A 57,671-nucleotide genomic window follows, 5' to 3' on the forward strand; every position below is an offset into this window, starting at 1 on the left:
AAAGAACACTGGCAGCTTTGGAGGCCGACAAACTTGCTTACCCCAAAATCTATGAAGCCAAAAAAGCAAAAGTGAATGAACTACTGACCAAACAAAAACCCGAATGGCTGCAAAAGCCGGCAGTAGTCGATAACAACAATTGGCTGAAAGATGCCAACACCAGGTTGGAGGCTTTGGGGAAATTTTACGAAGCAGAAGGAGAAAAAACATCGGCGCTGTATGTTTTAAACCCGGCCTATTTTACGGCCAATAACGGTCAGCCCGCAAAACCGCTGTTGACAGAAGTACAGTTCCGTTACGAGATCGGCAAGGATAGAGGACACTCAACAAGGCTCTTTACCAACTGGGAACAGCATTTTGATATGGATGCATTGCGGAAAATGATACAGTAATTATCCAAAATCATCTTTTTTAATGATATCGTTGATTAAGCCGGGCACTTAGTTTTACGGTACCCATTAAACTTCTTATTACAAAAAAACCTCAGCGGGTAAATCAGCAAAACATCCTGATTTGGGAAATTGATGCGATGCCTTCAACCCAATCAGTCAATTCCTCGATTATGAAAAAACAGCTTTTATTCCCCTTTTTTATTGTAATGACACTGGGGTTTATTGGTAGTTGCCACCCGGCTGCCGCCCAAACGCTTGTAGCCAGTTATCCGCTCAATGGCAATGCCAACGATGTAAGTGGTAATGGACTGAACGGCGTTATCAATGGCACGCTTACACCTGTTGCCGACAGGTATGGCATTGCCAACAGTGCCATGAGCTTTCCGGGGAACGGTTATATCAGCATTGCTGACAACGCTTTGCTTCGGCCGGGTAGCATCTCTATTTCCTGTTGGGCAAAAGTTGGAGCGACCAATCTTTTAAATTCTTTTGTCGATAAGGCCATTGGTAGCTGCATCAATGACTCCTGGCAATTTGGAACAATTAATAATAATTTCAATGGTTATGTTTCCAACTCCTTTTCCTGTGGCGACTTTGTCTTTCTTTCGACACCTCAGAATTTTGATGACTGGAAATTTATTGTTTATACAATAGACGCTGTGAACCACAGTATGTCGCTTTATGCAGATGGCTTGCAGGTCGCTACGGGCAGCTATGCAGGTCCGATACAATATGACAATACGCCTGTTTTAATAGGTGCAGCTTATGAAAATGGCAACATCGCCTTTCTGCTCTCCGGCGGAAGTCTTGATGAGGTAAAAATTTATGACGGAGTATTGTCGCCGGCGCAGATAGCCACCCAATACTTTAACGAAGTAGCCACCAATAAGCCTGGTAGCGGCAATGCCATTACCGTCGATGGTGTGGACGATTATGTGCAACTGCCTCCGGTACTAAATGGCGCTACGCAATTTAGCATCGACTTCTGGATCAAAACAACAGAGAACAGAATCAGCAGCACCTACTGGCAAAAACCAACCATACTGGGCAATGCGAACAGCGCCACTTCGGATGGCGATTTTGGAATTACGACCAACGGTGGCATGATCGGTGTATGGCATGGCCTCTGCTGTGGCGACCTGGAACTGCAAACAACGAAAGTAATCAATGACAATACCTGGCATCATGTGGCGGTAGTAAACGATGGCAATAATCTTGTCCTGTATGTAGATGGCATCCAGCAGCCGGGAACTATACCTACCAATGGCGGGGCCATACAAAACGGCGACCGGCCCTGGCGGCTGGGGATGAACAACTCCTGTTGCTCAGGTGGCTCACCGCACCAGGGCACTTTGGATGAAATCCGTTTTTGGAATGCAGCACTCACCCAAAGCCAGATCCGCGACAGGATGTGCAAAAAAATCACCAACACAGATATACTTTTCAATGATTTGTCAGCTTACTACAACTTTGATGAAACGTTGGGCACCTCCGTTTTTGACAAAAGTGGCAATTCACAATATGGTGTACTCATCAACGGCTCATCGAGGATAACAAGCGGTGCTCCTGTTGGCAATGCGTCGGAACACGATTATGTAAATGCGGTGAAAACGGCAACCATTGCTCATGCCAACGGTGAAAGTTTTACGGTAACTTCTTCAGCAGGCAATCCGGATGGAATACAAGTATACAGGGTAGATGAACAGCCGAATACCCTAAATGGTGTCGGTAGCATTGGTACAATAAATAAATACTTCGGTGTCTTCCAGGCAGGCGGCACCTCGCCGCAATACACGGCCGTATACAACTACACCGGCAACACCGATGTAAATGTGGGTAATGAAAATGCACTGGCGCTATTTAAACGGAACGACAACTCGGTCACTACCTGGACAGATGGTGGCGCTGCTTTGGATATGACCGGTAATACTCTAACGCTTACCGGGCAAAGTACCGAATATATACTAGGGCGTACAACAGGTACACTGCCGCTTCGCCTGCTCTCCTTCTCTGCCGTCAAGCAAAACGAAAAAGTGTTGCTGCAATGGCAAACAGCCGATGAAATAAATACATCGCATTTTGAAACAGAGCACAGCAATGATGGTGTTATTTTCAGAAAAATCGGTATCGTCCATGCTGCTGATAACAGCGGCACGCATTATTACAGCTTTACCGACCATGCACCTGCGCAAGGTGTTAACTATTACCGCCTGAAACAAGTAGACAAAGATGCGCGGTATACTTACAGTCCTATTGCGACAGTCGCATTTGAAAAAGAAGTGGCGGTGTTAACCGTTTTTCCCAACCCGGCAGGTAATACCATCACCATAAAGTACACGGGTAACCAGCAAAAAATACAGCTTACCGTGTTCGATCTTGCCGGCAGGCAGGTAATGTCTAAAGAACTGAAAGATCAAAGCATCTGGCAGGCCGATGTATCGGGTCTTGCTAAAGGAACTTATACTATACAGGTTAATGATGGGGTGAAGGAATGGTTTGGGAGGTTTATGAAGTTGTGAGTGGGTTGATAGAAGCACAAGACATTAACAAAGCCCTTCAACACTGTTGAAGGGCTTTGTATTGGGAACCGGCTCAATAGGAATCACGCATCCGGCAATGACCTTTTGAACAAAACAACTTCGGACGTTTCAACAAAGCCACCAGCGTCGCGGCTGTCTATTTTTGTTTCAACAAATAAAAATAAACAGCAATGACACAGAACAATTATCAGGGAGCCTTACAACAATCAACCGGCTCCGGCTTTAATGCAAAATCAACCACCAGCGATGTAATCAAAGGCGTCGATCTTACAGGTAAGATCGCCATTGTAACCGGTGGCAATACGGGTATAGGCCTGGAAACAACGAGAACACTGGCAGCAGCAGGCGCAACAGTAATAGTACCTGCAAGGGATATTGAAAAGGCCCGGAAAAACCTGGAGAACATCAACAATGTAGAAATCATGTCAATGGACCTGCTCGATCCGGCATCCATTGATGCATTTGCCAACAGTTTTATGGCGTCCGGCCGGCCGCTGCATTTGCTCATCAATAATGCAGGTATCATGTGGGTACCCCTTCGCCGCGACCAGCGTGGTATCGAATCACAACTGGCGACCAACTACCTGGCACAATTTCAACTTACGGCCAGATTATGGCCTGCCCTTAAAAAAGCGGGTGGCGCCAGGGTTATCAATGTGTCTTCGCAGGGACATCAATTTTCGCCTTTTAATTTCGAAGACCCCAATTTTCTGCACCGTGCATACGAAACATTGGCAGCTTACGGCCAGTCAAAAACAGCGGTTAATCTTTTTTCAATGGAACTTGACAACCGTGCACGCGACTACAACGTAAGAGTTTATGCCGTACATCCCGGCTCTATCGGCGGAACGGAGCTCGGCAGAGAAGCACCATTAGAGCTGTTTCAGCAAATGGGGTTCGTGGACGCGGACGGCAATATGCTGCCGGAAGTAGCCGCAGCGCTTAAAACAATTCCGCAAGGTGCTGCCACAACAGTCTGGTGCGCTACCTCTCCTTTGTTAAATACTATTGGTGGTGTATACTGTGAGGATGCGGACATCGCCTCGCCAAATACAAATGTGTCCGAAGGAAAAGGCGTAAATCCGTATTCGCTGGATGAAGCCAGTGCAAAACAACTGTGGACGCTTAGCGAAGAAATGACGGGAACAACATTCACCCTGTAATACTCCATAACCAATAAAATAAATAACCATGCAAACGCTCAAAAATAAAATTGCCGTAATAACCGGCGGCAACAGCGGTATCGGCTATGCTGCAGCGAAAAGGCTCAAAGCTCACGGGGCAAATGTCATTATCACGGGAAGGAGAAAAGAGGCCGTCGAAGCAGCCGTGGCTGAACTCGAGGTAACCGGCTTCGTAGCGGACCAAAGTAACTTAGCCGACATCGACAAACTTGTGCAGCAGGTTGCACAACAATTCGGTAAGGTCGATATCCTGTTAGTCAATGCCGGCATTACCCGGTTTTCAACAATAGAAAAAACAGCAGAAAGTGTATTTGATGAAATAATGAATGTCAACTTCAAGGGGGCTTATTTTACCCTGAGCCGGTTTATTCCGCTACTTGGTGAAGGTGCTTCCGTGATCATGCTATCTTCCACATCGGCAACCATCTCTCCGCAAAGCGCTTCTGTATATGCAGCCAGCAAATCAGCCATCAATGCGACTGTAAAAATCGCCGCACTGGAGCTGGCATCCAGGAAAATACGTGTGAACGCGGTTAGCCCCGGCCCCGTTGCTACGGAAATCATGCATAAAATCGGCCTGGATGAGCACTTGGAAAACCAGTTAATACAAAGTATTCCTGCCGGAAGAATGGGCAAAGCAGACGAAGTGGCCGGTATGATTCATTATCTCGCAAGTGAGGAGGCATCTTTCGTAACAGGTGCTAACTTCCTGGTAGACGGCGGGCAATCGATATAACTATACCGGTGACCCGAATGTAAATGCGGGTAATGAAAATACACTTGCTTTATATACACGAAACGACAACCCGGTCACCGCCTGGATAGATGGCTAGGCATCTTTAGCTATCAGCGCTAACAACCCTTACCGGGCAAGGCACCGAATACCACTTCATCTGTTTTGTTTTTCTTCCTTTAGCAAAATGAAAATGCGCTGCTGCCAGGGCAAACAGCGGATGAAATCAACACATCGCACTTTGAAATAGAGCACAGCATCGATGGTGTTTTTTTTTAGAAAAATCGGACTCATCCATGCGGCTGACAACAGCGGTACGCACTATTACAACTTTACCGACAATGCACCTGCGCAAGGCATAACCATTATCGCCTGAAACAGGTGGACAGCGATGCACGGTGCACTTACAGTCCCATCGCTAAAATCGTAATTGAAAAAAGAAGCAGCAGTATTAACCGTTTTATCCCAATCCGTCAGGTAACACCATCACCATAAAACATACCGGTAAACAGCAAAAAATAAAACTTGTCCTGTTTGATCTTGCGGGCAGGCAGGTGATGGCCAAAGAACTGAAAGATCAAAGCATCTGGCAGGCAAATGTGTCGGGATTAGCAACAGGGACGTATACGATACGGGTTAATGATGGGGCGAAGGAATGGTTTGGGAGGTTTGTGAAGTTGTGAGTAGGTGTCCATTACCAATAACAAAGCCCTTCAACGGAAGTTGGAGGGCTTTGTTATTGGCACCTATTCGAGCTACTATATATGCTTTTGAATTGTTAACTTCAACCCTCTTAAATGACCTTTCACAAACGAACAATTCAAATAACTATGATCATGAATTTTAGAGGATCATTTTGCGATCCATTTAAACGGGACACAATAGAACTTCGAGATATACAAAAGGATAAAATCATTGAACAATTTGAAAATATCCCCTGGACCGATTTATTGGGGAAAATGGAATTGGCCAAAGAAAGTGAAATTTTTTATTCCCCATCCCTTGAAATAGAGAACAAAGACAACAAACATGGACTTTCAATTTCAGCAGTTGGCCACCCAAACAAATATGAATTCTACATTTTCTACAAGCGACCCAAAAAAATAAAAACATTTTTCGGTCTAAAGGAAAAAATTAATGAAAACTATACGTCGGACAAAACCGGACAGACTAAACAAGATGTAATTGACTGTTTAGATGCTTTACTACGTAATGACACGGAATATTTGGCCAACAAAATTGGACAATAAATATACGTAAACACGGCGTGTACCACTAGCGTTTACAAATCCAGGGTTTAGTTCGATCAAGCGAAATGCTATCATGGCGAAAAAAGCAATCCTCACCCTTAGAGTAGATAAATGGCTGGGACAATACCTTCTCAACTATAATATTACTTTTCATACTGCAAGACAATCAATTGACTTCAAAATTTCAAAAAAATGATAAGGCAAATCCAGATAGTTGTTATTGCGATAATTTTCATTCTTACATCTTGCGCAACTTCAATGACTCCTATGCAGGTAAATAATACGTTGCCAACATTGACAAAGTCAAAATATATTTCACAAGCACAAGCAGACGAGGGTGTGAAAAACGGCAATTGCAAATATTTAACAAAAAATAGAACCTATACTGCTCCGATGGGATTATCGACAAAAGAAGATTTAAGATATGGAGCAAAAGGAATTGATGAATGGGTCAAACTCGATGGAGGTAATGCCTATATATTAAAAAACTACAAGTGGGTTACAGTTGACCAGTATGGCAGCACTCAGCTCACAATTGACTTTGATACATTATTATGTGAGTGATTTCAAATTAAAAAACAACAACTATGACATTAAATTATTAGGTATTATTCAATTGAGATCAAGTGTAGACAATATCGAATAACCTTTCCCATACTTGACAATCGTATCCGATAGCAACACTAGTGGCGCTTTACGCACTACCGATACATATTTCGCTCGTAACTGTAAATCCTCTTTTGGTCCATTAGCAACCTGGAATTTATAAAAGTCCTAAGTAATAATGATATGAATTTTTCTAAAATACTGTCAGTTCTAATTATTGGTTTCAGCCTGATTTCTTGTCTGGAAAAAAAAGAAAAGAAAAGCGAACCGAATGTCACCAGAGTTATTGACGTAGAAAATACCCAAAAAGAAATACCTGTTTGGAGCAACACAATTCCAGATTTTGAACTTGTAAAAGGAACAGAATCCTACAACGATGGGATGGTAAAAAATGTTTCAAAACCGACAATTACCGTTTATTCACCCAAAGGGAAAAATACGGGTGTTGCAATTATAGTTTATCCAGGTGGTGGCTATAACAAACTTGCTATTAATCTCGAAGGTTCTGAAATCTGTAAGTGGTTAGCTTCTATTGGTGTTACCGGAATACTTTTGAAATATAGAGTTCCTGCATCCGGACCGCATGCGGACGACAGTTGTAAGTGCGAAAAAGACCCGATAAAACCGTTAGCCTTACAAGATGCGCAAAGAAGTTTAGGACTTATTCGGGCCAGAGCAAAAGAATGGAATATTGATCCAAATAAAATCGGCGTCATGGGATTTTCTGCAGGCGGGCACTTAGTAGCTGATTTGAGTACAAACTATCGGAAAAGAGTTTATGAATTAACGGATGATTTTGACAAAGTGACTTGTAAACCAAATTTCGGAATTGTTTTTTATCCCGGGCATATGACCTTTCACACTACGAAACCCTATGAACTAAACCCAACAATTCCTGTAGATAAAGAAACGCCGCCCACATTCATTTTACAAGCTGGAAACGACAATATTGATAATATTAAAAACTCTCTTGTTTATTATATAGCACTGCAAAAAGCAGGCGTTCATGCAGAATACCATGTGTATGCTGAGGGAGGTCATGCTTTCGGATTAAATGAATCTGCACAAAAAATTCCAAACTGGGAAAAATTACCAATTGCAGATTGGGAGGCTTTAGTTGAAAGGTGGCTAAGAACGATAAAAATGACTTCTGATGAGTAAGAATGTGGAAGGTAAGAGTTGATCTGACAACTGGGAGTAAATTTAAGTAACCACATTTATCCAATAACTCTATCCAATGGCGGCAAGGAGCCGCTTTAGAAATCAGCCGTCGTAAAGCCATTCCTAAAAATCTTGTCACTCCTGAAATTGAGGAAGCTATTGTTAAGATGGCTTTCGGGTTCCCGGCTTATGGGCGTCCCGGGCTTGTAGTGAACTGCGTAAGAACGGTATCGACCAAAACATGCAGTCTTTCGCGTAGGCTGAAATGCTGGTTGGGTTATACAGGTTGAATCTCTTTCGCTATGTGAATTGCAACTTCAGTAAGCAACATCTCCCCTGCTATCAAATAACACGCAAACCTCGCCGGGGGGGATTTTTCCCCTTTTTATACCACGCCAGATGACAGTATATATAAATGGCCGAACATTGGTTTGGTTATATGAAACGACACTTGATCGTAATCATGAAACCTGTGAAAATAGTTTCGAAAAAAGCGAGCTATTTGAATAAAATAAAACTTTTATTACTTTCATCGTTAACAAACCTTATCTGAATATGACATCTTCCACCAACATCTGCAAATATTTCGTACAGCGGCAATTCCATAATCCTGAGAATCATTCCTACTCTCCGGTCTGAGAACAAGCTTTTGCAAAGACCATCGCCTTATAGACTATTTCTGAAGAGTATGATTGAACATGTGAGTACCAATGGTTGGTATACGCCGTTATGGTAGTTGGAGAGTAACAGATAAAGGTTTTAAACGGGTTTTACTGGGTTATTTCTTAATGTTCTACTCTCAGATATATAAATGTGCTTAAATAAAACACAGTTATAATTATTTGCATTGCGTGCATCTAAAATTGCCGTAATGTTTGACGAACCCTTCGATTCAAAAACATGACAATATAGAAAATGAAAATAAATTCATTCAAAGCAGGAAAAGTTCATGGATACTTGAACTATGACATTGATTTCTTTCCAGATCTTACTTTCTTAATTGGGATTAATGGCTCTGGAAAAACTAGTGCCCTTAAATTGATATTAGGCTTAATTTCTCCTTCATATCATTACCTGAATCAAATTGATTATACTTTTGCAGAGCTAATTTGTTCCAGTAAAGACAATGAAAAAGACATTGTAATTAGAGCGGAACAAAGCATCGATCAAGACGTATTTACTTTGCGTTTAAAATCGCATGCTGGTGATTTCGAACCGGTAGTGTTTCCAAGATTTGTTAGACCAGAAGATGAAAACTATGATATTGAAGAGATTTCCTTGCGAGAGCAGTCTCTTAAAGAACTGTTTGATTTAAGTGAGTTAACAAAAATAATTAGAGAGATCGCAACGCCAAAATTTCTAGGCCTAGATAGAAAAATCTACGAAGGGAAAGCTATTGACAGGCGATTTAAACATAGAAGAATGTATGGTTATCCTAAGAAAAGAAAGTATTACGAAGGGTCGCCTGGGGCGTCTGCTATTGATAGCAGTTTAGAAGATGTCCAGTTTCTCATTTTCGAATACTTCAGAATTATAGCTTATCAACAACCTAAAATAAGTGAGGAGTTTAAAAGAAAAATCTTCCAACTTTCTTTCAACTTTATTGATGATTACAATTTAGAACAAATTCCTGAAACCGATAGTGTGATAGCAGATAAAAAAGAGAAGGTTTTAAAGGCCATTAAAAATCTAGATATAGCATACCTCGACTACAATGTTAATAGTTTCTTTCAACAGATGCAAAGAATTGTTGAGCAAAACAATGAGTATAAAGAAAAAAATGAAACGACTAAAGGTATTTCAGATGATCAATTTAAGGTGTTACGGAAATGGTTTAACAATAGCTCCCAATTAAGAAGAATTGATGAAATAATAAACTTTAGTCAAACTTATCAAGAAAAAATTGCAGAGTTACGAGCTCCAATTAAACGACTTGAAAACATAACTTCAAACTTTTTAAAAGAGGGAAAAAAACAAATTCAAATTGCTGAAGATGGTGAGATTAAAGTAAAACTAAGTAATGGAAAACTTGCTAGCGTGTTTGAACTTTCTTCCGGAGAAAAACAAATAATCATAATGATCGCACATTTGATATTTGAGGAGGACCAAAAACCATCCGGAGTATTTATCATTGATGAACCTGAACTTTCGTTACATATTGCTTGGCAAGAAATTTTTGTAAACTCTATAACTGAAGCCAGCCCCAAAACACAGTTTATTTTGGCGACTCATTCTCCCTCCATTATTTCAAAAGTCAAGAGAGAACAATATTGTCAAGATCTCAATAAACTCAATTATTAAACCACTATGATAGAACTAAGTGAAGAAGCCAAAAGATTAACATCAACCTTTCTCGCTTACCGAAATGACATTGACATTTTTACAGAAGACGAGGAAAAGGATAAAGAATTTTATAAAGTCTTATTTAAACGATTAGTCAAAAACGATATCATTATAAACGACATAACCCCTTTAGGAAATAAAGATGCTGTTTTAAGGAGATGCCATAATGAGCCCGAAAATGGAAGAAAAAAAATTTTTATTGTAGACGGAGACGTTTCGATAATTCATGGAAATGGCATCCCGGTTATGAAAAACTTATTTGTTTTAAATGCTTATTGCATTGAGAATTTCTTATTTGATAGAGATACAATGATTCATTTCATTTATCTAAACTGCGCGACAAAACCCAGAGAAGTAATAGAAAAAGAAGTTGATTTTGAAAACTGGCTTGAACAGTATTCAGAGTTCTTTATAGAGCTTTTTATTCATTTTTCGTTAGCAGATTACTTCGGGAAATATTACACACTGTACAATGCCAATAAATACCATATAGCAACAAAAGAAACATTTACTTTCTGTCCAGATTTGGTATCGCAGGATATTGAGAGTATTAAGTCTTCAATTTTGGAAACGACAAGTGAATCCGATTATCTGACAAAGTATACTGAACTTAAACAGAAATGGGCTACAAGCCTAAACAGTTTATTTACCATTGTATCTGGAAAAGACTATTTAATCCCTATTCTTCTGATTAAAACACAGTGCTTTAAAAAATCTAACGCTCTGCCCTCTTTGGAAGAATTAAAATTAAGTCTCATCCAGTTTAGCAATTTAGATAGATTGCAAGAACTCAAAAGTAGAATTGAGGCTTTGTAAATTCGTTTATTAGCATGTAATATTGATATTATCAATAACGGAGTCGGCATCGATAGCGCTCAACATTTATACGCCTTCTGCACTTCGGTGACCTTTTTCCAAAAAACCGAATCTTTCAAAACTGGAAAATCGGATAACTATTCATAACTACTTCCCCGCAACAAACCCAAAAAACAAAAAAGCCCTCCAACAATGTTGAAGGGCTCTCTCAAGTCGGGAAGACATCCCGACACTTCGGGATCGAACCTGCGACCCCCTGGGTCCCCGTCTCGGCGAGGCTACTTCCCGGTAAACTTCTTTTAACAGTTTTAGGCAACATCTCCCCAAAAAACCAAAAAAGCCCTCCAACAATGTTGAAGGGCTTTCCTAAGTCGGGAAGACAGGATTCGAACCTGCGACCCCCTGGTCCCAAACCAGGTGCGCTACCGGCCTGCGCTACTTCCCGATTGCCTATGCAAGGCTAAAACAAAATTACCAAATCAGCAAAAGGTAATTAAGAGCGGTGAGGGCGGGATTCGAACCCGCGGTACAGTTTAACCCGTACGGCAGTTTAGCAAACTACTGATTTCAGCCACTCATCCACCTCACCGGTTCTTCCCTCTTTCGAAGGGGTGGCAAAAATAAAGATTACCATTTACATAACCCAAAAAAAGAAGTCCCAAATGTCAAAAAACTACTGGTTTTCAGACATCCGGGACTTCCCTGCCGGCTTACCATGCATTTACATGGCCGCCAACTGTACTTTCTGCTGCAGTTCGAGCACGTTCTCGCGAAACACCGCATCCGTATCCATCAGGTCCTTCACCGTCTGGCAGGAATGGATCACCGTCGTGTGGTCCCGGCCCCCAAAGTGCTCACCAATCGTCTTCAGTGAGTTCTTGGTAAAGGCCTTCGCCAGGTACATCGTGATCTGCCGGGCTTGCACGATCTCGCGCTTACGCGTTTTCTGCAACAGCTTGTCGTAAGCCACATCAAAGTAATCACATACCATCTTCTGGATGGTATCGATCGTGATTTCTTTACTGGTTGATTTGATAAAATTTCGTAACACTTTCTTCGCTAGATCTAAATCAATTTCCCTTCTGTTTAGCGAAGATTGTGCCAACAGTGATATCAGCGCGCCTTCTAATTCGCGCACGTTGCTATTAATATTATATGCAATGTATTTGACTACCTCTTTCGGCATGTCCAGCCCATCCCCCTTCATTTTCCGCTCCAGGATCTCGATCCGCGTGTCATAGTCCGGAATCTGCAGGTCGGCACTCAGCCCCCAGCGGAACCGGCTCAGCAGTCTTTCCTGCACACCTTCCATGTCTTTCGGCGGTTTGTCCGATGTCAGGATCAGTTGCTTGCCCGATTGATGCAAGTGGTTGAAGATCGCAAAGAACGCATCCTGCGATTTTTCCGCCTTGCTGAAGAATTGCACATCATCAATGATCAGTACATCGATCAGTTGATAGAAGTGAATGAAGTCATTGATCGCATTGTTGCGGCTGTGGTCCATGAACTGGTTGATGAATTTCTCCGAGCTCACATACAGTACCACCTTGTTCGCATTGCTTTTCTTTACTTCATTACCGATGGCCTGCGCCAGGTGCGTTTTACCCAAACCAACACCACCATATATTACAAGCGGGTTGAAAGAGTTGGCTCCCGGTTTCTCCGCAACAGTTTTACCTGCCCTGCGCGCCACACGGTTGCAATCACCTTCAATGAATGTCTCAAATGTATAGATAGGGTTGAGCTGCGGGTCTATCTGCATTTTTTTCAGACCCGGAATAACAAAAGGATTCTTAACAGGATTATTGATGACCAGGGGAAAATCCATTTCGTTATTGGAATAGGTTTTGTAACCATGCCCGGTCACATCCATCGTCAAAGGCTTGTTGGAACTGTTACCACTATCAACCATGATGCGGTATTCCAGCCGGGCATCTTTTCCTAACTCACGCTTCAGCGTCTTCGCTAATAAATTTACGTAATGCTCTTCAAGATACTCAAAAAAGAATTGACTGGGAACCTGGATCACCAATACATTGTTCTTAACTGAGATTGCTTTGATCGGCTCGAACCAGGTTTTGTAATGCTGCCATTCAACAATATCCTTTATGATCTTCAAACAATTCGCCCAGATTTTTTCAGCATTTTTCTCCATCTGTTGATAGGCAGTTTATTCGAATGACGTAAGTAATGTTAATGAAAAGTCCAGAAAAGCTTGTTCACACAATGTCAATAAAAAAATTTGGACAGGGAGGCGAATATCCAACTTGTTTGGATAAAAAAAAATTTATTCTAGTTGTTTTTTTTTGCTTTCAGATAAGACACGTATTTGACAAGTTTTTCGGTCAAAAATTTGGAAATCTCGAAAACAAATTTATTTATCAACAGGTGTTTTTACTACCCGCAACAACACGCATTTTACCTCCCGTTTCGCCTGTATCCCGCTACACTCGCGGCTATGCTCTTTCCCGCTCCGGTAAACCGCCCGTTCTTATTATACACTTGGATTAACCAATAATCATTACTTTTGTTCATAACCAAAAATCTAAGACTGATTATGAGAAAAGCTTCTGCCATTCTGGTAGCATTCCTCCTTAGCTGCTCTGCTTTATTTGCACAATACGAAAAAGGTAAACCCGCTGTCGGTGTTAAAACCGGTCTTAACGTAAGCACCTTCCGCACTCCTTTATCTTATTCCGACTTCAACCCTTCATGGGATAAAGCCGGTTTCGTTGCCGGTGCATTCGTGGAGCTTCCGCTGAACAAACGTTTTTCTATCCAACCCGAGTTCCTCTACTCTGCGATGGGTTCAAACGTTGAAAACGACAAGGGAGATACACGCTACCGCTTCAATTATTTTTCCATGCCCCTCCTGGTTAAATTCAAATTCTGCAAAGCATGGAGAGTACTCGCCGGCGTTCAGGGTGATGTACTTTTCCGCGGACGCGAACGCATGGATTATGTCAACGAAACCGTTACCGTTACCGATCGTACCCGCGACTTCGACTTTGGTTATACCGGTGGTATCGAAGGTTTCATCAGCCCGCGCTTCTCCGTTATCGCCCGTTATATCCACGGCATACAGGATGTTAGCCCTACTTCCAATGTAAATACCGCCATGAACCAGGCTGTACAGGCAACCGTTAATTTCTACCTGTGCAAACCCGGCGCTAAGAAAGCGAAAAAATAAGTTTATTCCCTACGGGAAAAATCCCCTCTGCCGGCTAGCAGCGGGGATTTTTTATGCGCATACCTTTAATTACTTTTGCAGCATCCGGGATAAAAACCCGGCAATTATGCAGAAAGATATTTCCCTGAAACTTCGCCCGGCCGAAGCTGCCAGCGATGCCACTATCACTTCCATGATCGCCGCCGCCGAAGGCGTCAGCAGTAAAGCCATCAACGGCTTTCTCATCCGCAAACATTCACTCGACGCACGCAGCCGCCAGCCATGGATCAACCTAACCGTTACCGCTTTTATCAACGAACCCGCACAACCACGCGAACAACCGCAGTTTCCTTTTAAAGATGTACGCAAGGCCAATAAACAGGTGATTATCGTGGGCGCAGGTCCTGCCGGTCTTTTTGCCGCACTCCGTTTATTGGAGTTGGGCATACGGCCCGTCATTCTCGAACGCGGTAAAGATGTGCGCGCCCGCCGCCGCGACCTGGCCGCTTTGAATAAAGAAGGCATCGTTAATCCCGAAAGCAATTATTGCTTTGGTGAAGGCGGCGCCGGCACCTACAGCGACGGCAAGTTGTATACCCGCAGCGGCAAACGCGGCGATATACAACGCATTCTTCAACTCTTCGTGCAGTTCGGCGCAGAGGAAAAAATACTTTACCAGGCACATCCCCATATCGGCACCAACAAATTGCCGCATATCATCACCGATATGCGCAAACAGATCCTCGAGTGCGGCGGCGAATTTTTGTTTGAGCAAAAAGTAACCGACTTCATCCGGGATAAAGGTGAATTAAAAGGCGTTGTCACCGCCTCCGGCGACCGCTTCAACGGAGAGGCCGTGATTCTGGCAACCGGCCACTCGGCCCGCGATATTTTTATTTTATTACAGGAAAAAGGATTGGAGATACAGGCCAAACCTTTTGCATTGGGCGTACGCGTAGAACACCCGCAGTCGCTCATCGATCAGGCACTTTATCATTGCGCCCTCCGCGATCCTTTGTTGCCACCGGCCGCTTACAGCCTGGTGCAACAGGTAGAGGATAAAGGCGTGTTTTCTTTTTGTATGTGTCCCGGTGGCATCATCGCTCCTGCCGCTACGAGCCCGGGTGAACTGGTAGTAAACGGATGGTCGCCTTCCAAACGAAATAATCCCTATGCCAACAGCGGCATCGTAGTGCAAACAGAAATTGCCGAAGCCTTACAATGGCTGAAGAAGCAGGGCCTGCCGCATAAGGCAGAAGATCCCCTCCTGCTCATGCGTTTTCAACAGGAGATAGAAAAACGCGCTTTCCAGGCAGGCGGTGGTTTGTTTAAATCCCCGGCACAACGCATGACCGATTTTACCCGTAATAAAATATCGGAGACTTTACCGGATTGCTCTTATTTACCCGGACTCACATCAGCGCCATTGAATACCGTGCTGCCTCCTTTTATCCATCGGAGACTACAACAGGCGTTTGTGGCCTTCGGCCAAAAGATGAAAGGTTATTTTTCGGAAGAAGCGGTAGTGGTGGCCACGGAATCACGCACGTCCTCACCGGTGCGTATTCCGCGCGATGCAGATACTTTACAGCACCCCCAGTTGCCCGGTCTTTATCCCTGCGCCGAAGGGGCAGGTTACGCCGGAGGTATTGTCAGCGCAGCCATGGATGGCGAGCGCGTAGCCATACAAGCCGCCATACGCTGCGGCGTAGGGGTTTAATCACCCGTTTGGGGCTTCGCTGATATCAGCCAGCCTTTTTCGCGCAGTTTATCTTTGCGGTAAGCTTTTACTTCTTTTTTCCGTATGCTTTTTGCCACCGGTTTGGTATTGATATCGCTTAAATCGGGACGTCCGGCATCTACCCAGGCCGTATACCAGAAGTCGGCAACATATTGGGCTGATAGTAGCAACTGCTCATTGATGGAAGTTCCCAGTGCTTTTGAATAGGCTTTGGCAAATTCTGCCGTGTAGAAACGGCGGTTCTTTCCCCAACGCACCTGCCAGCGGTATTTTGTAGAATCGGTAAACCCGGCAGATACTTCTTTTTCTTTCGCCAGCATCTCGGGCAACAATGAATGCGTATGCCGTACGATATCCCATGCTGCCTGCGCAGGATCTTTGAGATAGGTTGCTTTGTGTTTACTTTTCAGCCGATAGTGTGCCAGTTCGATCTCCGGTACGGTTGTTTCCCACAGGTCATGTATACCACGCTGGTTGGTCTGTTGGCCGTCATAATACAGAGATGTGTGCAAGGGCACATGCGCATCACCGATATAGTGACCTAAGTCCGCCGCATAAAACAGGATGCTGTCGCGGTTCTTGTTGCGGAAGGCTTCTGTAAGTCTTTGCTGGATAACCACGATCTGGTAAGGCAGGTGTCCGTATTTGATGAGCGTATCGGGCGCATATACTTTTATGGCATCTGCCCAGCGAATGGGCATTTTCCAGGCGGCGGAGTCGCCATAGTATTCCAGGTCGATAAAATGTTTGGTGGCTTCGGTGCTGTCGCTGCTGCGGCGCTGATCCGGACGTGGCGCGTTGTACACCAGTTCGTCTTTATAACTGTAAAAGAATGATTGCAGGGACGATGGCAACTGGTAGATGGCCAGTTGATTGACAGTACGGTGTACCAGGTATCCCCAGCTTCCAAGCATGACAAGGGTCAGCAATCCAAGAGCAAGCAACGTAACACGGCGCATATGGTTCAATTTGAGGCAAAGTTAGAGAGAAGCAATGTGGAAATGTGTCAGATACGCCGCCCGGTAAACCGGCCGGCGTATCTGGAGATGTGAAAATTAAATACAGCGACTTAAACATTTTCACATGGCCCCTGCGAAGCAGGGCACATTTACACATTTACGTATTCAATTGTGCCTTTCATCCTTTTCTCCCCTTCCGTTAACCGCAGGTGACTATATTTGTTATCTAAAATTACCTGCAGGTATGGCACTACTTCAACTCAACAATCTCCAGAAAAATTTTGCCACCCAGCGAGCGGTCAACGATATCAGCCTTACCATCGAGCAAGGTCAGATATTCGGTTTGCTGGGTCCCAATGGTGCGGGCAAAACCACGCTTATCCGCATGATTACCGGCATCTTCTACCCTGATCAGGGGGAGATCATTTTCGACGGACGTCCCTTCGATCCTATCAACGATGTGGCTTATATCGGATATATGCCCGAAGAACGCGGACTTTATAAGAAAATGAAGATCGGTGAACAAACCCTTTATCTGGCACAACTCAAAGGCCTCGGCAAAGCCGAAGCCACCCGCAAGATCAAAGAATGGTTTGTACGCTTCAACATGGAAAGCTGGTGGAACAAGAAAGTAGAAGACCTCTCAAAAGGTATGTCGCAGAAGCTGCAATTTGTGACCACCGTACTGCACGAACCCAAACTCATCATTCTCGATGAACCCTTCAGTGGTCTCGATCCCGTGAACGCCGATCTGATCAAGGAAGAAATCCATAACCTGGCCCGCAAAGGCGCTACCGTTATTTTCAGTACACACCGGATGGAACAGGTAGAAGAAATTTGCGACCACATTGCGCTGGTAAACAAAGGCGAGAAAATACTCGACGGTACCGTACAACAGGTAAAACAGGATTTTAAAGAAAATCTTTTCCGCGTTGCCTTTAATGGCCCCGTATTGCCGGAGCATTTGGCTATTCATCTTTTCGAAGTAAAAGAAAAGCGTGACAACAGCCTGATACTGCAGCGCAACGAAGGATTCAGCAACAATGATATCCTGCAATATTTCATCAACAAAGGATTGGGCATTGAATCATTCAACGAAATCCTTCCTTCGCTGCATGAAATATTTATCCGGTTGGTGCAAGACACGCCAACTGCCCGCCAATTCGAAAAGACAAACTAATCATCCACCGCGTTGTGCGGCTACACACTAAACTAACACGGCAATGAAAAAGATTAAACTCATCATACAAAGGGAATTTCTTACGCGGGTGCGCAAGAGAACCTTCATCATCAGCACACTGCTGTTTCCCCTGCTCTACCTGGCACTGATCTTCGGCACCAGTTATATCGGCGCCAAAAGCAAGGCCAACCTGAAAATAGCCGTACTCGACTCCTCGGGCTTATTTGACCGCGGACGTATCGAGCGGGCAAATGCAACGGATGCCTCCAGCCAACTGGTATTGGTAAAAGACAATGCCGACAGCCTGCAGAAAAACTTTAAGGCCATGGGTTACGATGGTTATATCATCGTGCCCGCCAACACCAGTGTGGAAACGATCCCGCATGAGTTGGTAATGAATACCAACCGTACCATCGGTTCCGCGTCGGAAGTGCAATCCAAGCTCAATACCATCTGGGACGAGCTCAAATATGAAAAACTCGGTATCGACGACGAGAAACAAAAAACACTCAGCGCAAGCCGCATACAGGTAAAACCTGAGAACGTGAACGACCGCAAATCGGATTCCCGGGTGGCCAGCACCATGGGTGTCGTGTCGGGTTTCCTGATCTACTTCATCCTGCTGGTATATGGTTCGCAGGTAATGATGGGGGTAATGGAAGAAAAAACCAACCGCATTGCGGAAGTGATGGTATCCTCCGTAAAACCTTTCCAACTGATGCTGGGCAAGATCATCGGCATCGGACTGGTGGCTCTGACTCAATTTTTATTATGGATCGCGTTCATCTTTATCATTTATAATGTGACCAAAGCGTCAGGCGCGGGCAGCTCGATGGTCAGTGGTATGGTGGGTAATGTGCAGAGCGTATTCCTGAGCGTAAATCTGCCGGTGGTACTGGGCTGTTTTGGCTTCTATTTCCTCGGCGGTTTCTTCTTCTACTCATCCCTGTATGCCGCTATCGGCAGCGCGGTGAATGAAGACATGCGCGAGGCGCAATCACTCAGCTTCCCTGTAACGCTGCTGATCATTTTCTCTATCTCCCTCATGACGATTGCCACCAGCGATCCTACCGGACCCGTGGCCGTATGGGGCAGCATCATACCGCTTACTTCTCCCATCGTAATGATGGCGCGTATTCCGTTTGGCATACCCGGAACCGTACAGGTGTGGGAACTGATCCTTTCGATGGGATTATTAATCGCTGGTTTCATCTTCACCACCTGGTTTGCCGGCAAGATCTACCGCACCGGCATCCTGATGTATGGCAAGAAACCAACCTGGAAGGAAATGTTTAAGTGGGCAATGAGGAAGTGAGGATCCGCCTGCGGCGGAATTTGAAAATTTGAAAATGTAAATACAAGCTCAACCCAAAGTGTTGAAAAGCCGTGGCTCCTGAAAGCAGCCGCGGCTTTTTTGCGTCTTTGCTCCATTGACGATTCACTATTGACCATTCACTATTGACCATTCACTATTGACTATTGACCATTGACCATTGACCATTCACGATTCACGTTTTGTTAAAATTTATGTTAACAGCCCAAAAGCTGTAACAAATTACGAATTCAATCGTATATATTTACGAAACATTTCGTTTAACAGCCAAAAAACACAAATAGCATGAAACCAATGCCAATCCGCAAACGCCCCCTGCTCCTCACTTTGTGCGCAGCCACCTTCCTGACAGCCCTCGTTTCCTGGGACTTTCAATCAGGCGCCAGGAACACCGCCCCACAAGCAGACACCACCCCCAAAAGCCGCAGCGAAGTCACCAATATTGATGATGCCATTGCCGCTCTTGATGAAGCTGAAGTAAAGGTCAATTTCGATGAAATCCGCACTACCGTGGAAGATGCGCTCAAACACGTGAAAAGCAAAGAATTCCAGGCCGAGATCGAAAAAGCAATGGCAGAAGCCAAAAAAGCTTTGCAGGAAGTAGACTGGCAAAAAATCCAGACCGAAGTACAGGCTGCCATGAAAAGCGTAGACATGGAAAAGATTAAAGCCGACATCGAAAAAGTGAACGAAAAAGAAATGAAGAAGGTAGCCGAAGAAATGAAAAAAGTGCAGGAAGAATTGAAGAAAGTGCAACCCGAAGTAGACAAGGCCATGGCCACCGCCAAAAAAGAACTCGAGAAGGCCAAGGTGGAAATCGAAGCAGCGCGCGTGAAAGTGAAAGATTACAAAGTAGTGGTTGACGGTTTGCACGAAGCCGGCCTGATCGACAAAAACAAAGATTATAAAATAGAAGCCAAAAACGGTGAGCTGTTCATCAACGGAACAAAAGCCGATAGCAAAGTGGCTGATAAATACCGCTCGATCCTCAACAAGTACAAAAGCTTCCGCGTGAGCAAGAGCGAGGGTTCATTCACCATTAACGAATGATTATTGGCAGTAAGCCAAAACCAACCATTTCATTTGCGTTTAGTTTATACCACAACAAAGCCCGGCTATTCATGGCCGGGCTTCTCATTTATTTTTTTAAGGGGAAAATATCAGCGCAGTTTATCGAGACTTTTCACCAGGCGTTGATCATTCCTGATACCGCGGATCGCCATGATAAATCCGACCGCCGTACCGAAAGTGAACAAACACCACAATGCCATACTCCCGGAGTTAAATGCCTGTACGTATTTGAAGTACACGGCAATCAATCCAAGGCTCAGCAACAAACCAACTATTGCCAGTTTCAGTTGCAGCGAACGGTTCTTGTATTGAAAGATAGTGATCAGCGATAGTACGATGGTAGCCGCAGCAAGAATCAGGAGAAAGAAGTTATCGCCGCTGTCAAGTGAAGCAGCCTCGATCATTTTCGCATCATTAAGTCTCGTACCCTCATAGAAAGGAAACTTAAAAGTCAATGCAGCGAAAGCGGCAGAAAGGATCAACCAAAGTGTTTGCTGGCGTTGTATCATAAAGTTCGTTTTGTTGTAAAACTAAAGAAAATCGTGAATCGTCAATCGTGAATAAACAGGCTGTATCACTTAATACTTACTACTTATTACTTAAAACTTATAACGGCTGTTTCATCCCAACTCCGGGTACAACGGAAACTGCTGCATAAAATTCTTCACTTCATCCTTCACCGCCGCAATTACTTTCTCATCATCTGCATTGGTCAGTACATTATCGATCAGGTCAACAATATTCGCCACATCGGCCTCTTTCAGTCCGCGGGTGGTAACAGCCGGTACGCCTACACGGATACCTGAGGTGACGAACGGTGATTTATCATCGAAAGGAACGGCATTTTTGTTCAGGGTGATATGTGCTTTGTCGAGTGTTTCCTGTGCTTTTTTGCCGGTCAGGTTTTTATTGCGCAGATCGATCAGCATCAGGTGGTTGTCGGTGCCTTCACTGATGAGGTTGTAACCTTTGCTCACAAATGCTTTGGCCATGGCCTGCGCATTGGCGATCACCTGTTTGCCATATACGGCAAACTCATCGCTGAGTATTTCGCCGAAAGCAACGGCTTTGGCGGCAATAACGTGCTCCAGCGGACCGCCCTGCGTTCCCGGAAACACAGCCAGATCGAGCAGTTGGCTCATGGTACGCGTATTGCCTTTCGGGTCTTTGATGCCCCAGGGGTTTTCAAAGTCGTGACGCAGCATGATCACACCGCCGCGGGGACCGCGGAGGGTTTTGTGCGTAGTGGACGTTACGATATGGCAATGATCAAACGGATCGTTCAGCAGCCCTTTGGCGATCAGTCCCGCAGGGTGCGCAATGTCAGCCAGTACGATGGCTCCGATCTTGTCTGCCACCTCGCGAATGCGTTTATAATCCCAGTCGCGGCTGTAAGCGGACGCACCGCAGATAATCATGCGGGGTTTTTCTTTCAGCGCTACGGCTTCCAGTTGTTCGTAATCGACCAGGCCGGTTTCTTTTTTTACTCCGTAAAAATGTGCTTCGTAGGTTTTACCGCTGAAGTTGGCCGGACTGCCGTGTGTAAGGTGTCCGCCCATGCTGAGGTCGAGACCCAAGACTTTATCACCGGGGCGCATCACTGCCAGGAACACCGCGCCGTTGGCTTGTGCGCCGCTGTGTGGCTGCACGTTGGCCCAGCTCAGGTTGAAAATCTGCTTCAAACGGTCGATAGCCAGTGTTTCAATCTCATCCACTACCTCGCAACCGCCATAATAACGCTTGCCGGGGTAGCCTTCCGCATATTTGTTGGTAGGTACGGAGCCCATTGCCTGCATTACCTGCAGGGAGGTAAAATTCTCTGAAGCGATCAGTTCAATACCATTGCGCTGGCGCTGCAGTTCTTTCTGGATGAGGTCGAAGACCAGGGTATCTTTTTGCATGGCGCAAAGGTAGTCGTCAAATGTGAAAATGTATCCCGCTTTTAGCGGGAATGTGAAAATGTGCAAATGAAGCCGGCAATAGGTGAATAAGTGAATAGGTGAATGGTCAATAGTGAATGGGGAATCGTGAATGGACACCTATCCAGGCATATTACTTAAACTTACTACTTATCACTTACAACCGGCTGTTTCATTTGCACATTTACACATTTACACACTTTCACATTATAGTTTTTTATGTCAAAAACACACTTTCAAATTTTTCCTTACTTTCACAGGCTGTTTTTAGCAAAACAACGTTAGGTTAATGAAGGCAATCATTCCCGTAGCAGGGGCCGGCACCAAACTGCGTCCGCACAGTTACACCCAGCCCAAAGCACTTATCCCTCTGGCCGGTAAAACCGTTCTGAGCATCATTATTGAACAACTTCGCGAAGCTGGCATACAGGAGTTTATTTTCATCGTGGGTTATCTCGGTGATAAAATATTCGACTATGTGCAGGCCAAACATCCCGATATTCAAGCCCATTACGTTCATCAGCCCGACCGCCAGGGTGTAGGCCACGCCATCCGCCTGGCCCGCAACCTCGTCAACGGCGATGAAATTTTTGTGGTACTCGGCGATACCATCTGCGAATACGATGTACAGGCCGTGGTCAACCATCCACATTCCATGATCGGCGTACGCAAAGTAGACGACCCGCGCGATTTCGGCGTAGCCGAGATCAACGACGACGGAGCCATCGAGCACGTGGTGGAGAAACCACATATTCCGAAGTCCAACATGGCCATGGTCGGTATCTACAAGATCCGCGAAAGCACACAGATGTTTGAATGCATCGAAAACAACATCCTCCAGGGGTTACGCAGCCACGGCGAGTTCAGTCTTACCGACGCGCTCGACTGCATGATCCGCACAGGTGTGCGTTTTGATTCCTTCAAAGTAGACAGTTGGTTCGATTGCGGACGTAAAGAAACCATGCTCGAATCCAATGCCATCCTGCTGAAGAAATTCAACGCAGACCAACACGAATACCAGTTTGAGAACACGGTAATCATCAAACCCGTCAGTATCGGAGAAGGATGTGCCATCCGCAATTCGATTATCGGTCCCAATGTGACCATCGGAGAAAATACGAAGCTGGATTATTCCATTGTCAAAAACTCAATCGTCGGTTCTTATTCCAATCTGTATGATATTGTACTGGAAGAATCCATCATCGGCAGCGATACAGCGCTGCGCGGAGAATCCAGAACCCTGAATATCGGCGACAATACCAGCATCGACCTGGGCTGATAAATTCTTGTACATGGCTTTTGAAAATCGCATTACCCGGCTTTTCGGCATTCGTTATCCCCTTGTACAGGCAGGTATGATCTGGGCAAGCGGCTGGCGGCTGGCCAGAGCAGTGAGTAATGCAGGCGGTCTCGGCCTGCTCGGTGCCGGCTCCATGTACCCCGATGTTTTACGCGAACATATCCGCCGTTGCAAAGAAGCCACCTCCCATCCTTTCGGTGTCAATGTGCCCCTGCTCTATCCCAATATTGAGGAGCACATGCAGATCATCCGCGAGGAAAAAGTCCCCATCGTTTTTACCTCTGCCGGCAATCCCAGGACATGGACTTCCATTCTCAAAGAAGAAGGCATTACCGTAGTGCATGTGGTCAGCAGCAGCAAGTTTGCCCGCAAAGCCGAAGAGGCGGGTTGCGACGCCGTGGTGGCCGAAGGTTTTGAAGCCGGCGGGCACAACGGACGCGAAGAGACCACGACCCTGGTCCTGATCCCCGCCGTTGCGGCTGCTGTGAATATACCCGTCATTGCTGCAGGAGGTATCGCCACAGGCCGTCAGGCCTTTGCCGCCATGGTACTCGGGGCAGAGGGCGCCCAGCTCGGCACACGCTTCGTAGCCAGCGAGGAAGCGTCCTCCCACCTGCATTTTAAAGAAGCCGTACTGAAAGCTACGGAAGGCGATACACAGCTCTCCCTGAAACAGTTAACACCGGTTCGCCTGCTGAAGAACCGCTTTTTCCAGGATGTGCAGGCCGCCGAGCTCCGCGGCGCCCCGCCGGAAGAATTAATAAAACTGCTGGGACGCGCCCGTGCCAAAAAAGGCATGTTTGAGGGCGATATGGACGAGGGCGAACTCGAGATCGGACAGGTGGCTGCACTCGTCAGAAATATTCTCCCTGCCGGTCAAATCGTGGAAGAGGTCTGGAAAGAGTGGGAAGCCGCTTTGGAAAATCCACTGAAAATGCTTTAATTTTATACTAACCGATTTCTCCCAAAACCGAATAAACTTATTTTATGAAAGCAAAGCTGCTTTTACTCGTGCCTGCAGTGATCGCTGTGCAGGCAGCCAATGCGGGTAATATCGACCCGAAAGAGCCTTGTGAAAAATCCGGCACCTGCAATCTTAAAAAGAAAAATGACGTCAACGGTAAAGTGACGCAGTCCGATAGCAAACGGCCATTGAAAAATGTGAGCGTTACCGCTTACCCCGTCGACCGCAAGGAAGCCACCGTTATTCAAACCAACGATAACGGCCACTATGTATTCGACGAACTCAAACCAGGCGTTTACAAATTTGTTTTTGAAAAATCAGGCTATAAAAAAATCGTCCGCGATAAAATAACCATCCGTACAGATGAAGGCTTTCAGCTTGACATCGAAATGACAGAACAAAAGGTGATCGAAGTAGCACCTTCTCCGCTGCATTTTTCCGACTTCTGACGATTGACAACTTATAAATAGGAAAAGGTGGTATCAACATAACTGACGCCACCTTTTTTATTATATCCAGACAAACTTAGCTGATCCGGTCAACTTAATACGCCGGGTCTATGAAATCATACCCCTTGTCTATCAACAACTGCAAGTAACTCTCAAAATCAACTGCTATCACCTTAAAACTGTCCGGGTCGTGTAGGAAACGGACCACCTGTCCTGACCGTCCTTCTTTTGTCGGGTTGAAATCAATATAGAGAGAAGATGTACCGCCATTGTTCATGCAATCCGCGAAGCAAAGCCATTTGTTCATGTTTACATCAGGATCAATTCCCTTGCCTAAAAGTCCCGGTTCTTTATCCAGATAATCTTCATAACGAGTACGGATGCTTTCCCTATATTTATCCGCTTCTATAATTTGTTCTACTGATTTTAGATAATATGGATATTCGGTCACATCTGACCCTAATATTAAAACAGCAATCTCTTTGTCTTCATAAGCTTGCCAATACGTACCATTGATCTGTCCTAGTAATTGTAACAAAGCAGCAGGGCATTCGGGGAATTGCTCTTTCAGTTTGGCAAGTTGACATTCCGTAGCACCTTTCGCACTAGCCAGGTCAGTTTTGTCTTCCTCAGATAGATGTTCATATAGTCCTTTGAGATACTTATCTACAATTGTGTCCATAGTAACAATGCACTTTTACATTCATTTCATTATAAAAACTTCCCGGTATGACTGGCCTTCACTTTGCGGATGCCTTCGGGTTTACCGGCATACACCAGTTCACCACCGCCATCACCCGCTTCAGGTCCCAATTCTATCAGCCAGTCTGCACAACGGATCACATCGGTATTGTGCTCGATCACCAGGATGGAATGCCCCTGCTCGATCAATGCCTGGAAAGAAGCCAGCAGCTTGCGTATATCATGAAAATGCAAACCGGTTGTCGGTTCGTCGAAGATGAACAGGATCTTGTTGCCTGCCCGTCCTTTGCCAAGGAAGGATGCCAGCTTCACCCGCTGCGCTTCACCGCCTGACAAAGTATCGGATGATTGGCCGAGTTTGATATAACCCAATCCCACATCACTCAAAGGTTGGATCGCCCTTGCAATCGCGGCAGACTCTTTATCCAGGTTAAAAAAATCAATTGCTTCGTCCACACTCATCTGCAACACATCATAGATATTCTTTTCGCGGAAACTGACTTCCAGCACTTCTTCCTTGAATCTTTTGCCGCCGCAGGACTCACATACCAGGTGCACGTCTGCAAGGAATTGCATCTCTACCACCTGTTCGCCTTCACCCTTGCAGGTATCGCAACGGCCTCCATCTACGTTGAAGGAGAAATGTTTTGGCTGAAAGCCACGCATCTTGCTCAAAGGCTGGCGGGCAAACAGATCGCGGATCTCATCGTAGGCTTTGATATAGGTAACCGGGTTACTGCGGGAAGATTTTCCGATCGGATTCTGGTCCACCATCTCCACCTGCTGAATGCTGTCGATATCGCCGGTCACTGCTTTATGAAAACCAACTTTATCGCCGGTAAACTCACCTTTGATCTTCTGCAAAGCGGGATAAAGAATTTGTTTGACCAGGGTCGTTTTACCACTTCCGCTCACTCCACTCACCACGCAAAGCACATTAAGCGGAAACTCCACGTCGATGTCTCTTAAATTATGTTGACGGGCACCTTCCACTTTGATCGAGCGTGTCCACTTGCGCGGACTGGCAGGTGGTTCGATCTTCAGTTTGCCGCTGAGGTATTGCCCGGTCAGGCTTTTGGGATTTTTGATCAATGTATCGTAATCGCCTTCGGCCACTACCTCGCCACCGAGATGTGAAGCCAGCGGTCCCATGTCGATGATATGATCGGCTTCGCGCATCATCATTTCATCGTGCTCCACCACTACAACCGTATTGTTGAGATCGCGTAATTCTTTCAATACACGGATCAGGTTGGCTGTATCGCGTGAATGCAGACCGATTGACGGCTCATCCAAAATGTATAAGGAATTGGTGAGGTTGTTACCAAGACTGCGCGTCAGTTGTATACGCTGGCTTTCACCACCGGAAAGCGTGTTGGCCAGGCGGCCGAGCGTAAGATAGCCTAACCCTACATCCAGCAGCGTGTTAAGCCGGTGATTGATCTCAAGCAGGATGCGCTTCGCTATCTGTTGCTGGTGTTCGCTCAACGTTGGTTCCAGTTCTTTGAACCATGTCTGCAGATCGCGTGCAGGCATTTCGGTCAACTCACCGATATGCTTGTCATTTATTTTTACATACAAGGCTTCCTTGCGCAAACGGTAACCGTGACAATCAGGACAGATCGTACGCCCACGATAACGGCTCAGTAAAACGCGGTATTGAACCTTGTAAAGATTCTGTTCAACTTCTTTGAAAAAATCGTTGATGCCGTTCACATACTGATTGCCTTCATACAACGCTTTTAACTGCGCGGCAGTAAGGTCGGCTATCGGTTTGTGAATGGGAAAATCAAACTTTTTGGCACCGCGGATAAACTGTTCTTTCCACAAACCCAGTTTCTCCCCTTTCCAGGGAGCCACGGCACCTTCGTAAACGCTGAGGCGCTTATCGGGGATCACCAATTCCATATCGATACCCAGCACCTGGCTGAAACCTTCGCAGGTAGGGCAGGCACCGAATGGATTATTATAAGAAAAAAGATTGGGTTGCGGTTCCTCAAACTGCAAGCCGTCCAACTCGAACCGGTTGTTGAAATGCAGCAATTTCACCGAAGCCTTAGGTGCAGATGTCTGCACTTCGAGATACATATCGCCTTCGCCTTCATAAAAAGCGGTGCCTGCCGAGTCGGCGATGCGATGCAGGTCATCTTCATCGAACTCGCGGACTACGATACGGTCTACCAGCAGGTAAACTATTTTCTTTCCGCTCTCAGGGATGCGCGTCTTCAATTCTTTGTCGGGCATTTCCATCAACTCTTCAATGCGGAATACCTGCGCTTCTTCTTTTCCCTGTGCGGGGATATACATGCGTGAAAAACCTTTTTGTGCAAGGATGTTCAGCTCTTCGCGTGTGCTGCGGTTGCGGTGCTGGCGAAAGGCAACGAGTATGAAAATGCGGTCGCCTTCTTTTCCTTTACGAATAGCCTCTACAACATCGGTCACATCGTCCTTCTTTACTTCGCGGCCGGATACGGGAGAATAAGTAATACCGACACGTGCGTACAGCAAACGCAGGTAGTCTTGTATCTCGGTCATACTGCCGACGGTACTGCGCGGCGTGCGGTTGATTACTTTCTGTTCGATAGCGATCGCGGGGCACAGGCCTTTGATGTAGTCCATATCCGGTTTATTCATCCGGTTGAGGAACTGACGGGCATAGGCACTGAGGCTTTCCGCATAGCGGCGCTGCCCTTCGGCATACAGGGTGTCGATGGTCAGGGAAGATTTCCCGGAACCGGATACGCCTGTCACCACCACCAGTTTGTTTCGTGGAATTTCCACTGAAACGTCTTTGAGGTTGTGTACGCGGGCACCTTTGATGAAGATATTATCTGCAGAATTTACGGTACGTGACGTACCGGGTTTTTTCTCTTTTATTCGCTTTTCCATTCGTAGTGACGGCAAAGTTAGCACCTGGCGGCGGTAAATAGCGGAGGGTTTGTGCGCAATTCTGAAATTGTTAAAAATCGTTATATATCAAGGAAAAGCCGGATGTTTTGCATTAAAACCGGCAAATGTCCTTTCTTCCTTAACAAGCTCCGGTCATCGAAATCCTCCCAGCATTAACAATAATTTTACAACAATTAAGGGACGATCGGTTGGTGGCTATTTGGCAGTATCACAAAAAGGATTATTTTTAGTGTCCAATGTCCTTAAAAAGTAAAAAAATCAAATTGTGAAAAACCACAAAACAACCCGCCTATTGCAATAAACTTCTACACGTTTTTTTAACCGATTTTTTACAGACCAATATCCATTTTTCCGTGCATACTTGTGCCCGGTCGACAACCTAAACCTGTAGGAGTTTATATGAAAGCTTTTAGCAAGAAAACAGACAACGAGCTGATTCACCTTTTTACCGAAGGTCATCTCGAAGCCCTGGAGGCCTTGATTGTCCGTCATAAGGACAAGCTCTACACCTCTATCCTGTTCCTGGTTAAAGACAAGTATCTTGCCGAAGATATCTTCCAGGACGTTTTTATCCGCATTATTGATACAATGCGTAGCGGCCGCTATACGGAAGAAGGAAAATTCCTTCCCTGGGCCATGCGTATTGCGCACAATTTATGTGTGGATCATTTCCGCAAGGTAAAACGTACGCCTACCATCCGTACCGGTGATGACAAAGACATCTTTGAAGTGTTGCACTTCACGGATGACACGGCTGAAACCGCTATGGTAAAACGTCAGAGCTACGATCGTGTGCGGAATATGCTGGATCATCTTCCCGAAGACCAGCGCGAAGTGATCATTCTCCGTCATTATGCAGACATGAGTTTTAAAGAAATTGCCGCAGCCACCAACTGCAGCATCAACACAGCGCTTGGACGTATGCGCTACGGACTCATAAATTTGCGCAAAATGATGGTACAAAAACAGATCGCTTTATAAGCTTTTCCCTATATTTGCACACACGAACGATCATTAGTTTTTGTTTTATAAAAGCTTGTCATCCTGTATCTCCCGCTGGAGAGAAGAAATTCGATATCGAGCAGTTTATCGGTTTGCTTGCCGTGCCGGCAGGCTGGTATTAGGATGACACCAAATTGAACCGGGCCTTTAGGGGCCCGGTTTTTTATGCGCCTCAGGGCGTATAAAAAACCGAATGTGCCCAACTGCGTTGGGGCCATGTGTAAATGTGGAAATGAAATTTTGATCAGTTGCCGTGAACGCTAACGCTTACTGCCCCTGGCATTCATTTACACATTTTCACATCTGCCGCTTTCGCGGCGGCACATTTCCACATTTTTTTCCCGCCGGGCATAAAAAAAGCGCAGCCGAAGCCGCGCTTTTTTTATGCAGTTCACGCTCTTAAAGCGCTACTGTAAAATTCACTTTCTTGGGAGGAAGACATTTTTTATCATCACAGGTCTGGAACTCCACAACGCCCGCCAGGCTGGTCTTCACATTAGATTTTAATTTAACCACCTGCACAAAATCCACCGTATTGGAATATTGATTGGCAGAGGCACCAAGCTGTTTGTCATGAAATTTTTCCATTTTCCCTTTTTCTTTCACTTTTCCATCCAGCGTCAGCAAAGGATTGGCGGTAAAGGCGAAACTCGTCGGCTGGGCAATGGCATCGTCCGGCTGCGTCTGCGAGTAGAGGTGCCATCCCGTTTGCATTTTAGCAGTGAGGTGCACTTCGTATGTTTTGTCGCCGATCTTTTTGGCGGAGAATGTCCAGCTTACAGGATTGAGCTGCGCCTGGGCAGTGATACCCGCTGCCAACAGCATCAATACAAAGTATATTTTTTTCATACCTATTTTGTTAGACTGCAAATTTAAACCGTTTGCGCGGTGTGTTGACCGTTGCGTTAGCTAAAAATTGACTAAAATCAGACGCAGTAGTTACCCCACCAGTTGCTTCGCCATCAGCAGCGACTCGATGATCGCGCGGCCGTCCGTATTCCCCAGCAGGGATGAGCAGGCCCGCTCAGGGTGAGGCATCATACCAAATACGTTACGCGCCTCGTTGGAGATTCCGGCTATATTGCGCGCCGCCCCGTTGGGGTTGGCAGCCGCAGTGATCTGGCCGGCATCGTCGCAGTAACGGAAGATCACCTGGTCATTGGCTTCCAGTTGGTTCAGGGTTTGTTCGTCTGCATGAAAACGGCCTTCCCCGTGTGCGATGGGAATTTTATAAGCGATCGGGCCATTGGCATCTTCGGACGGCAACAGGTCGCGTACAAAACCGTCGGGACGCAGGTACACGTTGCGGCAGATGAATTGCTGGTTGTTGTTGCGCAGCAGCGCACCTGGCAGCAGGTGCGATTCGCAGAGGATCTGGAAACCATTGCACACGCCGAGCACTTTACCACCGGCGTTGGCAAAATCGATCACACTCTGCATCATCGGGCTGAAACGCGCAATGGCACCGCAGCGGAGGTAATCACCATAAGAAAATCCGCCGGGCAATACGATACAGTCCTCTGTTGTGAAGGCACTGAGGTCGCGGTCTTTGTGCCAGAGCATCGTTACTTCCTGTCCGAGATCGTTTGCCAATGCATCCTGCATATCCCGGTCACAGTTTGAACCCGGAAATACAACTACGCCAAATTTCATACTTGATTGATTGAAGGTTGAGGTGGGCAAAGATAGGTCAATTTTCAGGGGCCTCCTGCGATTTTTCCCACAATTAACGGCTGCTTATATCCATCCCGGTCCCGCGTATTGATAGCAGAGTATAAACGCAACGGACAACCAGAATACAATCACCGGCAACGCTTTCCATTTTGCATAGAAATAGGCGAAGCCATGAAAGGCGGCCATCGGCATCAGCGCCATGATCCAGTTTTCCAGCGTATTACTTGTATTCACAAAAGGAATGAGCATGCCTACCAGCAGATACAGCAACAAGAGGCTCCAGGCTTTGCGCACATGAATCAGCATTCTCCGCAGGTGTTCCTGTATATAATAACCTCCGGCCATAAACGGCACCATTACCAGGAATATGCTTCCCGCCAGCCAGGCCGATTGCTTCAGCGACGGCAGGGCCACCGATATATGCGGACATAAAGTATTCCAGTCCCAGCGGTCATTAAGGAAGATGTATACGGCATAGAAATAAAACGGGGTGGTGATACCCAGCAGGCAGAGCAACCATTCGTCTATGCGGAAAGGCCGCAGGATGGCCAGCGCCAGCAATATCCATAATCCGAATACCAGCGAGGGCACAAAAAGAAACGAAGCAATGCCCAATGCCAGCCCTATATTAAATATCGTTCCCCGCGCCTGCGGACGGTTATACGTATTGAATAAGGCCGTCAGCACATACAACAATACACTGTTCACCAGCAAAGGCGCCGAAAAGTAATTCCATTCCGGCAACAGGGAGGTGAGCACCATGTACGAAAGCCCCGGCAGGTAATTGGGCCGCGCCATCATCCGGTGATTATTCACAAACCTTGTAAGCGTTACGGCTTGTACAAACAGCAGGGCAAAGGCCAGCAGGGGAAATAGTGCGCCGAATGAGGCGGACGCCGGCTGCAGGATTTCCAGTAAACGGTGGTACAGCACGCCATCTCCTTCGCGCAGCAAAGGCGGATGGGGATTGAAAAATGCAGGCAACTTGATCAGGATCCCTACTATAAGCAGGGACATCAGATTGGCAGGAGTTTTCTGTTTGAACAGACCGATCACGGAAAGTGTATTGCTTTACCGGCATACAACCGGTGCCGCCAAATTACAACCTGGCCTAGTTAAAATCAATTTTTGCAAAAGAAATATAATTCCGGTACTGGCAGGGCACGATCATCTGGCGGGCACTGACCTGTTTGGCGTACTTGGGCATGAAGTCGTGGCCGCGGTCCAGGTTCTTGAGTGTAGGACTCTTTTTAATCTCCCCGTCGGGCGACACGGCAAAGTCGTTCAGTATCTGCCGGCGCGATTCGATCACGTTGAACAGGAAATGCAACTGACCACCGGTCACGAACAGTTGGTAAGACAACAGGTCATCAGACTGGTCATCGTATTGTTCTTTGGCGATCACGTTGTTCCATTCAGGCGCACCTGTGCTGTCGAAAGAGAACACCACGATATTGTCGGCCTGGTAACGTACGCTTCCACGGTCATTCCAGCGGTTACCCCAATAGTTGTTGTAATAAGGAGAGTAGTAATAATAGTCGTACGGACGCATATAGGGCGAACCGAAATAATTCCAACGGTTCCAGGCGTTGCCGCGCGAGGTGGTGTAATAGGATTCTGCGCCGATGATAAATCCTCCATCGCGGCGGGTAATGATGTTGCGGATAAAATAATCGTTGAACGCTGCTTTGGTGCTGGCATTGCCACGCGCTTCCTTGCGCAGTTCATCTGAAAACTCGAGCATTCGCTCTATTACCACACGGTCATTTACTTTATCCCAGATATAGAAATAAAACCCGTCGATGTTGCCGCGGCGTTGTTTGTTATAAAAGGAGGTAAGAAAATATCGCTTGTTGAAATTATCAGGTTTGATCTTGATTTCGTCGAGGTACATTTTCTCCGTAGTCAGCGGGTGTACATGGAAGGAATCCTCCATGGCTTTTTTAATTACGAATGCGGCATTGCCGATATTCTCGCTGTTTACCCGGTCGAAGCGCGTAAAGATCAGGTCGCCGTCGTTGTCGAGGTTGAACTCACCGAGGTAATCGTCTTTGTCTTCCATCGGAAGAGTGAGCCGGCTTTCCTTGATAAGATCGAGGCGGTCGCTGAGCAGGCGGCTGCTGATCTGGTACATTCTTTTATTCTTGCTGTTGATCTTGAAGACAATGATCTTGCTTTTGTCTTCGCTGGCCAGTACGGTATATATTTTATTATTGGCCGTGTAACCGATACGGGTGGTATCGAGCAACATCACTTCGCCTACCTTTTTACCCTCGCCGTTGACGCGGGCAGCTTCGCAATAAACGATACCCTTGCGCTGGTACTGATAAATGAGATAACAAAACTCCGGATAGGAGAAGATATCCATATTGATCAAACGTTCGTTATCGGGAATAAAATCAAGGTTCTGTTTGCCGATTTCGACCATATCATTATCCAGTACGGATATCCAATTGTTGGAACGTACATTTTTATAGATAAGAAAGTTGTTGCCGATCTTGCCGGCTATTTCAAAATTCATCCGGCGGGTATCATCGCGGGAAGGTTCGGAATAAACGATACGTTGGGAAAAGGCAAGCATTCCGGACAATAGGAAAACAAGAAGCAAAAGACCTTTGCTGTTCATCATAATGATCTGATTTTTCGCTTATTAAAAATACAAAGTTGCTGCCCAATCGGGCTAACTTTTTTTGAGATGCAGCAGGTCGGGGGATTACATTCCGATAAACGGTGTATGGCTGCGGAAAGTTGCAGGTGATATGTTAGCAAAAGCGTAAAAATTTTAATGGCTAAAGGCCCGCCATTGGTTTTTTTGCCTATACCTTTGTTCCTGCCCCGGATTTTTTGAAAAACGCATGGCATACAAATAATAGCACGTGAAAATACCGACTAATAGGGTCACCGCCGCGGGACTCGTGATTGCACTGGGAATTATCTTCGGCGATATTGGTACATCTCCCCTGTATGTATTCAACGCCATTATCGGCGGACGGGAAGTTTCTGAAACACTTATCATCGGTACACTCTCCTGTATTATCTGGACACTTACCCTTCAGACCACGATCAAATACGTGATCCTGATCCTCCGGGCCGACAACAGAGGGGAAGGCGGCACATTTGCCCTGTATGCCCTGGTAAGGCGACGGCGAAAGTGGCTGGTGATACCCGCCATGATCGGCGGAGCTGCCCTGCTCGCCGACGGCATCATCACCCCGCCCATGACCGTTACCTCCGCGATAGAAGGTTTGGAAGAACTCCCCGCCCTCCGCGGACTGACCACCGATACCGTCGTAATGATTGTACTGATCATTCTCACCCTCTTCTTTTTCCTCCAGCAATTCGGTACGGCTTCCATCGGCAAGATCTTCGGGCCAATCATGTTTATCTGGTTCACCATGCTGGCCGTGTTCGGTCTGATCCACGTTTTCGACGACCTGTCTATTTTCAAAGCACTAAGTCCTTATTACGCCATAGAATTCCTGCGTACCTATCCTTCCGGTTTCTGGTTGCTGGGTGCGGTGTTTCTATGTACCACGGGCGCCGAAGCACTTTATAGCGACCTTGGACACTGCGGACGCGACAATATCCGCTACTCCTGGATTTATGTAAAAGCCTGTCTGCTGCTCAACTATTTCGGACAAGGTGCTTACCTGCTGGCACATCATTCCGGCCTCACCATCACCGAAACCGTAAAAAAAGAACAGGGCATCAATGCTTTTTACGACCTGATGCCGCAATGGTTCATCATTCCCGGTGTGGCCATTGCCACCACCGCTGCCATCATCGCCAGCCAGGCCATGGTATCCGGCGCCTTCACACTCATCAGTGAAGCCATGCGCCTCAACCTCTGGCCCAAGATGAAGATTCGCTATCCTTCCGAAGAAAAAGGACAGCTCTTCATTCCCGGCATCAACCTGCTGATGTTCCTGGGTTGCGTGGGTGTGGTCCTCTATTTCCAGAAATCTTCCAACATGGAAGCGGCCTACGGTCTGGCAATCGTGGTGACCATGATCACTACTACTATTCTTTTTGCCAACTACCTCGTATTGCATCGGGTCAAATCTTTCTGGATCTGGATATTCCTGGTGGGTTACTTCGTGGTGGAAACCGGTTACCTGGTGGCCCTGATGGATAAATTCGTTCACGGTGGTTACGTAACCCTGCTGGTCGGCGGCATCATGTTCCTGGTAATGTATGTGTGGTTCCGCGCACGTAAGATCAAAAACCGCTACGTGGAATTTGTACGGCTGGAACATTACATTCCCAAACTACAGGAGCTGAGCAATGACCGTTCAGTAGCCAAATACGCTACCCACCTGGTATACCTCACCAGCGCCAACAACCCGAAAGAGATCGAGCACAAAATCATTTACTCTATTCTGAACAAAAAGCCGAAACGCGCAGATATTTATTGGTTTGTACACGTTGATACGATGGACGACCCTTATACCTGCGAATACAAAGTAGAACATATCATCCCCAACGATATCATTCGCATCGACTTCCGGCTTGGTTTCCGTATGGAGCCGCGCATCAACCTGATGTTCCGCAAAGTGGTGGAAGACCTGGTGGCCAACAAGGAAGTAAATATTATCAGCCGCTATGAAAGTCTTGCCAGCAGCAACATGGTGGGCGACTTCCAATTTATGGTAATGGAAAAATACCTGAGCCAGGATAATGAACTGCCGTTTATCGAACGTGTGATCATGAAATTCCACTTCTGGCTGAAAGAACACAGCCTCAGCGAAGAAAGAGGTTTCGGTCTCGACGTGGCCAACGTAACGGTGGAGAAATTCCCGCTCATTGTTGCGCCCGTTACCAACCTGCGCCTGAAGCGGATCGAAGAAGAGTAATTTTGCGCAGCCGGTGCCGAAGCTTATCTTCAATCCACCAACTGCCAAACTTGCCCCCTGTAATCTGGTATATCATCGGCGGTATTGCCGTCCTGTCTGTTGCAGCTTATTTCCTGCAGGAACGTTTTATATTCAAACCCGAACGGCTGCAGCAGGATTTCCGTTTCGTGTATGATATTCCTTTCCGCGAATATTTTTTTGATGTGGAACCCGGTGTGCGCATAAACGGTCTTCACTTTTTCCGCGAAGCGCCGCATGGTCTTATTCTTTATTTCCATGGCAACACCCGCAGTATAAAAGGCTGGGCCAAATATGCGCGTGATTTTTACCGGTACAATTATGATGTGGTGCTGGTGGACTATCGCGGATTCGGAAAAAGCACCGGCAAGCGTAGTGAAAAAGATATGCTCAGCGACATGCAGTTCGTTTATGATTCATTGAAAAAACAATATCCCGAAGACCACATGATCATGTACGGCCGCAGCATCGGCAGCGGTTTTGCCACCAAACTCGCCAGTGATAACAAACCGCGTTACCTGATCCTCGACGCACCTTATTACAGTTTCCGCAAAGTAGTGGAACGGTTTCTTCCGATGCTGCCGTTGCGCTGGGTATTGCGGTATCATCTGCGCACCGATCTGTGGATACGTAAAGTGCGTTGCCATACCTATATCCTGCACGGTACGCGTGACTGGCTGATACCACTACGGCACAGTGAAAACCTGCAAAAGCTGAACCCTGCCGGCATCACGCTTATCCGTATAGAAGGAGGAGGACATAACAACCTGCCGAAATTTGACAGCTATCACAATTTCATCCGCGACATTTTAAAATATGTTTGAAGCGAAATTGTCAACACCATGTTAATTGCCAACGCCGGTTGTTACCTTCGCGGCCTTGATTCGTCCTACTAATAAAACCGCCCATGATACCAAAACTTTACACATTTTTATTACTCGTACTTTTCAGCCTTGCGGCCTGCCAGTCGGCAGAGAAACTTTATTCCCGCGGCCAATACGATCAGGCAGTAGAAGCTGCCTCCAAAAAACTTTCCAAGAAACCCAATGACGCCAAGTTGCGTGAGCTGGTACAGAATGCCTACCGCTATGCCGTGGAAGATCACGAAGGCCGTGTGCGCCAGTTGACCGGCAGTACCTCAACCCTTCGCTGGGAGCAGATCTACGGCGAATACCAGGACTTGCAGAAACTATACAATGCCATCCGCCGTAATCCGGCCATTTTTGAACTGGTACAACCAACGGATTATTCCTCTTATATCACTACATACAAAGAGCAGGCAAGCAATGCCCGTGAAGACCGTGGCGATCAGTTGATGGGGCAACAAACGAAGAAGTCTGCACGCGATGCCTATTATGAATTCCAGCAGGCACTGGCCCTGAAACCCGGCGACCTCACCTTGCGTCAGAAAATGGACGAAGCCCTTGCCATGGCCATGACCAATGTGGTGGTGAATCCGGTAAGCCGTTCCGGTTATGCATACGGTACGCCGGCCTTCGGTTTCCAGAATTTCGAATACGATATTCAGCGTTACCTTAACAGTAACAACCGCGGCAACTTTGTTGACTTTTATACGTACACCGATGCACGCGCCCGCAACGTACGTCCCGATCTTTCAGTGGAATTGTGGTCGGGCACTCCGGACATCGGACGCTACCGCGATCAGCGCAGCACCCGCGAAGTAAGCAAACAGATCGTATCCAAAGAGATCGTGCACAAACCCGACTCGATAACCAAAGAATACATTACGGTGAAAGCCCGCATTACGGTTACAACGCGTACACTCCGCGCCGATGGCCTGTTACAGGCAGTGGTAAGAGATATCGATAACCGTACGTTATGGAGTGATACGTATCGCGGTGAATACAATTGGATCGTGCGTTTTGCAAGTTTCACCGGTGATGAGCGGGCATTAAGCGATGAAGACAGAAAGCTCGTTGCCCAACGCGAAGAATGGCCTCCCGCCAACAGCGCCATCGCCAATATTATTACGAATGAGATTTTGAGTAAAGCACAGTGTGGGATAAGTGATTATTTTCATCGGATTTTCTGACGTCAATCGTGAATCGTCAATCGTCAATCGTGAATGGAACAGCCGGAACTAACACTCCGGCTGTTTTTATTTTCATGAATGCTTAAGAATCTACTATCCTAGAGCATTATTCACGATTCACGATTGACGATTGACGATTCACGATTCACTCCCTCACTTCAACAAGCTCCTTACCTCCGTACGAAACTTCTCAAACTCCGCCAGATTATTATGCCCTCCGTCTTCGATCGTGATCAGGCGGGCTTTGGGCGATAATGCCGCCAAACGGCGGGCCTGGCTATACGGGATCACATCATCATCGGTGCCATGAAAGATTGTCACCGGCGGGATCATCTTCGCCATGTATTTATTATTGGGAAACTCATACTTGCTCAGCCAACTGGCAGGATAAATTTTGGTATAATAATTCATCAGGCTGTACATGCTGTAGTAAGGCGTCTCCAATACCAGTTGCTGACAACTGTGACGTGAAGCGAGATAGGTGGCAAGCCCGGAGCCCATCGAACGGCCATACAGAATAATTTTTTCGGGAGGGAAACGCAATCGCGCCATATCGTAGAGTACTTCGGCATCTTCCAGCATGGCCTCTTCTGAACGTTTGCCGGTTGTTTTACCAAAACCCGGATAATCCATCATCCATATCTCATAGTTGTTTTGGGTAAACAATGACGCAACAGGTGCATAGCGGTTGATGTTGGTCATATTTCCATGAAAATATAATACCACGCCTTTGCGCACCGAATCGGGCACCGTGAATTGCACGATGCTCAGATTCTTTTTGTCCGTTACCGGCACGTCCAGTTGCCTGAACGGCTGATCAAATTTATAAGTATACCCTTCTTCGAGCGGTTCGGGATGAAACAACAGTTTGTCTTGCAGAAAATAAAGCGCTACCCCTACAACCACATAGATAGCGATCAGTAATTTAACCCAGAACAAAATTCGTTTACGTGAAAACATGGCCGAAATTAGGAAGAAAAAAGCAGTTCATTTAGTCGACTACCGGAACAACATTGACGGTCTTGTTGTTGCGGATCTTTTCGGGGATCGTCAGCAGTATCTCCTGCTTCAAGGCATCGATGAGTTTTTTCTTGACAAAATTGCGGTGTACGGTAAGGCTTACTTCGCGCATGGGCGCGGGTTTGCGGAATGGCCGCAGCAATTGTGTCTGCCGCGCAGGCATATCGAGTGTGGCCAGTTCGGGTATGATGGTGATGCCGTCGTTCACTTCCACCATACGGCGGAGGGTTTCAATACTGCCCGCTTCATAATCAAAGCGGCTGGTTTCGCGGCTGATCTTTTTCAATTCGCAAAGGTTAACGATCTGCGAACGGAAACAATGTCCTTCTTCGAGCAACCATAATTTATCAGGATCGATGTCCTGTGGCAGCACGTATGTTTTTTCATACACGGCATTCTTCCGCGACACATAAGCCATCAGTTCTTCATAAAACAAAACGAACTCCTGCAAACCTGTTTCCTGTAATGGAGTTACCAATATACCGGCATCGATCTTGCCTTCGCGCAGCCGCTGCACGATCAGTTCGGTCATCATCTCATGCACCACCAGCCGGACCGAAGGATATTTTTTGGTAAAGGACTGTACGAACAGCGGCAGCAGGTAAGGTGCCAGTGTGGGAATAATACCAATGCGCAGCTCCCCCATCAGTATCCCTTTTTTATGTTGTACCGTTTCGAGCAGGCGGGTGCGTTCGGTCAGGATCTTACGTGCCTGCTCGATGATTTCTATACCGGCTTCGGTGGGTACCACTGGTTGCTTGCTGCGGTCAAATATTTTGAGGTCGAGTTCTTCTTCCAGCTTTTGTATCTGCATGCTTAAGGTAGGCTGGGTTACATAGCAGTTTTCGGCTGCGGTGGCGAAGTGCCGCCAGTTGTCAACGGCTACCACATATTCAAGTTGCGTGAAGGTCATTGCAATAGATTATTTCTATTAAAAACGCAAAATTAATCAATTTCAGCGATCTCCGGGAACGTTCCCATAACACTGATAATGACCTCAACAAGGGCCGCTCCTGTTTTTATAAATTGATTTGAAACAATGACAGCAGAAGAAACTATGGGAAAAATAGAAAAAGTTGTAATTTAGACGCAGGTTTAATGGTTAATGGTTGCCGTCCTGCTTTTTTAAGCGGGATGGCTTTTTTTTGGCAGAAGGTGTAAGATTTAAGGCATAAGGTTCCCGCTGTTGATTCGTTACTCACCATTCACCATTCACCAATCACTATTCACTATTCACTATTGACCATTCACCATTGCCTCACTCCTCCAGCATCACTTTCGACTTTGTCACCTTCAACTTATACCCCACGCCGACCTTCAACGCATAATTGCGCTCGGTATGGCTTACCGGAAAATCATAACACACCGGGTAATCGTATTCTTTTACAATATTGTCGATGATCGTATAAACATCTGCTCCAAACGGACGCTCGGTATCTTTCATGTCACTGAACCCGCCAATGATCAGTCCCGCCAGGTTCTTGAGTTTGCCGGCGCGTTTCAACTGGTACATCATGCGGTCTATATTGTATAAATATTCGCCGATGTCTTCGATGAAGAGGATACGGCCGCGCGTTTTTAATTCGGAGTCGGTGCCTATGCCGTGTGCCAGCAACGCGAGGTTGCCGCCTACCAGTTCCGCCACGGCTTCACCGGGGCGATTCAGTTCATGCGCTTCGGCATGGTAGCGCGCCCATTTCCCTTCCAGCGCCTGGCGCAACGATTGCACGTAACGGTTGACATAGCCCGCCTCGTTGAAGGCGCCCGCCATCGGTGCATGTAAGGAAGAAATGTAATAGTTGCTGTAAAGATGTGTATGCAATAAGGTGATATCGCTGTAACCAACGATCCACTTGGGTTGCTTGCGGAATTTCTTAAAGTTCAGTTGATCGACCAGGTGTGTCATACCATAACCACCGCGTCCGCAGAGGATCGCCTTTACTTCCGGATCGTCCATCATTTCCTGCAGATCGGCCAGCCGCTCTTCCGCTGTGCCGGAAAAATAAGTTTCCGATGCACCGCCTAGGGTTTTACCAATCCGCACACGATAACCCCACTCCTCTTCCAGCACACGGATGCATTCAGCCGCTTTCTCTTTCGCCATATATCCCGCAGGACAAACTATACCGATCAGGTCGCCGGGCTGCAGGTAAGGAGGAGTCGTTATCATCTTATTTCAGTTAAGGAGCAAAGCCCGTCTTTTACTTCGAGGCGGTGACGGACACCACATTTTAATGCAAAATTATTCTTTTGATGCCCTACGGGAAAATCAAAGCAGACCGGGAATTTATATTTCGCTGTTTTCTCGAGTACGATTTGCTGAATCGTTCTTCCGAATTCCTCTTCCGGGTCAGAGGGAGGCTTAATACGGAACCCACCCACTACCAGGCCCTTCAGTTTCGCCAGCTTCCCGCTTCGGTCGAGGTTCCAGAACATCCGGTCGATGCTGTACAGGTATTCGCCTACATCTTCCACGAACAATATTTTTCCTTCGGTATGAATATCGGATGCCGATCCGGTAAGCGTTTCGAGCGTACGCAGGTTACCGCCGACCAATATTCCTTCTGCCACACCGGATTTATTGCCTTCCGCTGCCGCAAATTCATATTTCATTTGTTCCCCTTCTATCGCTTTTTTCAGGGAAAGAATGGTATCGACCTGTATTTGTTCCGCCTTGCTCCAATCTTCCGGAAATCCACTGCACATTTTGGAATGAATGGATGCCACATCGATCACACGGTTCAAGTGTGAATGAAATACCGTGATATCGCTGAAGCCGATGATCCATTTGGGGTGCTTGCGGAACGCTTTCCAGTCGAGCCGGTCGATGATGCGTACGGCTCCATATCCACCCCGGGCGCAAAGAATGGCTTTGACGGATGGATCGTCCAGCATCCGCTGAAAGTCGGCCAGCCGCTCTTCGTCAGTGCCGCCGAAGGAATAGTCCCGCCGGCCGATCGTATCACCGACACGCGTTTCATATCCCCATTCTTTCAGTCCTGCCAGGGCCGATTGAATGTCTTCTACCTTGAGATAACCCGCAGGTGAGGTAATGCCGATCAGGTCTCCCTTCTTCAAATACGGTGGAATGCGGACAGGTTTGTGATTGTCGCCTGTGTTGAAAGCCTTACCAGTAGCGGGAAATCCTGTTGCAGCCGCAAGAACAGCCGCTGATTGTAAAAAATTTTTCCGGTTCATTTTTATCAAACTGATCACCCGGAAGGTAAGCCGATTTCAGGAAAAAAGGGCTGTTATTCCCTTGCCCGTCAACCTTCTGGAAGAATATGTGCGCTTTGAGTTATTTTTGCCACGCCGAAAAGGCTCAATTTGCTATGAACGATTTTAAACGATACCTGGTAACAAGCGCTCTCCCTTATGCGAACGGATTGAAACACATCGGTCACCTGGCCGGCGCTTATATCCCGGCCGATATATATGTGAGATACCTGCGCGCGCAAAAAAGAGATGTGGTGTTTGTCTGCGGGAGCGATGAACACGGTACGGCTATTCCCATTCAGGCCACCAAAGAACACACCACTCCCCGTGCCATCATCGATAAGTACCACGAAGCGATGAAGCAGGATTTTGCCGACCTCAATATCTCATTTGATATTTATCACCGCACCAGCGATCCGCTGCACCATGAAACCGCGCAGGAATTTTTCACTTATCTCCACGAACGCAATGAACTGGAGACAAAAGAAACCGAGCAGTTTTATGACGAAGCCACCAAAACATTCCTGGCCGACCGTTATATCAAAGGCACCTGCCCCAATTGCGGCAGCGACCGGGCCTTCGGCGATCAGTGCGAAAACTGTGGCCGTTCACTCAGTCCCGATGAACTCATCAATCCCGTAAGCACACTCAGCGGCCAGCCGCCGGTTAAACGCAAGACCACACACTGGTACCTGCCACTCGACCGTCATGAAGAATTTTTACGTCAATGGATCCTCGAACAACACAAAGACGACTGGCGCCCCACAGTGGTGGGCCAGTGTAAAAGCTGGATCGAAGGCGGACTGCAGCCACGCGCCGTGACGCGCGACCTCGACTGGGGCATCAAAGTTCCCCTGAAAGATGCCGAAGGCAAAGTGCTGTACGTTTGGTTCGATGCGCCGATCGGTTATATCAGCGCCACCAGGCAATGGGCCATGGACAACAAGCGCGACTGGAAACCTTATTGGTATGAAAAAGATACCAAGCTGGTGCATTTCATCGGTAAAGACAATATCGTGTTCCATTGCATCATCTTCCCGGTGATGCTGAAACTGCACGGAAATATTCTGCCGGAAAACGTACCGGCCAACGAATTCCTGAATCTCGAAGGCGACAAGATGAGCACCAGCCGCAACTGGAAACTCGAAATGCGCGACTATATCAATGATTTTGTAAAACAGGAAAACGGCGGCGGGCAATGCGTGGACATGCTCCGTTATTACCTCACGCAGATAGCCCCCGAAACAAAGGACAGTGAATTCACCTGGAAAGGTTTCCAGGACGCCGTAAACAGCGAGCTCGTGTCCATCTTCGGCAATTTTGTCAACCGCACATTCGTGCTCATGCACAAGCTCTGCGGTGGCAAAGTACCTCCCTTTCACAACGACATCATCGACGATACCGACAAACAACTGATCACGGATATTGCGAGTGCAAAAGAAAAAATCGAATCGCTGATCGAGCAATACAAATTCCGTGAAGCACTGTACGAAGTGATCGACCTTTCGCGCAAAGGCAATCAGTACATGCAGAAAAAAGAACCGTGGATATTGGCGAAAAAACTGGCAGAAAATCCTGCCGTTCAGCAACAGATCGACAACAGCCTGCACCTCTGCCTGCAACTGACGGCCAACCTTGCCATTTTCATTCACCCATTCCTGCCTTCAACGGCACACACCATGCTGCACATGATGAAGGTGGTGGAGAAAATGCTGGATTGGGATAATGCAGGAAAAATGAAACTGCTGAGCGTCGGTTATTCACTGCGCGAACCGCGTTTGCTGTTCCGCAAAATTGAAGACACAGAAATAGCAGCCCAGGTAGAAAAATTAAAAGCAGGCCTTGTGAAAGCAACGACAGAAAACACCCCCACTGAAGCAACAGATAACGCACCCGCACCTGTAAAAGAAACCATCCAGTTTGATGATTTTGCGAAGATCGATCTGCGTGTGGCCACCATTACTGCGGCGGGCAAAGTGCCGAAAGCCGATAAACTGCTGCAACTGGAAGTGGATCTTGGTTTTGAAAAAAGAACCATCGTTTCCGGCATCGCGCTGCATTTTGCACCGGAAGACATCATTGGTCAGCAGGTAGTGATCGTAGCCAATCTTGCGCCCCGCAAAATGCGCGGCATCGAAAGCAATGGCATGATCCTGATGGCGGAAGACAAGGATGGCAAACTGCGCTTTGTAAGCCCGGCAGAAGCGGTGGCGAGCGGCTCGGGAGTTAGCTGATGCGTGAATCGTCAATCGTCAATAGTGAATGGTGAATAAACATCCCGCAGTTGCGGGAATGTTCCTGTATACACCGCAACTGTTCGGAGAATTTTACACCCTGTCAATCTGGCATCACGCCGCCGTTGGTCTCCAGACCAACGGACCTGCTCATTCCTGAATCATGTACGAAGTTGACCTTAACCTGGCAAAAAAACCTGACGCTTGCTTGTTGACCAACAAGGGCGCTAACTGGGAGACCAACAAGGGCGCTAACTGGGAGACCAACAAGGGCGCTAACCGGGAGACCAACAAGGGCGCTAACCGGGAGACCAACAAGGGCACTAACTGGGAGACCAACAAGGGCGCTAACTTATACCTCGCGCCGCCATTGCGTTTAAAAATGAAAAGCGACTCTTGCCCATAAACGTTCCGAACAGTTGTGGTGAGTACACCAACCATGAAAAAGACTTATAACTTACTACTTAAAACTTACAACCGCTGTTTCACCTCTTCGTTGCACATCTTTCATCCCGATTAATCGCGATCAAACTCCCTCATTATCAGTATTTTTCGGTAACTTCCAGCTAAATTCTCCGCACCTTGAACGCGAAAGCCCGAAGCAGGAAAATATTGAAAGTCTTGGCCTGGATCATCGGCACGCTGGTGGCCCTGGCCGTAAGCTTTCATTTCTGGTTCGTCAACCACGCGGAAGAAATTATTGAAAACCTCGTAAGCTCCCAATCCAACGGCAAACTCCACCTCAAAGTCAGGAAATTCAAGTTTAATTGGTTCAGCAAAAAGATGGAACTGGAAAATGCTGTTTTCTATTCCACCGATACAGCCACTTCGTCCGCCGCTTACCAATTTGATGTGGAAAGATTACAAGTCGAAGTAAAAGCTGTATTTCCAATCTTGTTTGAGAAAAAGATTCTCATCGATTCTTTACGATTAGTCAACCCGCATGTGACAGTCACCAAACTCCGCAACGTTCAGCGTGATACCACTTCCGGCAACGACATTTCCATTCCCAAAGAAATGGGACGCGTTTATAATTCCATCCAGGATGCGCTGAGTGTGCTGAAAGTAAAACGTTTCCAGATCGAGAATGGCAGGTTCTCACTTTACAACCGTATGCGGCCGGAGCAGCAACCGGTAGAGATCAGCAAGATTTTTTTCAACCTCGATAACCTGCAGGTAGCAGATACCAACACCACCAACGCAGCGCAAAAAATTTTCTTCAGCGACAATATCTCTTTGTCCACGCACAACCAGGACATAGCGTTACCCGACGGCATCCACCGGCTGGCTTTTAAAAACTTCCGGATAAATGTGCTGCGCAAACTCGTGGAGCTCGACAGTTGTACCGTCTCCGCCTCGCGGCAGGACAGCAGCGGCAATTCATTCCGCGTCTTTTTCGAAAAACTTAAACTCACCAATATCGATTTTGATACGTTGTATCATAGCGAAGTGATCAAAGCCGATTCGGTGTATTGCTTCCGCCCGCGCTTCCGGCTGGATGTGCAATTGCCCGACCGTAAAAAAGGCGGCACCACCAAACCTCCCCCATCGTTAAACGAGATCGTACAACAACTGACCGGCGACATGCAACTGGCCTTTGTAATAGTGGAAGACGGTTCCTTCGACATCAATACCATGCGTGCGGGCAGGCCAAGCTCCTTTACGTCCGAACACAACAACTTCGAGATCACCGGCCTGAGAGTACAACAGCGCGCCAAACGGCCGCTTTCTGTCGACGGTTTTAAAATGGGCATCCGCAATTTTGAAAACTTCCTGCGCGACAGCACCTACTCTATCCAGTTCGACAGTATCCTTTTCAATAACAACCGGATCAGCCTGAGTAATTTTTCTTACAGGGAATTAACCAATAACCGCACCATCAACACCCTCACAGTTCCGCAACTCGAACTGCAGGGTTTGTCGTGGGATAATCTTGTATTGGAACAGCAACTGATGGCAGAAAGGGTAACCTTGTACAAGCCATCCATACGTTACCATGTGCGCAACAATCCGGGAAAATCACAAAACATTTTCGACGTACTCAGTGGTCTCGGAGAGATGATGCAACTGAGCAACCTGCATCTTATAGAGGGACAGGTCAGTCTCGTATTTCCCAACAAAAGCGAATTGGAATTGGAGAGAGCCACGCTGCACATCGCCGGTCGTGATCTTGTCAATTCAAAACAATTGAAAGGCATCCAGCAATCTGTCACGCGGCTGGACTTTGCCAAAGGACGTTTGCATGTCGGTCCCGTCACCGCGTTGTTGCAAGGCGTACAATTTACAGGGGAAACCAATCACCTCCGTGCCGATGTACTCGAGGTTACCGATATCAGCAAGGCAAAGATCAAAGCAAGCGGTGTGAATATCCGCACACTGGTGATCGACGACAAACTGCAACAAACACGCATCGAAGGTATCAGTTGGGACAGTGCTGTACTCAATCTTCCGCTGGGACGAAGAAGCACACCACAGGAAAAAGGTGAAGGCTTTATACTGCGCGACGTGGATGGACGGCGAACACGCGTATTTGCCTCCGACGACACGCGGCAACTGGAAGTTTATTTCAAACACATCGGCGCAGCATCTTTTTCTTCCGGAAAGCGACGCCACTTCCGCATTAAAGCACTCGATGCAGCGGGTGGCAATCTGCGTTACCGTCACGGTGCAGCATCGCTGGAGATGGACCGTTTCGATCTGCGCGATGGAGAACCCAGTCACTTCCAGTCGATCCGTTATCAACGTTCGCGTACTTATGATACCATAATCGCCAGCATTCCGATGGTGCAACTGGTGCCGGATATTGACGCCTTCTTCCGCGGCGACATCGGCGCATCCGCTATCACACTCGATCGTCCAACGTTCTTCTGGCATGCGAGTGACCACGATACACTAACCAGCACGCAGGAAACCGGCTGGCCGCTTCCCGACACACGCATTAATTCATTGAAAATAATACAACCCACCCTCAGCCTGCAATACGAACAGGCCGGCAAAAACTTTCAGCTTGAATGGGAAGGGAAAGATCCACGCAATTATCTTCAATTGGAAGACATTGTTTCCGATGAAACGAATACGTCCTTCAGTGCACGCACGATACAATTCCTGGTCAATGGTTTCACCGTAGCGGGACCATCGGGCAGGCGCTACCATGCAGGCTCCGGAGAGATCGATGCAAAACTGAGCAACCTCCATTACCGGGAACTGGAAGGCAATGATATAGAATGGGAAGGCCAACTCGATCAATTGAATGCACGGAACTTCACCATCGACAGCATCGGCAAAAAAAATGCAACCCTGCAAATCAAAACAGCCAGCCTTTCAGGCCTGCGGGTAGATGCTGCGTCTATACTAAAACTGACGGAGCTTATACAAAAAAACAAAGAATTCCGTCTCAGCAATTTCACCGGCACCTACCAGGACTCTGGTGTTAACTGGAACTGGTACAATACGGCTTACGACAAACGCAGCCGTTTATTATCGCTGGATTCATTCCGCTATCAGCCGGCTCCGGAGAAAGAAGCTTTCATGGAAAAACAAAAACACCAGATCGACTATATCACGGCCAATGCCGGAAAGCTGGAAATTGGTCCTTTGGATATCGACCGTTTTGTCAAAGACACGATACTGGACCTGGGCACAATCCGGTTATCGGATGCATTCCTGTATAATTTCCGGGACAAACGATTGCCGATGCGCATGGATATCGTAAGACCATTGCCGGTTGATCAATTGACACAGATCGGTACAAAATTCCGCGCAGACTCGCTGGTGATTGCCAACAGCCGTGTATTGTATGAAGAATTAAACGAGAAAACAGGTAAAAGCGGCCTTATCCGCGTTGGAGACCTCAATGCCACACTGACGCATCTACGCAACTTTGATCTTGGTGAACAAGACAGCCTTGTAATACATGCCAATGGCCGGCTCGAAGACAGCATTGCCATTCACTTACAATTAAAAGAATCCTATACCGATACGCTTTCCGGGTTCCGCATGCAATTGCAGATGGGACCTGCGGATTTGACTATCCTCAATCCCGTGCTGGCACCGCTGGCATCCGCAGAATTAAAATCGGGTCACCTCGATTCCCTGACCATGCAGGTTAACGGGCGTGAATATTTAGCTTACGGAGAAATGTACATGCATTACCGCAACCTGCGCATTCGGATACTGAAAAAAGGAAACCCGGATAAGAAATCATTCCTTTCCAGCGTAATGAGCGGACTTGCCAACGCATTTGTGGTGAAAAAAAATAATGACTCCCGCAAAGGCGTGGTATTCTTCAGCCGCCACCGCGAACGCTCTGCCATCAACTACCTGGTGAAGATTACACTCAGCGGCGTAACCAGCAGTGTGGGCGCCCGCAGCAATAAAAAACAAACGAAACGCTACCAGCAGACACTGAAGGAAAAACAACTGGCTCCCGTAGAAGACGCAACAAAATAGTAAAGATAAAAATTGACCTGCCGCTGTCTTTTCAACACTTTTTTATTTTACCTTCACAGTAAATAGTTGTTTAACTAACTAATTTTAAGCATAGCTGTATGAAAAGAAATATCAAAAAAGTAGCTGTGTTAGGCAGTGGTGTAATGGGTTCACGTATTGCGTGTCATTTCGCCGGCGTGGGGCTTCAGGTATTGTTGCTCGACATTGCACCGCAGGGCGCGCAGACAACCGCTGAAAAAAACAAACTCGTCAATGATGCACTGACGGCTGCCATCAAAAGCAATCCCTCTCCCGTATATACAAAGGACGTGGTGAAAAAAATCACCACCGGCAACTTTGAAGACAACATGAAAGATATTGCAGGTTGCGACTGGATCATCGAAGTGGTGGTGGAGCGCCTGGATATCAAACAACAGATATATGACCAGGTAGAGAAATACCGGAAGCCCGGCACACTGATCACTTCCAATACATCAGGTATTCCCATTCACCTGATGGCTGAAGGACGCAGCGAAGATTTCCGCCGTCATTTCTGCGGCACACACTTTTTCAATCCGCCGCGTTACCTGCGTTTGCTTGAAATCATTCCTACCCCTTCCACCGATCCCGAAGTTGTATCATTCCTGATGGAGTACGGTGATATTATTTTAGGTAAAACAACGGTTCTTTGCAAAGACACACCAGCCTTTATCGCCAACCGCATTGGCGTATACAGCATCATGGCCATCTTCGGACTCGTTGATAAATTAGGTTTGACGATCGATGAAGTAGATGCACTTACCGGTCCGGCAATCGGCCGCCCAAAATCTGCCACTTTCCGCACGGCTGATGTGGTAGGCATCGATACGCTGGTAAAAGTAGCCAAAGGTGTACAGGACAATTGCCCGGACGACGAAGCACGCGACACCTTTACCATTCCCGCATGGCTGGACAAAGTAGTAGAAAATAAATGGCTGGGCGATAAGACCAAACAGGGCTTCTTCAAAAAAATGCCTCCCGGTGCCGACGGCAAAAAAGATATTCATGTACTCAATCTTTCCACGCTTGAGTACGAACCCCGGCAAAAACCAAAATTCGCAACGGTAGAAGCAGGCAAGCCCATCGAAGACCTGGCACAACGCCTGAAAGTATTGGTAGCCGGTACGGATAAAGCCGGTGAGTTCTACCGACAGTTCCACTACTCTCTTTTCTCTTACATTTCTTTCCGCATTCCCGAAATCAGCGATGAATTGTATCGCGTGGATGATGCGATGATGGCGGGCTTTGGCTGGGAGATCGGCGCGTTTGAAAGCTGGGATGTATTAGGTGTAAAGAAAACGGTGGAAGCCATGAAAGCCGCGGGTTATGCCGTAGCACCCTGGGTCGGGGAAATGCTCGATGCAGGCCATCAACGTTTTTATAAAGTAGAGAACGGCAAGAAACTCGCTTACGACCCTGCCAGTAAATCATACAAGGCATTGCCCGGTGGTGAATCCTTCCTCGTGTTAAGCAACTTCCAGGATAAAATTGTCTGGAAAAATAATAGCTGCAAATTGTACGATATCGGTGACGGTGTGCTCGGTATTCAATGGAATACAAAAATGGGCAGCATCGGCGGTGACGTACTGAGTGGCATACAGGCCGGCATCGAAAAAGCAGAGAAAGAATTTAAAGGACTGGTGATCGGCAACGAAGGTCCCAACTTCTCCGCCGGTGCCAATGTGGGCATGATCTTCATGCTGGCCATCGAACAGGAATACGATGAGCTGGATATGGCCATCCGGCTTTTCCAGAACACCATGATGCGCGCACGTTATTCTTCCGTGCCCGTAGTGGTGGCCCCGCACGGACTGGCATTGGGTGGTGCATGCGAACTGAGCCTGCATGCCGACAAAGTATGTGCAGCCGCCGAAACCTATACCGGTCTGGTGGAATTGGGCGTAGGACTTATTCCCGGCGGTGGCGGTACAAAAGAATTTGTGTTGCGTGCGGCGGATGAAATGCACGAAGACGAACCAGACACCATCACATTGAAAAACCGTTTCCTGACCATCGCTACGGCCAAAGTGGCTACTTCGGCAGCGGAAGGGTTTAATATCGGCGTATACAGAAAAGGACTCGACGAAGTGGTGATGAACCAGGGACGCCGTATTGCAGAAGCAAAAAAATCGGTCATCGAAATATATGACAGCGGATACGTGACACCTGTTCAGCGCAAAGACGTAAAAGTGCTGGGCCGTTCGGCGCTCGGAGCTTTGCTCGCGGGTATCAATGGTATGTGGCGCGCCAATTACGCTACCGACCACGATGCATTTGTAGCACGCAAACTCGCCTACGTTATGTGCGGCGGCGACCTCAGCGAACCCAGCTTTGTAAGCGAACAATACCTGCTCGATCTCGAACGCGAAGCATTCCTTTCCCTCTGCGGCGAAAAGAAAACGCTGGAAAGAATCCAGAGCGTGTTGAAGAGCGGCAAACCGGTGAGGAACTGAGTGAATGGTGAATGGTCAATCGTGAATCGTCAATCGTGAATCGTCAATAGTTTCTTCAATCCGTTGCTGGTATTAACACCAACAACAGAACTTAATACTTATTACTTAATACTTATTACTTAACGCTTACAAAGGCTGTTCACCTTACGCCTTAGGCCGAAGCTTCGGCCTTATACCTTCAACCTTCATTATGAACTGTACTGTCACCGACTTCAGCACCGACTCACGCAGCTACCGCATCAGCGGGATCACCGAAACGGAATTTAATAACAGTCTCGAACTGTTCCTGGCGGCGCGGGATCTGAAATATAAAAGTGATAAGGCCGGCATGAAATTGTATGCCCGGGGAAACCTGGTGCTGCGTATACTGGTGGGCGTATTTGTAAAATACTTCCGCGTAGGGGTGACGGGAAAGCGAATAGACGAGCAGACTTTTGAAGTAACGCTGAAGCGCCCCATGAACTTTTTTGTTTCCGGCGGTTTGATTGGGATAAAATCGTCGCGGAAAGAATTTGACACCCTGGCCGAAGATTTCAAAAATCATTTCACGCGGTAAATTAACCAGTCTCTATGGGCATTGTGGAACTCACAGATACAACACTGTTGATATCGTCCCATATCATCCTCTACGGGAGCGCGGCTAATGAAGAGCTGGCCGAACGGATCAGGCGCGAGATCCATAACATGTGGAACGAACCACAGGCCCGCATCCACCGCAAAGGCCAATTACTCGCTGTACATTTTCAGATCACCGCACAATACCGCGCCGATATCCGGCCCGAAGAAGTGCTGGGTAACGATGATCCGCGTAATAATTATTTCCGTGTGGAACCGGAAGCCGCCGGTAATATTTCTTTTGTGGATGGCCTCGGATGTAATACCGGTTACTTTTTACTGGAAAATTTATACGAAGGCTCCACCACCGCGGCGCATGAATATGGCCACACGCTGGGACTACCGCATCCGCATAATGTGGATTATCGCGGCAAAGGCGTGCCGGGCATCATGTACCCGCGCGGCACCTGGGTAGACCCGGCCTTTCAATACGATCCGCAACAATCTCCCGGTAAAAAAGGCGGCACGCTTTATCCCATTCACCGGCGCGTGCGGCAGGAAGATATCGACGATCTCAAACTACACCGTTTGCCGTTCCAGGACGGCCAGGCCGTCCTCGGCGAATTCTCCAGCATCTGGCATCCTTCACCGTTCACAGGAGAAGAATAACCGTTTACCTATAATATTGCTTTTTTCTATTGCGTCTGGCCGCTTTTCTCTATTTTTCGGTTCCATACGCTAAACTTCTTTTTTCATGTCTGTATTAAGTGTTCAGCAAATCAGCAAGAACTATGGTGCCGTCAAAGCGCTCAACAATGTGAGCTTTGAAGTGCCCCAGGGTTCTGTTTACGGCATTCTTGGTCCCAATGGAAGTGGTAAGACCACGCTGTTGGGTATTGTGATGGATGTATTGAAAGCCTCGGGTGGACAATTCCGCTGGAATGGCCAGCCCGGTGATGCCGATCAACGTAAAAGGATCGGCACCTTACTCGAAACGCCGAATTTCTATAGCTATCTCAGCGCCGAAAAAAACCTCGAAATTGCCGCCCGCATCAAAGAACGTGGGCTCGATGATATCGACCGGGTATTGCAGATGGTGAACCTGCATCAACGCAGAACTTCCAAGTTCAATACTTATTCATTAGGGATGAAACAGCGCCTCGCGATCGCTTCGGCATTGCTGGGCGATCCGGATATCCTGGTATTCGATGAGCCTACCAACGGCCTCGATCCTGCGGGGATCGCGGAGATCCGCGAGCTGATCATCGAGCTGAACCGCCAGGGCAAGACCATCATCATGGCCAGCCACATTCTTGATGAAGTGGAGCGCGTGTGTACACACGTAACCATCATTCAGAAAGGCGTGCTGAAAACCAGCGGCACGGTGCAGGAAGTACTGTCAGCATCCGGTGAAACGGATGTGCTGGTTGAAATCGCCGCAGACGATGCAACGGCTCTCGAAACAATCATCAGACAGTTCCCGGGTGTGAAAGATGTAAAAGTGATCGGACAGGTATTGAGCGTATTGTGCACCGAGAACGTCAACTCCGGACAGCTCAATAAATATTGTTTTGAAAAAGGCGTAGTGCTGACACAGCTCAACATGAAAAAGAAAAATCTCGAAACCCGTTTCCTCGAGATCACCGGCAAACAAAGCGACCGTTAATTTTTATCCTTCCAAAGCTCAAGGCTATGTTGAAACTCTTTAAGATCGAATGGCTCAAAATAAATACTTACCGGACATTCTGGGTATTGTTCGGCACGTTCGTCGTATTCTTTCCGCTGACGGTATTCTTCTCCGCCAGTAAATACATGGAACAAACGTCTGGAGCGCGGGGAAGCGGCCCCAATCCCGAGGATCTGGCGAAAGCCCTGATCGGCGCACCTTTCGTATTTCCAAAGATCTGGCAAACCTCCGCCTGGTTTGGTGGTCATTTCTTTGTGATCATCGGGATGCTGTTTGTGATGCTCATCACCAATGAAGTGCAGTACCGTACGCATCGGCAGAATATCATCGACGGCTGGAGCCGTCTGGACTTTCTGCGCGCCAAAGCATCGGTGATGTTCTTCTTTGTCATTGCGGCAACCCTGCTCGTATTTATTACAGGTATTATTACGGGGCTGGCTTTCTCCGCTCCGGGAGCCGACCTGTTCGAAGACGTACACTACGTAGCTTATTTTGCATTAATGGCCTTCCACTATCTTTTAATTGGATTTTTTATCGCTATCTTGGTAAAGCGTACAGGACTGGCCGTGATCGTTTATTTCATCTCTGTATATGTGATCGATGGATTGTTGTGGTTGCTGCTGACCATACGGGGAAACCAGATGGGATACTTCCTTCCCTTCGAAACGGTGGATGCATTGATCCCTAGTCCGTTTACGCCTGAAATGATGAAGCTTCGTACCGTTGCTGATTACACCTTACTGATCTCTACAGCCGTGTACGTTTCTCTTTTCACTTATCTCATTGTTAACCGCTTTAAAAACGCCGACCTGAAGACCTGAGTATGTTATTGTTCACCTAAACGTCATAACATGAAAGTGTCATTCTCTAACGGTTTGCCTCTGCTATTATTATTACTGGCCTGTAATAGCCAGGAAGCAGGCAGCAACAAAGACAAAAGCGGCGACAGCACGGCCACCATCGCTCCGGCTCCACCACCAGCCAACAAGATCACGTTCCACGACGATACCGCGCAGGTAGAAACAACCGCCTGGAACATCAATCTTTTTGGTAAAAACAATGAAAACGGTATTGCCCTCAACATCACCAGTGAACAGGACAATGGCCGTGCTTCCGTCAATCTCAATGTAAATGGTATTGCACCCGGCACTTATCCCTTCACCGCGGGACAAGGTGCACTGCAGGCCATGGGTAAAGCTTACGGTGAATACATGACACCACCCGTGAACGGAAAGCAGGAGCATTATTTTTTCCAGACAGGTGCGGTTACCATTCAATCCATCGATACGGCCTCCGGTATTCTGCAGGCAAAATTTGAAGGAGAAGCAAAAAGCGACAAGGGCAAAACGATCCGCATCACCAATGGGGTGGTGAAAGAAGGTATCGTTAAACACGGAGTGACACGATTCTAGGATTTTCCCTTGTACAGATCGGCCAGGGCTTCGGACAGTGACGGATGGTGAAACAAAAAGCCGTCCAGTTGCAGACGGGCACTGCTGACCGTTGTGCTTTTCAATACCTCTACACTCATTTCTCCCAATACGATCTTAAGCAGAAAGGCTGGTACATGCAATAGGGTAAAATACCGGCCTTTCCTGATTTTACCGATCTCATTGATCAACGTACGGTTATTGACAGGATTGGGCGCTACGGCATTGTAAGCACCGGAATAATTACCGTTTTCCATCGCGGCCAGGTACATGTTTACCAGGTCGTCGATATGTACCCAACTGACGATTTGTTTACCATTACCCATCACGGCGCCCACACCAAAGCCGAGTGATTTTTCAAATTGCGGCAACGCACCACCTTTCGTGCTGAGTACAATACCGGTGCGGAGTTTGACCAGTCGTTTTCCCAGCGACTCCACCGGATCGATAGAAGCTTCCCAGTCTCTGCAGGTATTACCCAGGAAATCGGGATACGGTGGAGCTTCTTCCGAAAAACCACCGGGATTAGGAATGGTGGGATCCGGTCCGTACCAACCGATGGCCGAAGCGCTGATGACCACTTCTACTTTATTGGGGGTTTCGCGGAGTGCTTTCACCAACAGTGCACTGCTGTTGACGCGGCTGTCGCGGATTTCGCGTTTGCGCTTTTCCGTCCACCGTTTGTCCGCCACGCCGGCACCGGCCAGGTGTATGATCACGTCGGCAGCGGCGACTGCTTCGCGGTCGATCTCATTTTTTTCAATATCCCATTTCGCGTAGCGGATACCATTGGCATCATCCTTATCCGCAGCGCGCGACAAGATGATCACGGTGTGTTGCCGATCGAGCAGGGCCTTTGTCAGCGCTTTGCCAACCAGACCTGTGCCGCCGGTGATGAGTACAGTGGCCATAGAGGGTTCAATTTAAGAGTATTACTTATATAACGTGCTGATCGGTGGCATGGTTTTTTCTTATCTTAAAAAAAACTCATGGAATAATTGCGCCCTTTTCTAAAGCGATTATTTCCCTTCGCCGACCGGTTCCGCCTGAGAAGTGAATCAAAAAAGAAACCAAAACCGGTCTTGCGTACGAACACTGTTCCGGATATTCAAACAAAAGCAAGAACAATATCATGCTCCTGGTCTTTCTTTGCATAGCTATATTGGCCGGACTGCTCATCTACGGTCTTCTTACCTACAACGATCATAAGAACGTGCGTCAACGGTATTTCGCTGAGTTGAAAATGGCGGAGAACCGTCTGGCTGCCGCACGCAAAGACTTTGAGTTGCTCGACAAACCTTTGCAGGGATTAATCAGCAAACAATTCGGCAACCGCATGGCGGAAAATGTGAAGACCGAAACGATCAGTACAGGTATGCCATCGGAATTGTTACTGGTATCATGGGGCGAGCCGGCGCAGGTATCGTACGCAACGGACGAAATGAATAAGGAAGTATGGTATTACGATCCGTTTACCACACCTGAAAAAGAAACAGCCTATCGTACAGAGATCACCATAGAACAAAACCGTGTCAGCACCTGGAAAGATCGTAACTGACCACGCAATTCCGAACCATGAGCAACAGCAACTACTACGAAATATTAGGATTACCCAAGCATACAACGGATGCCGAGATCAAAAAGGCATACCGTAAGCTCTCGCTCAAATTTCACCCCGATAAAAATCCCGGCGATACGTACTTCGAAGACTGGTCGAAGAAGATCAATGAAGCCTTTGCCATCCTGGGAAATCCTGCGAGCCGTGCGGCTTATGACCAGCAGTTTGAAACACATTCGTTCAAGGATCAATTCTATCCGCGTCCCGGACAATATGCCTCTGCCGCTACCGCAACGGAAACAGCCGAGGAAAAAGCACCTCCTCCCAAACCGCAGCCTTCGGCTGCCGAGCAGTTGGTTCTGCGACAGGTGAAAGATATGGTGCCTGATTATCTGCGCCTGAAAGGAGAATACCTGCTGGCAAAAAAAGAATTTGAATTGGTGAAGAAGAAACAGGCACCGGCCATCTTCACCAAACAGCAATTGCTCATCGGAAGTGGTATTGCTTTGCTGGCTGTTGCCGGACTTATTTATGCGTCGATTGCCGCTACTACCCGCGCGCCTAAAGTGATCATGGAGCCATTGCCCACGCCGGAGTGGAAGAAGAAAGCGTGAATGGTGAATGGTGAATGGTCAATGGTGAATGGTGAATCGTGAGTCGTCAATCGTGAATAAATAGCCTTATAACTTATTACTTAATACTTATTACTTACGCCCGAAGTATCGGGCG

47 protein-coding genes, 2 tRNA genes and 1 pseudogene (1 of these 50 only partly in view) are annotated in these 57,671 nt (G+C 47.1%); 33 read left to right on the top strand and 17 right to left on the bottom strand.

Annotation, left to right across the window (positions count from 1 at the left end; translation table 11 throughout):
• The 10 genes and pseudogenes from H608_RS0112365 to H608_RS0112420 form a co-directional block, all read left to right on the top strand.
• Nucleotides 1-392, top strand: the 3' portion of a protein-coding gene (locus tag H608_RS0112365; RefSeq protein WP_028787943.1) for a hypothetical protein. The gene continues 901 nt to the left of window position 1, outside the view; only the last 392 of its 1,293 coding nucleotides appear in the window; its start codon lies off the left edge, out of view; it ends in the stop codon at nt 390-392.
• Between the two features lie 170 nt (nt 393-562).
• On the top strand, nt 563-2,911 hold the full coding sequence (locus H608_RS0112370; protein WP_162142876.1) for a LamG-like jellyroll fold domain-containing protein: 2,349 nt from the start codon (nt 563-565) through the stop codon (nt 2,909-2,911).
• A gap of 191 nt (nt 2,912-3,102) precedes the next feature.
• The gene (locus tag H608_RS0112375) at nt 3,103-4,095 is read left to right on the top strand and encodes an SDR family NAD(P)-dependent oxidoreductase (RefSeq protein WP_028787945.1); all 993 of its coding nucleotides are present in this window, start codon (nt 3,103-3,105) and stop codon (nt 4,093-4,095) included.
• Nucleotides 4,096-4,123: 28 nt separating this feature from the next.
• The gene (locus tag H608_RS0112380) at nt 4,124-4,852 is read left to right on the top strand and encodes an SDR family NAD(P)-dependent oxidoreductase (RefSeq protein WP_028787946.1); all 729 of its coding nucleotides are present in this window, start codon (nt 4,124-4,126) and stop codon (nt 4,850-4,852) included.
• Between the two features lie 470 nt (nt 4,853-5,322).
• Nucleotides 5,323-5,532: pseudogene (locus tag H608_RS24950) on the top strand (T9SS type A sorting domain-containing protein); the annotation flags it as partial.
• Between the two features lie 153 nt (nt 5,533-5,685).
• Nucleotides 5,686-6,099 (top strand): hypothetical protein, encoded by a 414-nt coding sequence (locus tag H608_RS0112395; RefSeq protein ID WP_038008493.1) that lies wholly within the window; start codon nt 5,686-5,688, stop codon nt 6,097-6,099.
• A 192-nt stretch (nt 6,100-6,291) separates the two neighbouring features.
• Complete coding sequence (locus H608_RS0112400) at nt 6,292-6,663, top strand: hypothetical protein (RefSeq protein WP_028787948.1); 372 nt, start codon at nt 6,292-6,294, stop codon at nt 6,661-6,663.
• 225 nt (nt 6,664-6,888) lie between these two features.
• Nucleotides 6,889-7,866, top strand: a complete 978-nt coding sequence (locus H608_RS22275) for an alpha/beta hydrolase (protein ID WP_051268267.1) — start codon at nt 6,889-6,891, stop codon at nt 7,864-7,866.
• Between the two features lie 915 nt (nt 7,867-8,781).
• The gene (locus H608_RS0112415; RefSeq protein WP_028787949.1) at nt 8,782-10,167 is read left to right on the top strand and encodes an AAA family ATPase; all 1,386 of its coding nucleotides are present in this window, start codon (nt 8,782-8,784) and stop codon (nt 10,165-10,167) included.
• A gap of 6 nt (nt 10,168-10,173) precedes the next feature.
• Nucleotides 10,174-11,025, top strand: a complete 852-nt coding sequence (locus tag H608_RS0112420; protein WP_028787950.1) for a DUF4435 domain-containing protein — start codon at nt 10,174-10,176, stop codon at nt 11,023-11,025.
• Between the two features lie 371 nt (nt 11,026-11,396).
• Here the strand turns inward: H608_RS0112420 and H608_RS0112425 are convergent.
• The 3 genes from H608_RS0112425 to dnaA all read right to left on the bottom strand — a co-directional run bounded on the left by H608_RS0112425 (nt 11,397) and on the right by dnaA (nt 13,180).
• A tRNA-Pro gene (locus H608_RS0112425) sits at nt 11,397-11,470 on the bottom strand.
• Between the two features lie 55 nt (nt 11,471-11,525).
• A tRNA-Ser gene (locus H608_RS0112430) sits at nt 11,526-11,614 on the bottom strand.
• Between the two features lie 132 nt (nt 11,615-11,746).
• Nucleotides 11,747-13,180, bottom strand: coding sequence for a chromosomal replication initiator protein DnaA (dnaA, locus tag H608_RS0112435; protein WP_028787951.1), 1,434 nt, complete (start codon nt 13,178-13,180; stop codon nt 11,747-11,749).
• A 402-nt stretch (nt 13,181-13,582) separates the two neighbouring features.
• On the opposite strand from dnaA, the gene H608_RS23700 reads away from it, so the two are divergent.
• Together H608_RS23700 and H608_RS0112450 are read left to right on the top strand one after the other, a co-directional pair.
• Entirely contained in the window at nt 13,583-14,215 is a 633-nt protein-coding gene (locus H608_RS23700) for a porin family protein (protein ID WP_028787952.1), read from the top strand.
• 106 nt (nt 14,216-14,321) lie between these two features.
• Complete coding sequence (locus H608_RS0112450) at nt 14,322-15,914, top strand: NAD(P)/FAD-dependent oxidoreductase (RefSeq protein ID WP_028787953.1); 1,593 nt, start codon at nt 14,322-14,324, stop codon at nt 15,912-15,914.
• Here the strand turns inward: H608_RS0112450 and H608_RS0112455 are convergent.
• A complete protein-coding gene (locus tag H608_RS0112455) occupies nt 15,911-16,894 on the bottom strand; it encodes a zinc dependent phospholipase C family protein (protein WP_028787954.1) in 984 nt (327 codons plus the stop codon). The genes H608_RS0112450 and H608_RS0112455 overlap by 4 nt on opposite strands.
• A gap of 244 nt (nt 16,895-17,138) precedes the next feature.
• Here H608_RS0112455 and H608_RS0112460 point away from each other — a divergent pair, with 244 nt between their 5' ends.
• From H608_RS0112460 to H608_RS0112470, 3 genes are all read left to right on the top strand, one after another.
• Entirely contained in the window at nt 17,139-18,074 is a 936-nt protein-coding gene (locus H608_RS0112460) for an ABC transporter ATP-binding protein (protein WP_028787955.1), read from the top strand.
• 43 nt (nt 18,075-18,117) lie between these two features.
• The gene (locus H608_RS0112465) at nt 18,118-19,389 is read left to right on the top strand and encodes an ABC transporter permease (protein WP_028787956.1); all 1,272 of its coding nucleotides are present in this window, start codon (nt 18,118-18,120) and stop codon (nt 19,387-19,389) included.
• 303 nt (nt 19,390-19,692) lie between these two features.
• Complete coding sequence (locus H608_RS0112470; RefSeq protein WP_028787957.1) at nt 19,693-20,457, top strand: hypothetical protein; 765 nt, start codon at nt 19,693-19,695, stop codon at nt 20,455-20,457.
• 110 nt (nt 20,458-20,567) lie between these two features.
• On the opposite strand, the gene H608_RS0112475 is transcribed toward H608_RS0112470, so the two are convergent.
• Together H608_RS0112475 and H608_RS0112480 are read right to left on the bottom strand one after the other, a co-directional pair.
• A complete protein-coding gene (locus tag H608_RS0112475) occupies nt 20,568-20,987 on the bottom strand; it encodes a DUF4293 domain-containing protein (RefSeq protein WP_028787958.1) in 420 nt (139 codons plus the stop codon).
• Between the two features lie 111 nt (nt 20,988-21,098).
• A complete protein-coding gene (locus H608_RS0112480; RefSeq protein WP_028787959.1) occupies nt 21,099-22,379 on the bottom strand; it encodes a serine hydroxymethyltransferase in 1,281 nt (426 codons plus the stop codon).
• 307 nt (nt 22,380-22,686) lie between these two features.
• On the opposite strand from H608_RS0112480, the gene H608_RS0112485 reads away from it, so the two are divergent.
• Genes H608_RS0112485 through H608_RS0112495 form a run of 3 tightly spaced genes read left to right on the top strand, consistent with a single transcriptional unit; the run spans nt 22,687 to nt 25,110 of the window.
• Nucleotides 22,687-23,676 carry a sugar phosphate nucleotidyltransferase gene (locus tag H608_RS0112485; protein WP_028787960.1) on the top strand — a complete coding sequence of 330 codons (990 nt, stop codon included), beginning with the start codon at nt 22,687-22,689 and terminating at the stop codon, nt 23,674-23,676.
• 13 nt (nt 23,677-23,689) lie between these two features.
• Nucleotides 23,690-24,640 carry an NAD(P)H-dependent flavin oxidoreductase gene (locus H608_RS0112490; protein WP_038008391.1) on the top strand — a complete coding sequence of 317 codons (951 nt, stop codon included), beginning with the start codon at nt 23,690-23,692 and terminating at the stop codon, nt 24,638-24,640.
• Between the two features lie 44 nt (nt 24,641-24,684).
• Nucleotides 24,685-25,110: a carboxypeptidase-like regulatory domain-containing protein gene (locus tag H608_RS0112495; RefSeq protein ID WP_028787962.1), complete on the top strand. Its 426-nt coding sequence runs from the start codon at nt 24,685-24,687 to the stop codon at nt 25,108-25,110.
• A gap of 94 nt (nt 25,111-25,204) precedes the next feature.
• Here the strand turns inward: H608_RS0112495 and H608_RS0112500 are convergent, their stop codons facing one another.
• Together H608_RS0112500 and uvrA are read right to left on the bottom strand one after the other, a co-directional pair.
• Nucleotides 25,205-25,792, bottom strand: a complete 588-nt coding sequence (locus H608_RS0112500; protein WP_038008393.1) for an SMI1/KNR4 family protein — start codon at nt 25,790-25,792, stop codon at nt 25,205-25,207.
• A 29-nt stretch (nt 25,793-25,821) separates the two neighbouring features.
• Entirely contained in the window at nt 25,822-28,701 is a 2,880-nt protein-coding gene (gene uvrA / locus H608_RS0112505) for an excinuclease ABC subunit UvrA (RefSeq protein ID WP_051268268.1), read from the bottom strand.
• 420 nt (nt 28,702-29,121) lie between these two features.
• Between uvrA and H608_RS0112510 the strand changes: the two genes are divergently transcribed.
• A complete protein-coding gene (locus H608_RS0112510) occupies nt 29,122-29,703 on the top strand; it encodes an RNA polymerase sigma factor (protein WP_028787965.1) in 582 nt (193 codons plus the stop codon).
• Between the two features lie 420 nt (nt 29,704-30,123).
• Here the strand turns inward: H608_RS0112510 and H608_RS0112525 are convergent, their stop codons facing one another.
• The 4 genes from H608_RS0112525 to H608_RS0112540 all read right to left on the bottom strand — a co-directional run bounded on the left by H608_RS0112525 (nt 30,124) and on the right by H608_RS0112540 (nt 34,027).
• Complete coding sequence (locus H608_RS0112525; RefSeq protein ID WP_081658881.1) at nt 30,124-30,573, bottom strand: protein-disulfide reductase DsbD domain-containing protein; 450 nt, start codon at nt 30,571-30,573, stop codon at nt 30,124-30,126.
• 90 nt (nt 30,574-30,663) lie between these two features.
• Entirely contained in the window at nt 30,664-31,377 is a 714-nt protein-coding gene (gene purQ / locus H608_RS0112530) for a phosphoribosylformylglycinamidine synthase subunit PurQ (RefSeq protein WP_028787968.1), read from the bottom strand.
• A gap of 84 nt (nt 31,378-31,461) precedes the next feature.
• Complete coding sequence (locus H608_RS0112535; protein WP_155990153.1) at nt 31,462-32,415, bottom strand: hypothetical protein; 954 nt, start codon at nt 32,413-32,415, stop codon at nt 31,462-31,464.
• A gap of 94 nt (nt 32,416-32,509) precedes the next feature.
• On the bottom strand, nt 32,510-34,027 hold the full coding sequence (locus H608_RS0112540; RefSeq protein ID WP_028787970.1) for a hypothetical protein: 1,518 nt from the start codon (nt 34,025-34,027) through the stop codon (nt 32,510-32,512).
• Between the two features lie 247 nt (nt 34,028-34,274).
• Here H608_RS0112540 and H608_RS0112545 point away from each other — a divergent pair, with 247 nt between their 5' ends.
• From H608_RS0112545 to H608_RS0112555, 3 genes are all read left to right on the top strand, one after another.
• The gene (locus tag H608_RS0112545) at nt 34,275-36,251 is read left to right on the top strand and encodes a KUP/HAK/KT family potassium transporter (protein ID WP_028787971.1); all 1,977 of its coding nucleotides are present in this window, start codon (nt 34,275-34,277) and stop codon (nt 36,249-36,251) included.
• A 50-nt stretch (nt 36,252-36,301) separates the two neighbouring features.
• Complete coding sequence (locus tag H608_RS0112550) at nt 36,302-37,093, top strand: alpha/beta hydrolase (RefSeq protein WP_028787972.1); 792 nt, start codon at nt 36,302-36,304, stop codon at nt 37,091-37,093.
• Nucleotides 37,094-37,176: 83 nt separating this feature from the next.
• Nucleotides 37,177-38,322, top strand: coding sequence for a hypothetical protein (locus tag H608_RS0112555; protein ID WP_028787973.1), 1,146 nt, complete (start codon nt 37,177-37,179; stop codon nt 38,320-38,322).
• A gap of 153 nt (nt 38,323-38,475) precedes the next feature.
• On the opposite strand, the gene H608_RS0112560 is transcribed toward H608_RS0112555, so the two are convergent.
• From H608_RS0112560 to H608_RS0112575, 4 genes are all read right to left on the bottom strand, one after another.
• Nucleotides 38,476-39,282, bottom strand: a complete 807-nt coding sequence (locus H608_RS0112560; protein ID WP_028787974.1) for an alpha/beta hydrolase — start codon at nt 39,280-39,282, stop codon at nt 38,476-38,478.
• A 31-nt stretch (nt 39,283-39,313) separates the two neighbouring features.
• The gene (locus H608_RS0112565) at nt 39,314-40,255 is read right to left on the bottom strand and encodes a hydrogen peroxide-inducible genes activator (protein ID WP_028787975.1); all 942 of its coding nucleotides are present in this window, start codon (nt 40,253-40,255) and stop codon (nt 39,314-39,316) included.
• A gap of 345 nt (nt 40,256-40,600) precedes the next feature.
• Complete coding sequence (locus tag H608_RS0112570) at nt 40,601-41,512, bottom strand: S66 peptidase family protein (RefSeq protein WP_028787976.1); 912 nt, start codon at nt 41,510-41,512, stop codon at nt 40,601-40,603.
• Nucleotides 41,509-42,540, bottom strand: coding sequence for a S66 peptidase family protein (locus H608_RS0112575; protein ID WP_028787977.1), 1,032 nt, complete (start codon nt 42,538-42,540; stop codon nt 41,509-41,511). The genes H608_RS0112570 and H608_RS0112575 overlap by 4 nt, the downstream gene beginning before the upstream one ends.
• A 134-nt stretch (nt 42,541-42,674) precedes the next feature.
• Here H608_RS0112575 and metG point away from each other — a divergent pair, with 134 nt between their 5' ends.
• From metG to H608_RS0112620, 9 genes are all read left to right on the top strand, one after another.
• Complete coding sequence (gene metG / locus H608_RS0112580) at nt 42,675-44,792, top strand: methionine--tRNA ligase (protein WP_028787978.1); 2,118 nt, start codon at nt 42,675-42,677, stop codon at nt 44,790-44,792.
• Nucleotides 44,793-44,820: 28 nt separating this feature from the next.
• Nucleotides 44,821-44,952 carry a hypothetical protein gene (locus tag H608_RS24835; protein ID WP_281169178.1) on the top strand — a complete coding sequence of 44 codons (132 nt, stop codon included), beginning with the start codon at nt 44,821-44,823 and terminating at the stop codon, nt 44,950-44,952.
• 461 nt (nt 44,953-45,413) lie between these two features.
• Nucleotides 45,414-49,241 (top strand): AsmA family protein, encoded by a 3,828-nt coding sequence (locus H608_RS0112590; RefSeq protein ID WP_155990154.1) that lies wholly within the window; start codon nt 45,414-45,416, stop codon nt 49,239-49,241.
• 98 nt (nt 49,242-49,339) lie between these two features.
• On the top strand, nt 49,340-51,712 hold the full coding sequence (locus H608_RS0112595) for a 3-hydroxyacyl-CoA dehydrogenase NAD-binding domain-containing protein (RefSeq protein ID WP_028787980.1): 2,373 nt from the start codon (nt 49,340-49,342) through the stop codon (nt 51,710-51,712).
• Between the two features lie 190 nt (nt 51,713-51,902).
• Nucleotides 51,903-52,268 carry a hypothetical protein gene (locus H608_RS0112600; protein ID WP_028787981.1) on the top strand — a complete coding sequence of 122 codons (366 nt, stop codon included), beginning with the start codon at nt 51,903-51,905 and terminating at the stop codon, nt 52,266-52,268.
• A 14-nt stretch (nt 52,269-52,282) separates the two neighbouring features.
• A complete protein-coding gene (locus H608_RS0112605) occupies nt 52,283-52,936 on the top strand; it encodes a peptidase M10 (RefSeq protein ID WP_028787982.1) in 654 nt (217 codons plus the stop codon).
• Nucleotides 52,937-53,021: 85 nt separating this feature from the next.
• Nucleotides 53,022-53,933, top strand: a complete 912-nt coding sequence (locus H608_RS0112610; RefSeq protein ID WP_028787983.1) for an ABC transporter ATP-binding protein — start codon at nt 53,022-53,024, stop codon at nt 53,931-53,933.
• 26 nt (nt 53,934-53,959) lie between these two features.
• Complete coding sequence (locus tag H608_RS0112615; RefSeq protein ID WP_028787984.1) at nt 53,960-54,775, top strand: ABC transporter permease; 816 nt, start codon at nt 53,960-53,962, stop codon at nt 54,773-54,775.
• A 30-nt stretch (nt 54,776-54,805) separates the two neighbouring features.
• The gene (locus H608_RS0112620; protein ID WP_028787985.1) at nt 54,806-55,366 is read left to right on the top strand and encodes a hypothetical protein; all 561 of its coding nucleotides are present in this window, start codon (nt 54,806-54,808) and stop codon (nt 55,364-55,366) included.
• Here H608_RS0112620 and H608_RS0112625 read toward each other — a convergent pair.
• Nucleotides 55,363-56,295 carry a TIGR01777 family oxidoreductase gene (locus tag H608_RS0112625; RefSeq protein ID WP_028787986.1) on the bottom strand — a complete coding sequence of 311 codons (933 nt, stop codon included), beginning with the start codon at nt 56,293-56,295 and terminating at the stop codon, nt 55,363-55,365. The genes H608_RS0112620 and H608_RS0112625 overlap by 4 nt on opposite strands.
• A 221-nt stretch (nt 56,296-56,516) precedes the next feature.
• On the opposite strand from H608_RS0112625, the gene H608_RS0112630 reads away from it, so the two are divergent.
• Nucleotides 56,517-56,942: a hypothetical protein gene (locus H608_RS0112630; RefSeq protein WP_155990155.1), complete on the top strand. Its 426-nt coding sequence runs from the start codon at nt 56,517-56,519 to the stop codon at nt 56,940-56,942.
• 17 nt (nt 56,943-56,959) lie between these two features.
• Nucleotides 56,960-57,556, top strand: a complete 597-nt coding sequence (locus H608_RS0112635) for a DnaJ domain-containing protein (protein ID WP_028787988.1) — start codon at nt 56,960-56,962, stop codon at nt 57,554-57,556.
• Nucleotides 57,557-57,671: the final 115 nt, after the last annotated feature.

The sequence above is a fragment of the Terrimonas ferruginea DSM 30193 genome, assembly GCF_000425585.1.
Lineage (GTDB): Bacteria > Bacteroidota > Bacteroidia > Chitinophagales > Chitinophagaceae > Terrimonas > Terrimonas ferruginea.

Coding starts and splice junctions, on each gene's coding strand:
- H608_RS0112370 (WP_162142876.1), top strand. CDS start 563: ATGAAAAAACAGCTTTTATTCCCCTTTTTTATTGTAATGACACTGGGG.
- H608_RS0112375 (WP_028787945.1), top strand. CDS start 3,103: ATGACACAGAACAATTATCAGGGAGCCTTACAACAATCAACCGGCTCC.
- H608_RS0112380 (WP_028787946.1), top strand. CDS start 4,124: ATGCAAACGCTCAAAAATAAAATTGCCGTAATAACCGGCGGCAACAGC.
- H608_RS0112395 (WP_038008493.1), top strand. CDS start 5,686: ATGAATTTTAGAGGATCATTTTGCGATCCATTTAAACGGGACACAATA.
- H608_RS0112400 (WP_028787948.1), top strand. CDS start 6,292: ATGATAAGGCAAATCCAGATAGTTGTTATTGCGATAATTTTCATTCTT.
- H608_RS22275 (WP_051268267.1), top strand. CDS start 6,889: ATGAATTTTTCTAAAATACTGTCAGTTCTAATTATTGGTTTCAGCCTG.
- H608_RS0112415 (WP_028787949.1), top strand. CDS start 8,782: ATGAAAATAAATTCATTCAAAGCAGGAAAAGTTCATGGATACTTGAAC.
- H608_RS0112420 (WP_028787950.1), top strand. CDS start 10,174: ATGATAGAACTAAGTGAAGAAGCCAAAAGATTAACATCAACCTTTCTC.
- dnaA (WP_028787951.1), bottom strand. CDS start 13,180: ATGGAGAAAAATGCTGAAAAAATCTGGGCGAATTGTTTGAAGATCATA.
- H608_RS23700 (WP_028787952.1), top strand. CDS start 13,583: ATGAGAAAAGCTTCTGCCATTCTGGTAGCATTCCTCCTTAGCTGCTCT.
- H608_RS0112450 (WP_028787953.1), top strand. CDS start 14,322: ATGCAGAAAGATATTTCCCTGAAACTTCGCCCGGCCGAAGCTGCCAGC.
- H608_RS0112455 (WP_028787954.1), bottom strand. CDS start 16,894: ATGCGCCGTGTTACGTTGCTTGCTCTTGGATTGCTGACCCTTGTCATG.
- H608_RS0112460 (WP_028787955.1), top strand. CDS start 17,139: ATGGCACTACTTCAACTCAACAATCTCCAGAAAAATTTTGCCACCCAG.
- H608_RS0112465 (WP_028787956.1), top strand. CDS start 18,118: ATGAAAAAGATTAAACTCATCATACAAAGGGAATTTCTTACGCGGGTG.
- H608_RS0112470 (WP_028787957.1), top strand. CDS start 19,693: ATGAAACCAATGCCAATCCGCAAACGCCCCCTGCTCCTCACTTTGTGC.
- H608_RS0112475 (WP_028787958.1), bottom strand. CDS start 20,987: ATGATACAACGCCAGCAAACACTTTGGTTGATCCTTTCTGCCGCTTTC.
- H608_RS0112480 (WP_028787959.1), bottom strand. CDS start 22,379: ATGCAAAAAGATACCCTGGTCTTCGACCTCATCCAGAAAGAACTGCAG.
- H608_RS0112485 (WP_028787960.1), top strand. CDS start 22,687: ATGAAGGCAATCATTCCCGTAGCAGGGGCCGGCACCAAACTGCGTCCG.
- H608_RS0112490 (WP_038008391.1), top strand. CDS start 23,690: ATGGCTTTTGAAAATCGCATTACCCGGCTTTTCGGCATTCGTTATCCC.
- H608_RS0112495 (WP_028787962.1), top strand. CDS start 24,685: ATGAAAGCAAAGCTGCTTTTACTCGTGCCTGCAGTGATCGCTGTGCAG.
- H608_RS0112500 (WP_038008393.1), bottom strand. CDS start 25,792: ATGGACACAATTGTAGATAAGTATCTCAAAGGACTATATGAACATCTA.
- uvrA (WP_051268268.1), bottom strand. CDS start 28,701: ATGGAAAAGCGAATAAAAGAGAAAAAACCCGGTACGTCACGTACCGTA.
- H608_RS0112510 (WP_028787965.1), top strand. CDS start 29,122: ATGAAAGCTTTTAGCAAGAAAACAGACAACGAGCTGATTCACCTTTTT.
- H608_RS0112525 (WP_081658881.1), bottom strand. CDS start 30,573: ATGAAAAAAATATACTTTGTATTGATGCTGTTGGCAGCGGGTATCACT.
- purQ (WP_028787968.1), bottom strand. CDS start 31,377: ATGAAATTTGGCGTAGTTGTATTTCCGGGTTCAAACTGTGACCGGGAT.
- H608_RS0112535 (WP_155990153.1), bottom strand. CDS start 32,415: ATGTCCCTGCTTATAGTAGGGATCCTGATCAAGTTGCCTGCATTTTTC.
- H608_RS0112540 (WP_028787970.1), bottom strand. CDS start 34,027: ATGATGAACAGCAAAGGTCTTTTGCTTCTTGTTTTCCTATTGTCCGGA.
- H608_RS0112555 (WP_028787973.1), top strand. CDS start 37,177: ATGATACCAAAACTTTACACATTTTTATTACTCGTACTTTTCAGCCTT.
- H608_RS0112560 (WP_028787974.1), bottom strand. CDS start 39,282: ATGTTTTCACGTAAACGAATTTTGTTCTGGGTTAAATTACTGATCGCT.
- H608_RS0112565 (WP_028787975.1), bottom strand. CDS start 40,255: ATGACCTTCACGCAACTTGAATATGTGGTAGCCGTTGACAACTGGCGG.
- H608_RS0112570 (WP_028787976.1), bottom strand. CDS start 41,512: ATGATAACGACTCCTCCTTACCTGCAGCCCGGCGACCTGATCGGTATA.
- H608_RS0112575 (WP_028787977.1), bottom strand. CDS start 42,540: ATGAACCGGAAAAATTTTTTACAATCAGCGGCTGTTCTTGCGGCTGCA.
- metG (WP_028787978.1), top strand. CDS start 42,675: ATGAACGATTTTAAACGATACCTGGTAACAAGCGCTCTCCCTTATGCG.
- H608_RS24835 (WP_281169178.1), top strand. CDS start 44,821: ATGGTGAATAAACATCCCGCAGTTGCGGGAATGTTCCTGTATACACCG.
- H608_RS0112595 (WP_028787980.1), top strand. CDS start 49,340: ATGAAAAGAAATATCAAAAAAGTAGCTGTGTTAGGCAGTGGTGTAATG.
- H608_RS0112600 (WP_028787981.1), top strand. CDS start 51,903: ATGAACTGTACTGTCACCGACTTCAGCACCGACTCACGCAGCTACCGC.
- H608_RS0112605 (WP_028787982.1), top strand. CDS start 52,283: ATGGGCATTGTGGAACTCACAGATACAACACTGTTGATATCGTCCCAT.
- H608_RS0112610 (WP_028787983.1), top strand. CDS start 53,022: ATGTCTGTATTAAGTGTTCAGCAAATCAGCAAGAACTATGGTGCCGTC.
- H608_RS0112615 (WP_028787984.1), top strand. CDS start 53,960: ATGTTGAAACTCTTTAAGATCGAATGGCTCAAAATAAATACTTACCGG.
- H608_RS0112620 (WP_028787985.1), top strand. CDS start 54,806: ATGAAAGTGTCATTCTCTAACGGTTTGCCTCTGCTATTATTATTACTG.
- H608_RS0112625 (WP_028787986.1), bottom strand. CDS start 56,295: ATGGCCACTGTACTCATCACCGGCGGCACAGGTCTGGTTGGCAAAGCG.
- H608_RS0112630 (WP_155990155.1), top strand. CDS start 56,517: ATGCTCCTGGTCTTTCTTTGCATAGCTATATTGGCCGGACTGCTCATC.
- H608_RS0112635 (WP_028787988.1), top strand. CDS start 56,960: ATGAGCAACAGCAACTACTACGAAATATTAGGATTACCCAAGCATACA.